Raw genomic sequence first — 56,589 nt, 5'->3', positions numbered from 1 at the left:
ATCCGCGAGCGCGTCGCCGCGCTGGGCGACTGGTTCCACAACATCGACCTCAACGGCGTGCCGACGGCGCCGAACCATTTCCTGCACGATTACCCGAACGTCAAGTGGCAGCGCTTCGCCCATGCGGTACCGAAGGACCTAGCCGGCCGCACCGTGCTCGACATCGGCTGCAACGGCGGCTTCTACTCGATCGAGATGAAGCGGCGCGGTGCCGACCGGGTGGTGGCGATCGATTTCGACGACCGTTACCTGGCCCAGGCTCGCTTCGCCGCGGAAGTGACCGGCCAGGACATCGAGTTCCACAAGATGTCGGTCTACGACGTGGCCTCGCTGGGCGAGAGCTTCGACGTCGTGCTGTTCATGGGCGTGCTCTACCACCTGCGCCACCCGCTGCTGGCGCTGGACCTGATCCACGACCATGTCGCCAAGGACCTGATGATCTTCCAGTCGATGCAGCGCGGTTCCGCCGAGGTGGCGCCGGTGCGCGCCGACTACGACTTCTTCGAGCAGGATCATTTCGACGATCCCGGCTACCCGAAGATGCATTTCATCGAACACCAGTACGCCCGCGACTGGACCAACTGGTGGGCGCCGAACACCGCCTGCGTCGAGGCGATGCTGCGCAGCGCCGGCTTCCGGATCGCAGAGCATCCCGAACGGGAAGTCTATGTCTGCCGGCGCACCGACCGGCCGACCGAGGCGGGAGCGGTCTACCCTGCCCTGCCGAACCGCCCCCGCTGATGAAGAAGAACGCCGTGACGAGAGGGACCCAGGGATGATCGAAGCCGCCAAGATCTGGAACGAGCCCAACAACAAGTCCCATTGGGACCCCAACCTGGACCCCGAGTGGGACCTGTTCGCCCGGATGACCGTGCTGGCCGGCCAGGCGATCCGGGCGGAGAACTCCGGCGTCACCCGCGTGCTGGGCGGCATGTCCCCCATCGACCCGTCCTTCGTCCGCCGGCTCGACGAGCGCGGCGTGCTCGACGAGATCGACGTCGTGGCGGTGCATGGCTTTCCGCTCGACTGGAACCTGTGGCAGATCGACGAGTGGCCGGCCAAGATCGACGAGATCCGCGCCGTCACCGACAAGCCGATCTGGGTGACCGAGGCCGGCGTGTCGTCCTTCGGCGCGGAGGAGGTGCAGGCCTGGGGCGTCAAGCGCACCGCCGAGCTGCTGATCGGCAAGGTGCCGCGCATCCACTGGTACAGCCTCTACGACCTGCCGAGCCACTGGGAGGCCACCACCCGCCACAAGGAGGCGGAAGGCTCGTCCTATTACCGCCACTTCCACATGGGCCTGCTGCGCGCCGACGGCACGCCGAAGCCGGCGGTGGAGGCCTTCGCCCCCTATGCCTCGCAGCTCGGCATCTGCCAGTGGTTCCATTTCGAGGACCACCGGCTTGACGAGGCGGTGGGCTGGCTGAAGCGGCTGGGCGTCCGCCACCTGCGCACCGGCCTGTCGTGGGCCGACAGCTTCCGCCCCAACGCGCTCGACTGGTTCGACCGCCAGATGGAGGCGCTGGCCGACTTCGACGTCACCGTCACCTTCTGCTTCACCCCCGAACACCGGGGCGTCGAACCCCATCACACCAGCCCGCCGCAGGTGGCGGAGGAGTTCGCGGAGTTCTGCGCCGCGATGATCCGCCGCTATGCCGGGACGCCGGCCGGCTCCGCGGAAGCCCCGCCGCTGGCGGCGGTCGGCTGATCCGCCGCCTCCTGGCGGACCGCCGGCGGCAGGTCTGCCCGGCACGGGCGGCCCGCCAGGTCCTCGCCCTGCCTTCCGGGGGCTGTGGCGCCGGTACGGCGCCAGTGCGGCGCCGGTGCCACTCGCCTCCCGACAATCGCCATCGGACCGGGGCGCGGCGCTCACATGCGGCAGCGCTCCGCCCCCACGAGGCCTCGCCGCCCGGACGCGCGCCCCGGCATTCGGCAGTGGACAATGCGGCACCGGAAGGTGGGACGTCCCACACCGATGGCCGCACCCGCCTTTCGGCCTCCCGAGTCAGGACCCTGCCGCCAAACCGCCAGGATTCAGGAAGCTGTCCACCTCGTCGATGAGCTGCCAGCGGTTGCGCTCCATCGGCAGCGAATGCGTGCCTTCACCGATCTCCACCCAGCGCCGGTATGGCGCGCCGGCCAACAGCGAGAAATACGTCCGGCACATCTCCAGCGGCATTTCCTGGTCCCATTCCGCATGCACCAGCAGGACCGGGACACGGATGTCCGACGGGTCGTACAAGGGCACGCCCGCCGCCCAGTATTCGCGGCTGTCCTGTACGGTGCCGTTGGGAACGCGCAGCACTTGCGGCGATTGCGTGGCACCCCAGGGGTCCGTGGCAAAGGTGGCGTCGGCCCACATCCTGAACCAGTCGTCCGGCAGAGTGTCCGCCCGCTTATCCTCCGGCACGCCGCGCAACCAGCGCGCCCTCGCATCGGCACGGGACACCAGCCGGTAGGTTCCGAGCACACCGCCCATGTCCGACAGGCTCGGCGTCGTGCGCAGCCATTGAGGAGCCAGGAGCACGAGACGGTTCACGAGGCCGTTGTTGGCCGCGGTGAAGCTCGCCATCAAGGTGGTGCCCCAGGACCAGCCGATCAGGTTCAGTTGGTCGATGCCGCGGCGGCCAAGGATGAAGCGCACCGCGCTCGCCACGTCGCGCACGGCCGTTTCGGTGCGGACGATCGGCGTGCCCCCGTCGGCCGGAAGGTCCATTTCCGTCGGTCGGGTCGAGCGGCCATACCCCCGCAAGTCCAGCAGATAGACATCGTGCCCCTGCCCGGCCAGATGATCCATCCAGGAGCGGCCGCCGAACGGCAGGTCGAAGGAGGTCGATGCCGGATAGCTCGATCCATGGACGAACAGGATCGTGCGGCTGCCCGAGAACTCCCGCAGGGAGGACAGCCGCTTGTTGCGGATGAACAGGCGTATTCCGGCCGTGTCGCTGGGAATGAGCATGTCTTCCAGGATGACCCGCGGCTCTGCCCCGCGGCCGGCGGACTGGTGGTCGATCATGAACTGGTCTCCTGACGGTCAGGCGAAGGTCCAATGGAAGCCGGCTGCGCCGGACGTCACCGTGCCGGCGGAGCTTGCGGCGAAATGTGCGGTGAAGACGGTCGCCTGCCGCTCCGCCGCGCTTTCCAGCAGCCAGCGGCGGGAGGCGCAGGCCTGCCGTGCATCCTCGCAGAACCGGCTGTTCCAATCCGGCCGCACCACCTGGAGCGGCTGATGCATGATGTCGCCGCTGAACAGCCCGAGCGCGCCCCCGGCGCTCAGCTCGATGGCAATGTGGCCGACGCTGTGACCGGGGGTCGGGTGGAAGTGGATCTCATCCCCGATCGCCCCGATCTCCTCGGCCAAGGTTGCCTGGCCGGCCTCGATGACGGGAAGCACGCTGTCGGTGAAGACACCGGCGTTGAAGCCGCTGTGTCCCGCTGCCCCCTCCCAATGGTCGCGCTCCGCCCGCGAGAAGACATAGGTTGCGTTGGGAAAGGTCGGCACCCATCGCCCATCGCGCAACTGCGTGTTCCAGCCGACATGGTCGGCATGGAGGTGCGTGCACAGCACGAAGTCGACCGCCTCGGGGCGCACGCCAGCCTCGGCAAGCCGTGCCAGGAACGGCGTATCCAGTTGATGGAACCTTGGCAGATCAGGCCGCCATTTGTGGTTGCCGGCACAGCCGTCGACCAGGATGGTGTGGTGTCTGGTCCGGATGACCCAACTGTGGATGCTGGCGATGAAGCGGCGCTCCTCCGCATCGTAGCAGTGCGGGATCATCAGATCGTGGTGGGCGGCAAGCACTGCCGGATCCCAGTCGGGAAAGAGGAATTCGGGAGCGAAGCCGGGACCGCATTGCTCGGTGACCCGCGTCACCGAAACGGTTCCGACATGGTGGGTGTTGTGGTTGGGCATGGGCATTGGCATGGGCAGGGCGATCCATGGTCACGATGGCGTCAAAGGCGACCGGCATCTCTGTTCCGGCCGGCGTATTTGACGTTGATCATGGAGCGCCCGACCTGATAGCTGAAATCGATTGCTCATACGGCAGGTATAGGCATGATCGATATCAAGGCTGCGGACATGGGGCTGCTTGTCTCGCTCAACGCGCTCCTGGACGAGGAAAACGTCACCCATGCCGCTGCGCGCATCGGCATCAGCCAGCCGGCGATGTCCGCTCAGCTTGCCCGGCTCCGTGACCTGTTCCAGGATCCCTTGCTGGTTCCGTCAGGGACCGGCAAGGGCATGGTCGCGACCCAGCGGGCGCAAGCGGTGAAGGGTCCGTTGCGCGATGCGCTGAAGGCCATGCTGGATGCGGTGAACACGCCGGTCGCCTTTGATCCCGCAGTCTCCCGGCGCACCTTTTCCATCGCGTGCAACGACAACGCCGCCGCCATCCTGGCTCTCCCGCTCATCCGGCAGCTCCGCGACCACGGCTGGGATGGCCTGCGCGTGGCTATCCGGGCTATCGACGAGAAGACCATCCGCGACCAGTTGGAGGCCGGGGAGGTTGATGTGGTCGTGACCTCGAAGGCATCGGTCCCTTCCGGCCTGCGGACGCAGCCCCTGGTTTCAGACACCTTCGCCATGGCCCAGCGCAAGAACCACCCGCGGGGTGCGGCCATGCCGTCCCTGGCGGAATACGCCGCACTCCACCATGTGATCGTCTCCGGGAGTGGTGGTGGATTCCACGGCGTCATTGACGACCTCCTCGCCCGCCATGGGCTTTCACGCGAGGTCCGGATCTCCGTCCACCATTACAGCCTCGCCCCGGCGGTCCTGGAAGCGTCCGATTTCGTATGCACCTTGCCGACACTCTTTCTCCGCCGGTTTCCCGACACCGTGGATTGCCTTCCACTCCCGTTCCCGGCGCCCGCCTTCCATCTCTTTATGGGCTGGCATCACCGCTTCGATACGGACTTGAGCCACCGCTGGCTGAGGGAGCGTCTCGCCTCGTTGCCCGAGGCGCCTCACGGCGGTGCGGCCAGTCCGAACGGAAGCACTTGAGTTGTGAAGCAGGCTGTGGCCACGGACAATGTCCTGATCGATCGGCCATGGACGACCTTATCAATCACATGAGCCATTCCCCGGCGGTCTGGTCGGGTTGGTCCCAATCGACGTTGGCGAGCTAGCGGTTAGCGAGCTCGCCAACCCTACGGTGGTGCTCCATCCCATCACGGCCGGACTGCGCGTCCTCTACCAGCGATGCCGCCGCGTGAAATCGATGAAGGCGCGCAAGGGGGCGGGTATGTGCTCCTTTCCCGGATAATAGAGGAATGGCCCGGGAAAGCTCTGCCACCACGGTTCGAGCACCGGCACGAGATCGCCGCTCTCGAAGGCGGGCAGCAGCCAGTCTTCGAACAGTTGCACGATGCCGTTGCCGGCGATGGCGACGGACACTGCAAGATCGATTGCGGTCACATGCACGGTCAGCGGCCCGGCAGGTTCGATCCGCAGCACCTCCCCGTCCCGTTCGAATTCCCAGGTCGCCAGCGCGCCGCTGTCGAACCTGCCGGACAGGCAGGCATGACCGAGGAGGTCGGACGGGTGCTCCGGCCGGCCACGCCGCTTGAGATAAGCCGGTGATGCCGCCGTCGCGAAACGCTGGCGCCGTGGCCCGATCGGAACGGCGATCATGTCCTTTTCCAGCCGTTCGCCATAGCGGATGCCGGCATCGCACCCCGCCGCCAGGATGTCGACGAAGCTGTCGTTGACCACGACCTCCACCCTGATGTCGGGATAGGCGTCCGCGAAGGACGGAAGGATTCGGGGCAGCACCAGCCGGGCCGTGTTGACGGGAACGTTCAGCGTCAGCGTGCCGCTCGGTGTTCCGCGATAGTCGTTGGCGATGTCCAGAGCCGCCTCGAACTCCGCCAGCAAGGGCGCCAGGCGGTCGAGCATATCGGCGCCGGCCCGGGTGGGCGTCACCGTGCGCGTCGTCCGGTTGAGCAGCCTCACGCCCATCCCGGCCTCCAGCCGTTTCACCGCGTCGCTCAGGCTTGAGGCGCTGAGTCCGGTCGCGCGCGAGGCCGTGCGGAAGCCGCCCGCCCGGGCGACCTCGATGAAAGCCTGTATTCCAGCAAAGTCGGTCATCGTTCGCCCAGTCGTACAGCCTGTTCCGACATCGTCGCCTTATCGCGAACAGCGGGCAAGCCTATCCTGGCTGTGGAAGGAGAAAGACATGACCGACAACACGGGAAAGCGGATCGCCATCGTGACCGGCGGCAGCCGGGGCATCGGGCGCGACACGGTCCTGCGCCTTGCCGCACGCGGGGTTCGATCCATCCTCACCTACAACACCAACCACACCGAAGCCGAAGCGGTCGTCGCCCGCGCCACGCAGGCCGGCGCGCCGGCCCTCGCCTTGGCGCTGGACGTCGGCAAGGCCTCGTCCTTCGACCACTTCGCCGGCAGGGTCCAAGAGGCGCTGCGTGGGATGGGAGCCGAGCGCTTCGATTATCTGGTCAACAACGCCGGTACCTCGTCCACCGCAACCCTCATGGGGGCGACCGAGGAGGAGATCGATGACCAGTTCGCCGTCCATTTCAAGGGGCCGCTCCTGCTCACCCAGGCACTGCTGCCGCTGATGAACGATGGCGGCCGCATCGTGAACATCTCGTCGGGCCTGGCACGCTTCGCCTTTCCCGGCCGCACCGTCTATGGTCCGATGAAGGCTGCCGTCGAGGCGCTCACGCGCTACATGGCGCTCGAACTCGGGGACCGGCGCATTGCCGTCAACGTCGTCGCCCCCGGCGCAGTCGCGACGGACTTCAGCGGCGGCATCGTCCGGGACAATGCCGAGGTCGCAAAAGCCGTCGCATCACACACCGCGCTTGGCCGGGTGGGCCGCCCCGAGGATGTCGGGCCGGTGATCGCCGGGCTCCTGTCCGACGAGTTCGGCTGGGTGAACGCCCAGCGCATCGAGGTCGCCGGCGGCATCCACATCTGATCGCCGCCGAACGGCATGGACCCGGGCAGGCGGGAGGCAAAGGCCGGGGCACGGAAAAGGGGGCCATGTGGGATGTCCCACATGGCCCCCTGTCCTGACCGGACCTCCCGGCAGGTGTCCTTCCGGGTGGTTATTCCGCCGGCGTCGCGATCATCGGGACCGCGGCCGCACGGGTCTGCAGCAGTTCCTTCCACTTCTTCAGCGCGGCGACCAGGATCACGAAGCCCAGGACCAGCATGATGATCGAGATGCCGGCATTGAAGGGGTTGTAGCCCTTGGCCGCCTTGTTGAGGTAGACGTTGGCGATCATCCAGTAGCCGGCGACGTTCACCGTGACGAACAGGTAGGCCAACGGGATCAGGCAGGTCAGCATGTAGACCCGCTTCTGGGCCAGCCGCAGGATGATGGTGGCGCCGATGATCAGGCCGACCGAGGCCATCAGTTGGTTCGACACGCCGAACAGGGCCCAGACCGAGTTGATGTCGCCCGAGGTCAGCAGGTAGCCCCAGGCCAGGCAGGCAAGCACGCTGGCGACGATCGAACCGGGGACCCAGTCAAGCCGCTTCATCGGGGCATAGATGTCGCCCAGCAGGTCCTGCAGCAGGTAGCGGGCGACGCGGGTGCCGCTGTCGACGGCGGTCAGGATGAACACCGCCTCGAACATCACGACGAACTGGAAGAAGTAGGAGGCGAGGCTGCCGAACCACGGCACGCGGGTGAAGATCTCGGTCATGCCGACCGCGAGCGTCACCGCACCGCCGGTGCGGCCGTAGAGGTCGAGGCCGATTTCCTGGCTCAGGCGCGGCAGGTCGACGACGTTCATGCCCAGGGCCTTGAAGGCGGCCGGCGCGGAGTTGATGGCGAAATAGTCGGCCGGGTGCAGCGAGGTGGCGGCGATCAGCGCCATGACGCCGACCACGCATTCCGCCAGCATGCCGCCGAAGGCCACCGGGCGGATGTCGCTCCACTTGTCGATCAGCTTCGGCGTGGTGCCCGAGCCGATGAAGGCGTGGAAGCCGGAGATGGCGCCGCAGGCGATGGTGATCGAGATGAAGGGCCAGACCGGGCCGTTCAGCACCGGGCCGCCGCCATGGATGAAGTCGGTCAGCGCCGGGAAGCGGATTTCCGGGTTGATGAAGACGACGCCGACGACCAGCGCGCCGAACACGCCGATCTTCATGAAGCTCGACAGGTAGCCGCGCGGGGTCAGCAGCATCCACACCGGCAGGGCGGTGGCGAAGAAGGCGTAGACCGGCAGCGCGATCGCCACGGTCTCGGCATGCAGCGTCAGCCATTCGCCGACCATCGTGCCCTGGATGTAGGGGCCGGCGAAGACCGAGGCGGCGATGGCGGCGATGCCGACCTGGGTGGCGCCCTTGGACGAGCCGGTGACCCGCTCGTAGAGGCCGAGCGCGATGGCGATCGGGATCGTCATGAACACCGCGAAGGTGCCCCAGGCGTTGCGTTCCAGCGCATGGACGACGACCATCGACAGGCCGGCCATGGTGATGGTGATGATGAACAGCATCGCCAGGCCGGTGCACCAGCCGGCCACCGGGCCGAGCTCGGCCTTGGCGACCTCGGACAGCGACTGGCCCTTGTGCTTCATCGAGGCGAACAGCACGACCGTGTCGTGCACCGCACCGCCGACGACGCAGCCGATCAGCAGCCACAGGAAGCTCGGCAGATAGCCGAACTGGGCGGCCAGCACCGGGCCGACCAGTGGGCCGGCCGCAGCGATCGCCGCGAAATGCTGGCCGGCATTCACCCATTTCTTGGTGGGCACATAGTTCTTCCCGTCGGCCAGGATGTGGGACGGGGTGACTTCCGAATCGTCGGCACGGAGAACCTTGCGCACGAAGAACACGCCGTAGAAGCGGTAGCAGAGCGCAAGAATGCAGAGTGTCGCGATCACAAAGGTTAAGGCGTGATCCATGACGGCTCTCCTGAAAAGGACCTGCCGCCGGTTTACGCCGCAACTGCCGGCCGGTGGGGTGGAATGCCGCGAGCGGCGGCCAGGACGTGCCGAGCGGCAGCCGGCAGGGGGCGAGTGGCGCCGGCTCGAATGGCGGCTCGGGCACCAGTTCGGATAGCGGCTCGGGCGCCGCGGGGGCGCCGCGGGGGCGCCGCTGGGCCGCCGCCGGGGACCGCTCGCCCGGCCGGGGCCGCCGCTCGCCGGGAAACCGCCCCTGGCGCGCCACCGGCGCACTAGTGTGGGACATCCCACACCGCCCGCACGCCATGCCGGAGGAAAGCCCATGACCAAATCGCCCGCAAGACCGTCAGCCGGAGCGTCAGCGAAGCCGCCGGTCCCCTGCCCGCGCGGCCGGCTGCGCAAGGCGCTGACCGGCCTGCGCCGATTGTTCAGCGACGATTCCTACGAGCGGTACCGCGAGGCCCAGGCACGGGTCGCCCCGGACGAGCCGCCGCTCGACCGCCGTGCCTTCAAGGCCCGGCAGATCCTGATGACGCTGGGGCGTGGCTGCTGCGGCCGGTAGCCACCCGGTGCGACCGGCTGCCGCTGCGCTCGGAATAGGCGCGCGTCAGCTCCGCGCCGAACAGGAAGATCACCGCCGAATAGTAGACCCACAGCAGGATCAGCACGAACGAGCCCGCCGCGCCGTAGACCGTCACCACGCCGCTGGTGGCGATGTAGAAGCCGATCAGGAACTTCCCCACCGCGAACAGGAAGGCATTGACCGCCGCGCCCAGCCACACGTCGTTCCACCGGATGTAGGCATCGGGCAGGATGCGGTAGATCATCGCGAACAGCACGGTCAGCACCAGCCAGGACGACAGCACGTCGACCAGCCAGAACAGCGACGGCATCGTCGGCAGGTAGCCCCTCGCCCAGGTGCCGACCGCCGCCAGGGCGGCGCTGACCACCAGCGAGACGATCAGCAGGAAGCCGATGGTGCCGATCAGGGCCAGCGCCTTCAGGCGCACCCGTACCAGCCAGGTGATGGTCGATTCCTGCGGCGCATCCACCTTCCAGATGCGGTTGAGGCCGGCCTGGAGCTCGACGAAGACCGTGGTGGCGCCGACGAGGATGGTGCCGATGCCCAGCACGCTCGCCAGGATGCCGGTGTCCCGGGCGCCGGCCCGCGCGATCAGGTCCTGGAGGGTCTGCCCGGCATCCTTGCCGACCAGGGCCGTCAACTGGTCGATCAGCGCGCCGCGCGCCGCCTCGTCGCCGAACACCAGCCCGGCCAGCGCGATCACCAGGATCGCCAGGGGGGCCAGCGAGAAGATGGTGTAGAAGGCGATCGACGCCGCCATGCTCATCGCATCGTCGTTCATCCAGCCATAGGCCGCATCAACGATGATCGCCCACCAGCGCCGCATGCTCTCCATCGCCCCCTCCCATCCTGTTCTTCGACAGGATTAACGTCCACCGCGGGGGTTTGATGCGGCCGGCCGTTCGGGACGGGAAAGCGCGGCTTGGCGGCCTGCCCTTACCGGCGACGGGCATCCGTGCTAAAAGGACGCAGCCGATCCATGATCGCTGCAAGGGTTGGCGGCAGGGTGAACGGTGGAACGCAGCACGGGGGATGTTTCACCCGGTTTCAAATGTTCCATCCGCCCGTCCATCCGCGGCCCTCAGCCCATCCCCAGCCGCTCCTTCAGCGCACCCAGGAAGCGGCGGCTGACCGGCACCGTGTGACCGGCGGTGGTCTGGATTTCCGCCATGCCGCCGTCGACGAAGCGGATTTCGCGGATGCGCTCGGGATTGACCAGATGCTGGCGGTGGCAGCGGAACAGCGGACTTTTTTCCTGAAGTACGTGCAGGGTCAGTTCGGTGAAGCGTTCCTGTCCGTCCTCGCCGACGACATAGACGCCGGCCGGGCGGGAGACGACGTAGTCGACGTCGGCCAGCTTCATCAGGGTGATGCGGTTGACGCCGGTGCAGGGGATGTGGCGCAGCTCCGCCGCGCCCGGCAGCACCGCGACCTCCTGCGGCGCGCGCTCCCGGCGCAGGCGCTGCAGCGTCTTGTCCAGGCGTGCCGGATCGGCCGGCTTCAGCAGGTAGTCGAAGGCATGCTCCTCGAAGGCCTTCACGGCATAGTCGTCGTGGGCGGTCAGGAAGACGATGCGCGGCATCCGCTCGGGGTCGAGCATGCCCAGCATCTCCAGCCCGCTGACCCGCGGCATCTGGATGTCGAGGAAGACCACGTCGGGCGGCTGGCGGTTGATGGCGCCGATCGCCTCGATGGCGTTGGCACATTCGCCGACGACGCGGATGTCGGCGGAGTCCTCCAGCAGCCGGCGCAGTTCCTCGCGGGCCAGCGGTTCGTCGTCGACGATCAGGACGGTCATCATGGGGCACACCATCAGGCGGGAACGGCTTCTTCCAGGGGCAGGCGCAGGGTGACGCGGGTGGAGGCGTCGGGCTCGCAGGCGACCGTGACGCCGTAGGAGTCGCCGTAGCGGTTGCGGACACGGCGATCGACGATGGTCATGCCCAGCCCGTCGCCGCCGGGCTTCGCCTCATAGAGGCCGGCATTGTCCTCCACCGACAGCAGCAGCTCGCCGCCCAGCCGGCGGGCCTCGATGCGGACATGGCCGTCCCCGAGGAGCTGGGCGGTGCCGTGCTTGATCGCGTTCTCCACCAGCGGCTGCAGCGAGAAGGCCGGCAGCCGGGCATGGCGCAGCTCGTCCGGCACGTCGATCGCCACCGACAGGCTGCCGGTGAAGCGCGCCAGCTCGATTTGCAGGTAGGCGCCGACATGCTCCAGCTCGTCGGCCAGGGTCGCCGTCTCGCTCGGCCGCTTCAGGTTCTTGCGGAAGAAGGTCGACAGGTTCTGCACCAGTTGGCGGGCGCGCTCGGGATCGTTGCGGATGACCGCGGAGATGGTGTTCAGGGCGTTGAACAGGAAGTGCGGGTTGACCTGCGCGTGCAGCAGCTTGATCTCCGACTGGGCGAGCAGGACCTTCTGCTGCTCGTAATGCCCGGCCAGGATCTGGTTGGACAGCAGGCGGGCGACGCCCTCGCCCAGCGTGCGGTTGATGGTGGAGAAGATCTTGGTCTTGGGCTCGTACAGCTTGATGGTGCCGATCACAGCACCGTCCTGGCCGACCAGCGGGATGACCAGCGCCGCCCCCAGCCGGCAGTGCGGGCTGATCGAGCAGCGGTAGCCCACCTCGTTGCCGTCGGCGTAGATCACCTGGTTGCCGGCGATCGCCTGGTGGGTCTGCGGCGAGCTGATCGGCGTCCCCGGCCGATGGTGGTCGGCGCCGATGCCGATGAAGGCCAGCAGCTTCTCGCGGTCGGTGATGGCGACGGCGCCGACGCCGGTCTCCTCATAGATGATGCGGGCGACGCGGGTGCTGTTGGCGCTGTTGAAGCCGCCGCGCAGCACGCCGTCGCAGCGGGCGGCGATCTTCAGGGCCTTGGCGGAGAAGGCGCTGGACTGCTTCTCGTCCAGCACGCGCCGCTCCAGCAGGATGCGCATGAACAGCGCCGCCCCCAGCGTGTTGGCGACGATCATCGGGGCGGCCACCACCTCCACCAGATGCATCGCCGCCGCGAAGGGCTTGGCGACGGCCAGGATGATCAGCATCTGGACCAGCTCGGCGAAGAGGGTGACGGCGCCGACGCGCAGCGGATCGAACAGCGCCTCCATGCGGCCATGGCGCACCATGTGGCGATGGACCAGGCCGCCGATCAACCCCTCGGCCATGGTGGAGAGGGCGCAGGCCACCGCCGACATGCCGCCCAGGGAGTAGCGGTGCAGGCCCCCGGTCAGCCCGACCGCCAGCCCGACCGACGGCCCGCCGAAGATGCCGCCCAGCACGGCGCCGATGGCGCGGGTGTTGGCGATGGAATCATCGATGTGCAGGCCGAAATAGGTCCCCATGATGCAGAAGATCGAGAAGATCAGGTAGCAGGCCAGCTTGTGCGGCCAGCGCACCGTCACGTGGGTCAGCGGCAGGAACAGCGGCGTCCGGCTCAGCAGATAGGCGATCACCAGGTAGACGCACATCTGCTGGAGCAGCGAGAGGACCAGGGCGAACGGCTCGACGATCATGGTGGCGGTCATGGTGGCCTTCAGGGCGGACGGCATCCCGGAAACGGATGCCGCATCCTAGCCCCGCGGCCCGCCGCCGCATTGATGTAGCCCCGTATGCGGGCGCGGGCGTCAATACCGCGCTTGGGGATGGGGGCGGGGATGGAGCAAGGCGACGGACGACGGCGCCGAGCGGCGCATCGCCTCTTTCCATTCGCTCATGGTGACGAAGCGGTAGCCGCGCCGCTCGCCCTCTTCCAGGATCGCCGGCAGCGCCGCCAGGCTGGCGGCCTTGGTGCTGTGCATCAGCACGACGGCGCCCGGCGCCAGCCGCTCGCCGACATGGCGGGTGATGGTCTCGGCGTCGACACCTTTCCAGTCCCGGCTGTCGACGGTCCACAGCACCGTCCGCATGCCGTGCGAAAGTGCGCGCGCCGCAAGCACGTCGTCGACGTCGCCGTAGGGCGGGCGGAACCATGTCGCCGCCACCCCGATGCCGGCGAGGGCCGCCTGCGCCTGCGCGAGGTTCCACTCCTGCCGGGCCGGCGGCAGGTCGGTCATCATCGGGTGGCCCTGGGTATGGCTGCCGATCTCGTTGCCGGAGGCGGCGACCAGCCGGGCGAGGTCGCGATGGCCGGCGATCTTGCCGCCGATGAAGAAGAAGGTCGCCTTCTCGTGATGCTGCCGCAGGATCTCAAGGATGGCGGCGTCGTTGGCATCGGGACCGTCATCGATGGTCAGTGCCACCACCTGGGCCGACGGCAGGCTGCGGTCGACGTCGTCGAGGTCGATGTCCGACCCGGGGATCAGGTCGGCGGTGGCGAAGGGGGCGGCGCCATGGGTGGCGGCATAGCTGCGCTGCCGGCCCGCCGCAGCGGCGGGAAGCGCCTGCGTCGACAGCAGCAGGATGGCGAGCAGGGCGGGGGCGGCACGGCGGAGGGAATGCATGATCGGGGCACACGAAGCAGGTCGGGCTCGCCGGCCTCCCCGGAGGGACGCGGCGGCGGGCGCGAGCTTCGCCTTCGGCCGGGTGGCCCGACAAGCGATTTCTTGCGGTCCCCGGATGACTCCGGTCGGAAGAACCCGGTCACGGCTCCGCAGGCGTCGGCGGGGGCAGGGCAGGGAGGTCCGCCTTGGCTTTCGACGGCTTCGGCGGCACCGGCTTCTGCGCCGCCAGTCTCTGCACGGCCGACGAGGCGGCGACGGTACCGGCCGCCGCATAGGCCTCGTGGTTGCGCTCGATGTGGCGCAGGTCGTAGAGGTAGTTGACCATCAGCCCGTGCGCCTGCGCCAGCCCCTTGGGCGAGCGGTCGCCCATCGCGTTGATCCGCTCCAGCCGCGCGCCGTTGCCGAGATGGAAGCGCGCCACGGGATCGACCGGCCGGCCGTTGGCTCCCTGCGCCTTCAGGAAATAGCGGGCGGCGACCGACAGCAGCAATGGCTGCAGCGCCTCCAGCGCCGCCTGGTCGCGGTGCCCGCCCTCCCCATCGAGCGCCTTCAGGCGCTCCTTCTCGTCGTCGGCCATCAGCCCGTCCTCGCGCCGGCGCTCCTTGGCCAGCCAGCCGGCGAAGCCCGGCACCGGCGACAGGGTGACGAAGGTCCTCAGCCCCGGCAGTTCGCGGCTCAGCTCCTGCACCACCTGCTTGATCAGGAAATTGCCGAAGGAGATGCCGCGCAGCCCCTCCTGGCAGTTGGAGATGGAATAGAAGATGGCCGTGGAGGCCTTGTCGGGCGCGATCGGGGTGCGGTCCTCCGACAGCACCTCGGCGATCGAGCCGGCGATGTGGCCGGTCAGGGCGACCTCGACGAAGATCAGCGGCTCGTCGTTCAGGCGGGGATGGAAGAAGGCGAAGCAGCGGCGGTCCGGCGGCTCCAGGCGGCGGCGCAGATCCTCCCAGTCGTGGATGGCGTGCACCGCCTCGTAGCGGATGATCTTCTGCAGGATGTTGGCCGGGGTGGTCCAGTCGATGCGGCGCAGCACCAGGAAGCCGCGGTTGAACCAGGAGGAGAAGAGATGGGCGAAGTCGGCGTCCACCGCATCGAAGCCTGGAATGGACTTGGCGTTGCGCAGCGCCTCCTCGCGCATGGCGACCAGATGCTGGGTGCCGCCGGGCGCCAGGTTCAGGCGGCGGAACAGCTCCTGCCGCCGCGGTTCCGCCGCCTTGTGCAACTCGGTGGCGAGGCGGTCGCCGGGAGCGGCGGTGTAGGAGGATATCGCCCGGCGCAGCCGATCGTGGTCGGGGCCGAAGCGCTCGGCCAGCGTGGTGAAGAAGCGGTTGCGCTCCGCCGGTGCCAGCGCGGCATAGCCGTCCAGGATTTCCTGGGCCAGCGCCACCCCGGACGCCTCGCCGCGCCCGGAGAGCAGCGCCTCGCACAGCCCGATCAGGTCGCCGCCCGCCGGCTCCCCGCGCGGCAGGCCGACCAGCGCCCGGCCGCGGTCGGCGATGGATTGCAGGAGATCACCGAAGAAGGACCCGTCCATGGTTGGCTCCTGTTGCCGTGGCCGCCTGCGACCGCGTTCGCTCCTGCCTCTCCCCCGATCCACCGCCGCCAGCGGCCGGGAGAGCCGGGGAGGGGACCTCACGCCACCTGCTTGTCGAACAGTCCCTTGTGCGCCTCGCGCAGCAGGTTCTTCTGTACCTTGCCCATGGTGTTGCGCGGCAGTTCGTCGGTGAAGACCACGGCTTTCGGCACCTTGAAGTTGGCGAGCTCGGCCTTGCAGGCGCGGATCACCGCCGCCTCGTCCGCCATGCCTGCCTGCGCCCCTTGCGGCCGGCGCAGCACGACCGCGACCACCGCCTCGCCGAAATCGGGATGGGGCACGCCGATCACCGCGGACTCCACCACGCCGTCCATGGCATCGATCACCGTCTCCACCTCCTTGGGGTAGACGTTGAAGCCGCCGGAGATCACCAGATCCTTGGCGCGGCCGATGATATGGACGTAGCCCCGCTCGTCGATCTTGCCGACATCGCCGGTGATGAACCAGCCGCCGGGGCGGAACTCCTGCGCCGTCTTCTCGGGCATTCGCCAGTAGCCGGCGAAGACGTTGGGTCCCTTCACCTCCAGGATGCCGACGGCGCCCGGGGCGACCGGCTCGCCGCTCTTCTCGTCGGCCACCCGCACCGAGATGTCGGGCAGGGGGAAGCCGACGGTGCCGGGAATGCGGTCGCCGTCCAGCGGGTTGGAGGTGATCATGCAGGTCTCGGTCATGCCGTAGCGTTCCAGGATGGCGTGGCCGGTGCGGGCCTGGAACTCCCGGTGGGTGTCGGCCAGCAGCGGCGCCGAACCGGAGACGAACAGCCGCATGTGCGCCGCGGCCTCGCGCGTCAGCCGCTCGTCGGCCAGCATGCGGGTGTAGAAGGTCGGCACCCCCATCATCACCGTCGCCCGCGGCAGCAGGCGGAAGACGGCGTCGGCGTCGAACTTCGGCAGGAACAGCATCGAGCCGCTATTCATCAGCGTGCAGTTGATGGCGACGAACAGTCCGTGGGTGTGGAAGATCGGCAGGGCGTGCAGCAGGACGTCGTCCGGCCGGAATCCCCAGTAGCGGTGCAGGGTGGCGGCGTTGGAGGACAGGTTGCGGTGGGTCAGCATCGCGCCCTTCGACCGTCCGGTGGTGCCGGAGGTGTAGAGGATCGCCGCGAGGTCGTCCGCCCCGCAAGGCACGGTGGCGAAGGCGGGATCGAGCCCGTCGGCACGGTCCGCCAGGCTGCCCTCGCCATGGCTGCCCAGCGTCAGCAGCGTGCCGACCCCGGCCTCCGCCGCAGTGGCGGAGAGCGCCTCGGCACCGCCGGGGCTGCAGACGAAGACCTTCGGCTCGGCATCGCCGAGGAAATAGGCGACCTCGGCCCGGGTGTAGGCGGTGTTCAGCGGCAGGTAGGCGGCGCCGGCGCGCAGGCAGGCGAGGTAGAGGAAGACTGCCTCCGGCGACTTCTCCACCTGTACGGCGACGCGGTCACCCTTGACGACGCCGAGATCGGCGAGCAGGCGGGCATAGCGGCCGCTGATGTCCGCCAAGTCGCGGTAGCTGTAGCGGCGGCCGGACTCCAGCTCGATGAAGGGCGCGTCGGCATCGGCAGGGAAACGGTCGGACAGGATGTCGTAGAAATTCTCGGAGTTGGTCATGTCGGTCGTCCCTACGGATCGGATCAGGCACCATACACCCAGCCGGGCAGGGCGGTGGCGATGCCCGGGAACAGGCAGAGCAGCAGCACGCACAGCATGATCAGCCCGACGAAGGGCATGACTCCCCAGATGACCTCCTTCAGCGGGATGTCGGGGGCGATGTTCTTGATGACGAAGATGTTCAGGCCGACAGGCGGATGGATCAGCCCCATCTCCATGACCACCATCATGACCACGCCGAACCAGATCAGGTCGAAGCCGGCGGCACGCAGCGGCGGCAGGATGATGGGTGCGGTCATCAGGATGATCGACACCGGCGGCAGGAAGAATCCCAGCACCACCACCATCAGCAGGATCGCCGCCAGCAGCACCCAGCGCGACAGGTTCAGCGCGACGATGGCCTCCGCGGCACTCTGGCTGATGTGCAGGTAGCTCATGACGTAGGAATAGAGCAGCGACATGCCGATGATCATCATCAGCATCGTCGATTCCCGCAGCGTCGCCGTCAGCATCGGCCCGAACTGGTCGAGCTTGTAGGCGCCGTAGACGACGGCGACCAGGGCCAGCGCCAGCACGCCGCCCAGCCCGGCCGTCTCCGACGGCGTGGCGAAGCCGCCATAGAGCGCCACCATGACGCCGGTCAGCAGGATGACGAAGGGCAGCACGCGCGGCAGCGAGGACAGCTTTTCCCGCGTGGTGAAGTGCTCCTCCGCCAGCAGGGGCGAGTCGAGGCGGCCATGCTCCAGCGCCAGCCGCTTCTCCTTGCGGAAGCGCAGCACCGCATAGGCGGCGAACAGCACCACCATCAGGATGCCGGGCCCGATGCCGGCGAGGAAGAGCTGGCCCAGCGACTGCTCCGCCGCCACGGCATAGAGGATCATGGTGATCGACGGCGGCAGCAGGATGCCCAGCGTGCCGCCGGCGGCGATGATGCCGGCTGCAAAGCCGCCGGAATAGCCGCGCCGCCGCATTTCCGGGATGCCGGCGCTGCCGATCGCCGAACAGGTGGCCGGGCTCGACCCGGCCATCGCCGCGAACAGGCCGCAGGCGAAGACGTTGGCGACGCCGAGGCCGCCCGGCACCCGATGCAGCCAGGCATGCAGCGCCGAATAGAGGTCGGCGCCCGCCCGCGACTTGCCGATGGCCGCCCCCTTGAGGATGAAGAGCGGGATGGTCAGCAGGGTGATGCTGGCCATCTCCTCGTAGACGTTCTGCGCCACCGTATCGAGGGCCGCCGCCGGCATGAAGACCAGCATGAACAGCGTGGCGACCAAGCCCAATGCGAAGGCGATGGGGATGCCGGCGAACAGCACCCCGAAGGTGGCGGCGCCATACATCAGCCCGAGTTCGAGCGCACCCATCAGGCGGCCTCCCCGTCTAGTAGGAAGTCCAGCATCTGCAGCAGGATCTGCACCGTGAGCAGGCTCATGCCAAGCGCCATGACGCTGTAGGGGATCCACAATGGCGGCGCCCAGGCCGACTGGGTCACCATGCCGTCGACCCAGGCTTCGTGCCACAGCGCCCAGGACTTCCAGGAGAAGAAGGCGCAGAAGCCGAAGGAGGCCAGGTCGGCGACGAAGCGGCGCCAGCGCTCCACCCCCGGCGGCAGCAACTCCGCAACGGCGTCGATGGCGACATGGCCGCGGCGCGCCTGGACCCAGGCCGCCGACATGAAGGTGGCGCCGACCAGCAGGAACACCGCCATCTCGTCCTGCCAGTCGGCTGGATGGTGGAAGGCGTAGCGGACGACCGCCTCGTGCGTCAGCACGACCCCGGCGGCCACCACGGCAACGGCGGCCACCACCACCACCACGCGGTTGACCAGGGCGAAGGCCGTCCCGACCAGACGGAGGGCCGGGGAACGCAATGCCGGCTCTGCGGCATCCCCCAGCACCAGGTCGCGTTCCGCGGCCGACATCAGACCTTCTCCGCCAAGCTCAGCAGGCGTTCGCCGTCCTTCACCCGCTCGGCGAAATCCTTCCAGGCGGTCGTCCGCGCGATCTCGGTCCAGCGCTTCACCGCGTCGGCGCTCATGTCGGCGGTGGCGACGCCGGCCTTGCCGTAGATCGCGGTGATGCGCTCGTCGTCGGCCTGCGCCTCGCGATAGCCGAACTCCTCCATCTCCAGCCCGACCTGCTCCATCACCTTCTGCTGGTCCGGCGTCAGGCTGTCGAAGACGCTCTTCGACATCATCAGCGGCTCCATCATGAACCAGTAGCTGTGCTGGCGCGGAACGGTCAGGTGCTTGGCCAACTCCTCCAGCTTGAAGGAGATCAGGCTGGTGGACGAGGTGATGGCGGCATCCACCGCGCCGGTCTGCATGCCGGCATAGAGCTCGTTGGAGGGGATGGTGCTGACCGCGGCACCGGCGGCCTTCAGCATCATGTCCATCTCGCGGCTGCCGCCGCGGATCTTCATGCCCTTCACGTCGTCCGGGTTCATCACCGCACCGGAACGCGACGCGGTGCCGCCCGCCTGCCAGATCCAGGTCAGCAGCTTGATGCCCTTGGACTCCAGGATGCTCGCCAGTTCGCGCCCGATCTCGGCGTCGCGCCAGCGGCGCCCCTGCTCGTAGCTGGTGACCAGACAGGGCATCAGGCCGAGGTTGGCCTGCGGCACCTCGCCACCGGCGTAGGGCAGGGGGTAGAGGCTGAGGTCGAGCGCCCCCTTCCGCATCGCGCCGAACTGCGCCAGCGTCTTCATCAGCGAGGAGCTGGGATAGATCTCGAACTTCAGCGAGCCGCCGGTGCGCTTCTCCACCTCGGCGGCGAAGCGGCGGGTGATGCGGTCGCGGAAGTCGCCCTCGTCCATCGTTCCGCCAGGGAACTGGTGCGAAATCTTGAGGGTGCGCGCCTCGGCCGCCCAGCCCAGGCGGGAGGCGGCGACGATGGCGGGGGCGGCGAGGGCGGCGCCAACGACGGCGCGACGTGAGAGTATCATGATGGGTGACCCCTTCCGTTGGGCAAGGGCATCCCGGCGCCGCGCGAGGGAAACGCGGTGGAGCGTCGGGAACAGCCCGGTGCGGAACCTTTCTTCAACGGTGCCGCAAGAACGCCTTGCGCTCTTGCGATCAGCTACGGGGGCCGGCTGAAAGCCTCTGAGACATCGTTTCCTCCTGTATGCCGATTTGCGGTCGATGCTTCGGGCAGTCGATGCGGTGGCCGACGGCACGGTCGGCGCATGCCTGCGCGGCGGGCTTGTTCGCCCTTTGCCGTTCTTGTATGCGATCGGTCTTGTCATGCATACAGAAAATGGTTGGACCGGGCAATTGTTTTGTCATAGCTGTATGCGGAAGCTGCGCAAGCAGACCGATGCCGGGCCGAGTGCGCCCACACCTGCGCCCCCACGACAGGAGCCAGCATGAGCGAGCACACCGCCGACCGCACCGCCCCGCAGCACGGCGTTCAGAAAACCGAAGAGGCCCGCGTGACCCGTGCCGACCGCCTGCGGACGGCGATCGAGGAGGAGATCGCGTCGGGGCGCCTGCCGCCGGGTTCGCGGCTGGAGGAGAGCGGGCTCGCCGAACGCTTCAACGTCTCCCGCACGCCGGTCCGCGAGGCGCTGGCGCAACTGGCCTCGGCCGGCTTCGTCGAGATGCGGCCGCGCCAGGGGGCGGTGGTGACGACGCTGAGCATCGATACCATCCTGGAACTGTTCGAGGTGATGGCGAATCTGGAGTCCCTCTGTGCCGAGCTGTGCGCGCGCCGCATGACGGCGGAGGACCACGGCAAGCTCGTCGAGCTTCATCGGCGGTGCGAGGAGGCGATCAGCGGCGGCGACACCGATGCCTATTACGAGGCCAACCGGCGCTTCCATGAAGCGATCTACGCCGGCAGCCACAATCGGCAGTTGGAGGAGATGACACGGGCGCTGCGCAACCGCGTTTCCACCTACCGCCGCATCCAGTTGAAGCATCCCGGCCGGCTGCGCCGGTCCTGGAAGGAGCACGACGCCATCGTCCAGGCGATCCTGGAGGGCGATTCCGAACTGGCGCGCGAGGTCACCAAGCAGCACATCGCGGTACAGGGCGACACCTTCACCGACTTCATGGCGCTTCTGCGCGCCTCGCGGCTGGACGTCGCCTGAGATAGCGGAAGCGAGGGTTGCGGGGCAGGGGGCTGTGGGACGTCCCACCTCATTGGCCGGCGGGTAGATGACGGCGGCTAGTGTGGAGTCTTCGGCCTGGAAGCTTTCCTTGAGCCGAAGGCCATTCTCGGCGTCCGCACAGACCAGCCGACATGTCCCGCGGCAACACCGGCCTCTCTCACAGCGTCTCGACCTCGGCTTGGCCGCGGGAGATGTCGGTGACCATGCGGATGAAATCATCCGTCCGGTTGCTGGGCAGCTTGACCTGCAGGCGCACGCCCTCGGCGGTGAAGCCGCCGGTTTCGACGAGGGCGTCGGGATAGGTGGCGAGCCCCGTCCGGATCCTGGCCTCGTCCGCAAAGCGGCAGGTTACCGACAGCGACACATAGGCGATGATCGGCTGCCGCTCGGCGGACCGCAGGCAGGCCGCCGCCGTGCCGCCATAGGCGCGCATCAGCCCGCCCGCCCCGAGGAGCACGCCGCCGAACCAGCGGCTGACGACCACCGCCACCCGATCCAGATCCTGGCCGTCGATCGCCTGCAGGATCGGCCGGCCGGCCGTGCCGCCGGGCTCGCCGTCATCGTTGAAGCGGTAGATGCCGCCGATCCGGAACGCCCAGCAATTGTGGCCGGCTTCCAGGCTGCTGCAAGCCGTGATGAAGCGGCGGGCGTCCTCCTCGCTGCCGACCGGCCCCGCCGACGCGAGGAAACGGCTCTTCTTGATCTCCTGCTCGAACCGTTCTGCCGTCTTGAGAGTAAACATTCACGCCCGCCGCCAAACCCGCTGCCGGAAACCCTGCAAGCCCACCCTTCTCAGGGACCGTCTGCCTGCAGGATCGCATCGATTTCCGCCCGCAGCGCCTGCAGATGCTCGCGGTCGTCGGCATTCAGGTGGCGGCGCTGTTCGCGGACAACGGCGACATCGCGCATGATCCGCTTGACGCTGGCCCTGATCGTCCTCGCCGCCTCATGCGGCCCGGCCTCGGTCGCAGCAGGCGCATTCTCGCCCTGGACACCCTGGGCATGGTCGCGCTTGGCTTGGCGGACCGCCTTCACGCTCGCCCCCTCCTTCGCACGCGCCCACAGGGCGGCGCGAAGTTCAGCCGGGGCGGCGGCGATCTCGATCATCACCGAACGGGAGACGTGGGCGAACTGCCCGAGATACTCGTCCCGGATCTCCGGCGGCAGGGTCAGGATCGCCAGCAGCTTGGTGACGTCGGTGCGGTCGCGCCCGACCACGGCGGCCAGTTCGTCGTGGGTATAGCCGTGCTTCTCGATGAGGCGGCCGAGGGCGGCGGCATATTCCACGGCGTTGAGGTCGACACGCTGGACGTTGTCGATCAGCGCGATCTCGTCCGGGTCGCCCGAGGTCAGGATGGCGAAGACCGTCTTGCGGCCCAGGATCTCATGCGCGCGGACACGCCGCTCGCCGCCGATCAGCAGATAGTCGCCCTTGGACAGGGGACGGACCAGGATCGGGTTCTGCAGGCCGTGCCGTTCGATGGAGGAGGCGAGGCTGCGCAGTTCCGCCTCGTCGAAATGGCGCCGCGGCTGGTCTGGATTGCGGATCACCCGGTCGAGGTCCAGTTCCACCACATGCGGGAAACCGGCCGATGTGCCGAACAGCCGGTCGCTGCCGACGGTCAACCCGCCCGCCGCCCCGGCGGCGATCTCCCCGCCGCGTCCGGCTTCCGTCGCCACGGCGGTTCCCAGCAGCTCGCGGGTCTTGCGCTCGAACTTACGCGGCATGGGTGGCCTCCCGGCGCTGGGCATAGGCGCGGATCTGGCGCGCCACCTCGCGGAAGGTCTCGGCCCCCGGCGCCTTGGGGTCGCCGGCAAGCGTGATCATGCCGGCTGCCGCCGCCTTGCTGTAGACGGTGGCGCGTGGGATCGGCGGGAAGACCGGGACTTGGTCGGCGTAGGATTCCCGCAGCTCCTGCAGGGTCGCCCGATCCTGCGTCAGCCGGTCGTTGTACATGGTGGGAATGATGCCGGCGATGCGCAGCGCGGGATTCACCCGGCGGCGGATGCGGCCGATGGTGTCGACCAGCCGCTTAACGCCCAACAGGGCCAGCGCCTCGGTCTGCACCGGAACCACCACCAGTTCGGCTGCCGACAGGGCGTTGGCGGTGACCAGCCCCAGGTTCGGCGCACAGTCCATCACGACGAAATCATAGGTCTGCCGCACCTCGTCCAGCTTCTCGCGCAGCACGAGGCCGCCGGTGGAGTCGGCTGCCAGTTCCACGTCCGCGTCGGCCAGCGACAGGCCGGCCGGAGCGAGGTCGAGCCCGCGCTCGTCCGTCGGCATGATGACCGAGGTCAGCGGCTCTTCCGAGCGCAGCACGTAGTAGAGGGTCTTGCGCTGCTGCTCCAGCGCCACGATGGCGGCATTGCCGATGCCGACATGAACCGTGGCGTTGCTCTGGGAATCGCAATCGATCAGCAAGACCCTGGACCCGCCCTCGGTCAGCGCGTAGGCGAGGTTGACCGCGGTAGCCGTCTTGCCGACCCCGCCCTTCTGGTTGGCGACCGCCAGGAAGGTGGCGGAGCGCGGGCGCCCGGCGGGCGGCTGACCTGCCGTCTGTCCCGCCAGGAAATCCACCAACTGCTGCGGGATCCGCTCCGCCCCGCTTTCCCAGCGGCTGATCTTGGCCTTGGTGTAGCTGCGTCCCAGTTGCCCGTTCAGCCAGTCGGCGAACTGGGTCTGGTTCTCGCCGCGGCGCTCGCGCATCTGGCGCATGTCGTCGCCCCCGATCGACAGCATTGGAGTCCCCCTTGATACGGTCGGCGCAGTCTGAGCAAGTTGCCGGAACTTTGTCAATGGAGCCCCGCAGAGTTGCCGCAACAATGCCGCCACCGTGGGCGTTAAGCCGCAGACCGCCGCCAGATAGCCGACGGAACCGGTCGGCGTCGTGGCCGTTGGCCCAAAGTGGCATCCCGCACTTGTCGAACGGGCATGCGCAAAGGCAGATGCCAGGGAGGAACCGTATGGCGGCAGGGATCGAGGACTACGCGCTGCTCGGAGATTGCGAGACGGCGGCGCTGGTGTGCCGCGATGGTTCGATCGACTGGCTGTGCTGGCCGCGTTTCGATTCCGCGGCGTGCTTCGCGGCGCTGCTTGGGGCACCGGAGCATGGACGCTGGCGGATCGCGCCGGCGAAGGAAGCACGCAGCGACCGGCGGTATCGTGGCGACACGCTGATCTTGGAGACCGACTTCCACACGGACGAGGGAACCGTCACCATCATCGATTTCATGCCGCCGCGCGGGCGGTCGTCGGACGTGGTGAGGATCGTCGTGGGACGCTCCGGCCGCGTCACCATGCGCAGCGAACTCGTCATCCGCTTCGACTATGGCTGCACGGTGCCATGGGTGTCGCGGCTGGAGGACGGGACGCTGCGTGCGATCGCCGGACCGGACATGCTGGTGCTGCGCACGCCGGTTGCCCTGCATGGCAAGGACATGACCACCGTCGGCACCTTCACCGTGGAGGCAGGGCAGCGCATTCCCTTCGTCCTGACCTATGGCCCGTCCCACGGCGACCTGCCTGCGCCGATCGATCCGGAAGCCGCGCTGGAGGAAACCGAGGCATTCTGGCAGGAGTGGATCGGCCGCTGCACCAACGGCGGGCACTGGTCCGAGGCGGTGCGGCGGTCGCTGGTGACCTTGAAGGCGCTCACCTACCGGCCGACCGGCGGCATCGTCGCCGCCCCCACCACCTCCCTGCCGGAGCGGCTCGGCGGCACGCGCAACTGGGACTATCGCTTCTGCTGGCTGCGCGATTCGACCTTCACGCTGCAGGCCCTGATGAATGCCGGCTATTATGAGGAAGCCGATGCCTGGCGGGCCTGGCTGGTGCGCGCGGCGGCCGGCAGCCCCGACCAGCTCCAGATCATGTACGGGATCGCCGGCGAACGAAGGCTGACCGAATGGGAGGCATCCTGGCTCCCGGGATACCAGGGAGCGGGGCCGGTCCGCATCGGCAACGCCGCCAGCGGACAGTTGCAGATCGACATCTACGGGGAACTGATGGATGCCGCCTACCAGGGGCGGTGCGGCGGACTCGGCCGTGACGACACGGGGCTGCAGTTCCAGCAGGCGCTGCTGTCGCATCTGGAGCAGGTCTGGGACCAGCCCGACGAAGGCATCTGGGAAATGCGCGGCGGCCGCCGGCCCTTCACCTTCTCCAAGGTGATGGCCTGGGCCGCCTTCGACCGCGCGGTCAAGAGCGTGGAGCGGTTCGGCATGGACGGACCGGTGGAGCGCTGGCGGGAATTGCGCGACACCATCCACCGCGATGTCTGCGCCAACGGCTACAACGACCGGATCGGCTCCTTCGTCCAGGCCTACGGCGCATCGGAACCCGACGCCTCGCTGCTGCTGCTGCCGGTGATCGGCTTCCTGCCCATCGACGATCCTCGGATCGCCGGGACCATCGCGATGGTCGAGCGCTCCCTGATGCGGGACGGCTTCGTTCAGCGCTATGATACGCACAAGGTCGAGGACGGGCTGCCGACAGGGGAGGGGGCCTTCCTCGCCTGCAGCTTCTGGCTTGTGGACTGCTACGTCCTCCAGGGGCGCCGCAGCGAGGCGGTTGCCCTGTTCGAGAGGCTCCTGGCGCTGCGCAACGACCTCGGCCTGCTGTCCGAAGAGTACGACCCGCAATCCCGGCGGCTGGTCGGCAATTTCCCGCAAGCCTTCTCGCACATCGCGCTGGTCAACTCCGCCCACAACCTGAACCGCGACGCCCAGCCCGCCAGACAGCGATCGGCTGACGGAACTGCGGACCAGGCTTCGTGACCCTGCCGGCGGGCCGGGCATTCTCCGCCCGCCGGCCTCGATCGCACTGGAACAAGGCGTATGTCAGCCGATCTCCCGCGGGTCGCCGCTGTCCCGCGATCCCCGGACGGCGATCGGCCCGGCCGCGTGGGCGGCGGCACGCACTTCCGTGAAGACGCGGCGGATCTCCGGGAAGCGCTTCCTGATCAGGTTTTCGACACGCGCCAGCGTCTTTTCAAGCTCGCCGGCAGCGACCTCGTCGCGGATGTCGACGCTGAGATTCACGACGACCGTCTCTGGTCCGAGGTGGATGGTCAGCACCTCGTTCACCCGGTCGACGATTGGTTCCTGCTCCACCAGGGTCCGCACGCCCCGCACCAGTTCGGGATGGGCCGACTCGCCGATCAGCAGGCTCTTGGTCTCGTAGGCGAGAAAGGCCGCCGTGACCGCCAGGACCACCCCGATCAGGACCGAACCGATCCCGTCGAAGACCGGCAGGTCCAGAAGCAGGTCGGCGGCCAGGCAGACGGCGGCGATGCCAAGCCCCACCAGCGCCGCACTGTCCTCGAACAGAACGATGAAGACGGTCGGATCCTTGCTGGCATGCACCGACTCGAACATGCCGGCATCGCCACGCCGGGCGTTGAACTCGCGCAGGGCGACGACCCAACTGACCGCCTCCATCACGAACGCGATGCCCAGAACGACGAAGTTGATCCACGGCGACTCGACCGGCTGGGGATGCAGGATCTTCTCCACCCCCTCATAGACCGACACCACGGCGCCGCCGGCGAAAATGACCAGCGCAACGACGAAGGGCCAGAAATAAAGCTCGCGCGCGTAACCGAAGGGATGGCGGTCGTCGGGCGGCTTCCTCGATCGCTTCAGCCCGACCAGCATCAGCGCCTCGTTCCCGGTATCGACCACCGAGTGAACCGCTTCGCTCAGCATGGACGAACTGCCGGTCATCACGGCCGCCACGAATTTCGTGACGGTGATCGCCAGATTGGCCGCTATGGCCGCATAGACGACCTTGCCTGTCCCCTCCGCATTGCCCTCTGCCATTGCCTCTTCCCCACCGCACCGGTTACGGCCGGCTTGCCCCTCATTTCATGTCCCGGGAACAACTCCGCCGCATCCGGCGGGTTCCATCGCCAGCAGGCCTGAACCTTGGTGACGCCCCCGGCTGCCACGCGGGCTTGAACTTTGGTGACGCACCGGAGAAGCCCCTGGGCGGACAGGGTTGCGACTCGCCAAGTTCCTTGAACTGTGGTGACGCTCACTCCCCTCCGCATCCTGTCGACGCCGGGGTTGCGGTTTGAACTTTGGTGACGCTGCCGCTTCGGGCCCTCGCCACTCCATCGCCGGTGAGGGCTGGACGTCCTGAACTTTGGTGACGCTCGACCTCTTTGCCGCACTCCGTCACCGATAAAAGCCCGATTCCTGAACTTTGGTGACGCTTGGTCCGGCCATGATGCCGGCTTCCGGCTCGACTCGCCCGGTACGGGCGTCACCAAGGTTCAAACTCCCGTGGAAAACCCGGCGGCGATTCGTCCACAGGCCCCCCGAGTCTTCCCATGAACTCTGGTGACGCTTTTCCTGAACTCTGGTGACGCGACTCGGTTTATCCCCTGAACTTTGGTGACGAATCTAATAGTTACTTCCAAATAACTTCCAATTAGCCTGCGTCACCAAGGTTCAAATTGCCTTCGCCGCGATCCCGGGTGTTGTATCGGACATGTTCGGTCACAGCGACCACGACAGACCGGCAACCGGTGCAGCGGCAGTCAGGAGATCGGCATGGGAACCATTCATCGTTTGATCGAGACCCACGGACGCGATGGCGCGCTGGCTCTCGTCTCCGACGAAGAACGTCCACTGATCGACATTGCCGCCGCCGTGCAGGCCGCGGAGAACGGCAAGCTCGGCATCACCTATGCAGGATTTTGCCAGACAGCGCTGCCACACCGCCAGCTTCCCGACGACCAGCATTGGGAACGGCCGGGCCACAAGGTGAAACTGGTCATCCAACCCGGCGTCATCGAGGACCGGAACGGGGTGACGCGCAGGATTGGCGTGCCCTATGGCAGCCGTGCCCGCATGATCCTGCTCTACCTGCAGACCAGGGCGATCCAGACCGGCAACCCCGAAGTGGAACTCGGCGGGTCGATGCACGACTGGTTGAAACGGATGGATATCCCGATCTGCGGCAAGGCCTATCGCGATGTGGAGGATCAGGCGGCCCGGCTTTCGGCCTGCCACCTGACATTCTTTACCGACGCCGACGGCGGCCGGCGGCAGAGCAAGGAATCGATCGTTGCCGACGCGATCCAGCTCCGCCGCCCGGACGACCGGCAGGGCACGCTATTCACCGAGACGGTGCGGCTGAGCGACAGCTTCTTCAAGGCCCTGCGTGAGCACCCGGTTCCGGTGGCAGAAGAAGCCCTGAAGGCGATCAGTGGCAAATCGATGGCCTTGGACGTCTATATCTGGTTGGCCTACCGCCTGCATTCGCTCGAGAAGCCGACCCCGATCACCTGGGCCGCCCTGCATGGGCAGTTCGGTGCCGGCTACGCGCTGGTCCGCCAGTTCAAGACCAAATTCATCCCGAACCTGAAATACGCGCTGGCGGCCTATCCCGATGCCAGGGTCGAGGAGTCGGGGGAGGGCCTGATCCTTTATCCGTCACGTGCGCCGATCACCGAGCGGGTGATGGCCCGGATCGCCTGAGATCGCCAGAGGGCATGCCCACCTTCCGGCGATCTGCTTTGCGAACTGAACTTTGGTGACGCCCTCCACCCCGCCATGAACTTTGGTGACGGCGCCTTACGGCGGCGTCACCAAAGTTCAAGCGCATCAGCCGGCCGAAGCGTCGCGCAGCCGCAGACGTTGGTTGCCCGCTTCTCCGTCATCGACCCTGATGGCCCGCAGCAGGGCCGTACGGGCAAGGACGACAAGCAGATCCGTCTGCGTAACCACACCCAGCAGCCGGCGATCCTGGTCGACGATGACCACATCGTGGGTGCGGCCATCCGACAGGCGGCCGAGCAGGCGGAAGACCGGCACGTCAGGCAGTTCGACGGCAGCCGGAATCATGACGTCAGCGACGCGGCTACCCCCGTTCCGCAGTTCGGCGTGTGAAAGCTGCTCGTGCCCGACCACGCCGACCACCCTGTTCTGGGCATCGATCACGGGGAGGGTACGAAAGCCGTGCTCGGTCAAGCGCGTGCGGGCGATCCGGGGATTGCTGTCCGACGCCACGCAGATCACGTCCCGCGACATGACATCACGGCATGTGATTTCGGCATTGAGCCTTTCCAGCGCGTGCAGTTCGGCGTTGACCAGCAGCGCGCTGAGATCGTCGCGGCTGACGTCGAGCGCTTCCGTCAGGTTGCGCAGGGCGTCATCCAGGTCGTTGCCGGTGATGGCCGGGCGGAGCTGCGGTGGCGGATCCCCTGTGCGGTGGATGTTGGCGGGCCGGTGCGGATAGCTATGGCCCGACAGGCGGTGGAACATCAGCCCGGCCGTCATCAGCAGGATCGAGTTCACGGCCACGGGGAAGAAGGCGAACTTGATGCCCAGTTCCGTGACCGCCGGGCCGCCGAGCACGGCCGTGAGCGCCGCGGCACCGCCCGGCGGATGGAGGCAGCGCGTCAGCGACATGGTGGCGATGGCCAGCGCCACCGCCGCTGCTCCCGCCAGCATCGGGTCGGGTATGGCCGCCGCAACCAGAACGCCGACGATCGCCGACAGCGTGTTGCCGCCGACGATCGACCAGGGCTGGGCGAGTGGGCTGGCGGGTACCGCGAACAGCAGCACCGCCGAGGCTCCCATCGGTGCGACCAGCACCGGTGCGCTGCTCATGTAGGCCAGCATATTGCGGCAGAGCAGGCCGGTGGCGGCGATCCCCAGCAGCGCGCCGCAACAGGCGATCAAACGGTCGCGCAAGGTGGCGCCTGGCAGGATCGGCCGGAACAGGCTGCCGGCCCCTTCCGCCAGGGCGGCTAGTCTTCCCCCAAGCATTCTTGTCCATTTCCTCCGGTTCGTCAGCGACCGGTCGGAGGCTAAAACCTCAAGGGAACTTGAGGTCAAGCGGAAATGCCGCCAGACTGGTGGGAACGAGGCATGCACATGCGGAGGCCGGGATGCTGTCGCCCGAGGATTACGACAAGGAGCTGACTGTTGGAGAGGTGGCGCGCCGCGCGGGTCTGGCGGTTTCCACTCTCCACTTCTATGAAGCACAAGGCCTGATCCGGAGCTGGCGCAACGCCGGCAACCAGCGGCGATTTTCCCGCGACGTCCTGCGACGCGTGGCGGTGATCAAGGTGGCTCAGCGGCTGGGTATCTCGCTCGCCGCCATTGCCGACGCACTCAGCGCGCTTCCGGAGGACCGGTCGCCGAGTACGGCCGACTGGAAGAGGATGTCGGAGCGGTGGCGAGGTGAACTCGACGAGCGCATCGCCAAGCTGACGAGGCTGCGCGACAATCTGGACGGCTGCATCGGGTGCGGCTGCCTGTCGATTCGCGACTGTCCGCTCCGCAACCCGTGGGACGAACTTGGCGAAGGCGGGGCGGGACCGCGGCTGCTGGACCCGGCCTGATGCCGGCATGGCTCCCAGCCTCAATCCCCCAAGAAAAAAAGTGATGCAGCCGGCGTCGGGATGGTTCATGGAAGCGCCGGTTCGCCGGGCACCGCCCGGTGCCGGACTGCACAGTCCTTGCGTAAGGGGATCGAGAGGGTGTTCGTCGTCAATCCGCAGCCGGCCGCGCCAAGCCGTCGAGCCGTTAGCCGCCCTGCCAGCCTGCACGCCGCACTGTTCGGCCGCCTGTCGTCGATGCTGTACGCCGCCGGTTCCGTCCGTCCGGCCGTGGTCGCCACGGCCGCCTTTCTGATGGTCCTGGTCGGAGCCGCTTCCGCCATAGCCATGCCTGTGCCGGACACCACCGCGCGCCAAGCCTATCTGGTCGACCTGGCCACCGGCACGGTCCTGCTCGACAAGAATGGCGAGGCTCGCATGGCCCCGTCGTCGATGACCAAGATGATGACCGCCTATCTGAGCTATGAGGCAATCACCCAAGGCCGAGTGACGCTCGATACCGGCTTCACCGTCAGCAGGGAAGCCTGGAAGATGGGCGGCTCGCGGATGTTCCTGAAGCTGGGCAGCCAAGTGCGGGTCGAGGATTTGCTTCGCGGCCTGCTGATCGACTCCGGCAACGACGCCGCCGTGGCGCTGGCCGAAGGGCTGGCCGGCAGCGAAACGGCTTTTGCCGAGATGATGAACGCCAAGGCCCGCAAGCTCGGGATGTCCGATACGCATTTCATGAACGCCAGCGGCTGGCCGGATCCCAACCACTACACCACGGCCCATGATCTCGCCGTGCTGGCCATCCACCTGATCCGCGACTTTCCGCAATTCTACCATTATGAATCGGAGCGAACCTTCACCTGGAACGGCATCCGCCAGGGCAATCGCAATCCGCTGCTGTACCACCCCGTCAGTGTCGATGGCATCAAGACCGGCCACACCGAGGTTGGCGGCTACGGCCTGACCGCCTCGGGCGAGCGGCAGGGGCGCCGGCTGGTGCTGGTGGTCAACGGATTGCCGAGCATGCAGTCGCGCAACGACGAGCCGGCACGGTTGCTCGACTGGGCATGGAACAGCTTCAAGGTTTATCCGCTGCTGCGACGGGGCGAACTGGTGGAACAGGCTCCGGTCTGGATGGGGACGGAGGACAGCGTTCCGGTGACGGTCGCCGACGATGTGGCCTTGACCCTGGCGCCGGTCGACCGGAACAGCCTGCATGTCATCGCGACTGTTGCCGAACCGCTGCCCAGCCCTGTTCAACGGGGGCAGGTGGTCGGCCAACTGCGCATCGAATATGACGGCGCCGTGCGCCGGAACGTCGACTTGGTCGCCGGTGCGGATGTGCCGGCTTCCAGTGGCCTTTCCGCCTTGGTCCAGAAACTTGGATTGATCCTGCCCTGACTGCCGGAAGGATCGGGTGGCGCATTTGTCCGGAAGCTGGCAAGGCGGACGGGCGGCTGCATCCATCATACCCATGAATTGTTGTTGCTACTGATGAAAAAAGCTCCGCCTACTATCGATGGAAGGGACCCAGGCCCTGCCCGTGCGGATCCGAATTCCGCCGGAGTGCGGTTTATCCCGTCCTGACCGCCCGGACGAACCCGGCTGTTCTTCCGGACACGTCATTGTGGAGTGGCAAGGGAAGACGTCCGTCCGGCCGGGCGACGCTGCCGTCATGATCGGAGCAAGCCCATGTCCGCCGAGACGTTTCCTGCCAGCACTGCCGCGAGGAAGCGGCTGGCCTTCTTCGTCCTGAAGACCCATGGCGGATGGATCGTCAGAGCGGACGGCTTCGTCTATCCACCCTGCGCCGATTACGCCGACGCGCTGGCCAAGGCGATCAGTGAAGCCCGGGCGGCTGGGCGGCTGGGCTTCGCCAGCACCGTGCTGGCCCAGTCGGCCTCCGGGGAGCTTTGCCGCATCCGCTGGACTTACGAAGAGGCCGCCGATCCTCCTGGCGGCGGAATGCCCGGAGTGGCACAGGGCTCCCTCTCGACCGAAACGCCGGCCGATCCCGCCGCGGTCCATCCATCCGCTCACTGACGGCCGGATTCCGTGTCAGGCGCTGGCCAGGGCGACGGCGGTGACATGGCATCCGGCCGCGACGACGACGAATCCATGCCAGATGGCGCGGCTGTAGGCGAGGCGATCCATCAGGTGGAAGGCGGTGCCCACCGTGTAGAGCAGCCCGCCCGCCGCCACGAGGAGTAGCGGCGCCCACGGCAGCGCCGTCCATACCGAAGGCGCCAGAACGGCCATCGACCAGCCGAGCCCGAGATAGAGGGCGAGGCCGATCCGTTCGAACCGCAGGGGAAATGCGACCTTCATCGCCATGCCGCCGAGGGCGACCACCCAGACCAGCACCAGCGCGGCGAGAGGATGTCCGGCTGCCTCCGGTCCCGGCTGTAGGATCCGGCGGACGGCGAACGGCGTGTAGGTGCCGGCGATCAGCGCATAGATCATGGCATGGTCGATGCGCCGCAGGATATCCTTGCGCCTGCCCGGCCGGTGCCAGTTGTAGATCGCCGAAGACAGCATCACGCCGGCCAAGGCCGTCAGGTAAACGGCAAAGGACAGGATCGTCGCCAATCCCGTAGCCTCTCCAAGCGGCTTGCGCAGCAGGCACATGGCGATGACGGTGAGCGTAGCGCCGCCGACGGCGTGCACCGCCAGATCCGCGGCGCGCTCGCGCGGGGTGGGGCTTGGCGCGATGCGGTCAGGTGCGACGGGGCTGGAAGCGGTGGATGGGGTGTCTGGCACGGTCCCTCCTCTCTCTCCATCGGGCGCACCGTCATGACGGGTGCGATACCGCCGGCATCATTGCTGAAGGTTGTTTTCAGCCACTCGTCCGGAGCCTGAACTCTGGTGACCCATCATGGTGCCGAGCGTGCCGAGCAATGTGTCGATCGCAACCGGCTTGCTGAGCAACCGGGTGTTGTCACCGAGGATCTCCTGGTCGATCCCGGCGGCATGAGCATAACCGGTGACAAAGAGCACCCTGATGGCGGGACGCTCCTCCCGGGCGATCTCCGCCAGTTGCCGCCCGTTCAGACCGGGAAGGCCGACGTCGGTGCACAGCAGGTCGATTGCGGCATCCGACTCCAGGATCGGCAACGCCGCTTCGGCGCTCTCGGCCTCCAGCACGGTGTAGCCCGCTTCGCGCAGGCTCTCCGTCACCACCATGCGGATGAGGCTTTCGTCCTCCACCACCAGGATGGTCCCGGCGGCCTCCGGGTGGGTCTGATCCGCCTCTTCGGTTTCCGACGTCCCCATGGGGACGCCGTCATGGCGGGGAAGGAGGAGCCTCACCGTGGTGCCCGTGCCGGCGACGCTCTCGATTTCGGCCTGGCCGCCGGACTGCCGGGCGAAGCCATAAATCTGGCTCAGGCCCAGGCCTGTTCCCTGGCCGACCGGCTTTGTGGTGAAGAACGGCTCGAAGGCGCGCTGTTTGACATCCTCGGCCATGCCGGAGCCGCTGTCGCTTACCGAGAGGCAGACATAATCCCCGGGCGGGAGGTTGCGTCGATCGGCATCCTCTTCCTCCAGGCGGATGTTGGTAACCGCGATGGTCAGCCGGCCGCCGCCGGGCATGGCGTCGCGGGCATTGACCACCAGATTGAGCAGGGCGCTTTCGATCTGCTGCGGGTCGGCCCAGACCCGCCACAGCCGGGGCGCCAGCGAGAGTTCCACCGAAATGCTGCTGCCGACCGAACGGCGGATCAACTCCTCCATGCCCGTCACCAGTCCGGCCGGATCGACACTGGCGGGTTGAAGCGGCTGGCGACGGGAGAAGGCGAGGAGCCGCCGGGTCACCATGCCGGCCCGGTCGCTGGCCATGCGGATCGCACGGACGAAACGGTCGACATCGACGGCGGTCCCGTCGATGCCGGCGGCGAGCTTCGTCTCGATGGCGGCGATGCTGGTGGCGACGATCTGCATCAGGTTGTTGAAGTCGTGCGCGATCCCTCCGGTGAGCTGCCCGATCGCCTCCATCTTCTGGGCTTGAAGCAATGCCGCCTCAAGCCGGCGCCGACGGTCCAGCTCGACGCGCAGTTCCTGCGTCCGCTCCTCCACCGTGCGCTCCAGCAACGCGGCGGCCTGTTCGATCTGCTGCAGATGCGTCCGCGTGCGAAACTGGCGCATGCGGGCCCGCAGCGCCGCGGCGACCGTGCTTTGCAGCGTCTCGGCCCTGAGCGGGCGGTCGAGAAGCGTGACGTTCCCCAGTCGCCGGAGCAGATCCTGGCGTTCCGGCGCGGGGGTGCCCGGCCGTCGGGTGGTCAGAAGCAGGACCGGCATGTCCGACCAGGGCGGTTGATCCTCCAAGGCAGCGGCCAGCTTCGACGGGTCCGATGCCAGGGCGCCCTCGGTCACCAGGATGGCGGTCGCATCCTCCCAAGGCTCGGCGCACAGCGCCGCCATGTCGGGGCAGGCGCGGACCGGCAGTCCGACCTTGGCCAGGACGAGGGCGATCACCTCGGCGTCGCGCCCCTCCGGCGCGAGGATCAGGATCGGACCGGGGGCTGGCATGCTTCAGCCGCTCTGGGTGTCGGTTCCGCGCTGCTCACGCAGCAGCGGCTCTGCCGATCCATCATATTCGGGTACACCGGTGAGTATGCCGCGGAAATCCATCAGGCGCGGACCGACCTGCATTCCATCGGGAAACAGGCGGAACTCGCGGATCGACAACTCGTGCACGCCGGTGCGCTTCTTGACGACCGAGATGGCCTTGCGCACCTCGCCGGCCGCCTCGAAGAAGCGCAGCAGGACGACGGTATCGCTCATGAACGACAAGTCGACCGGGTTCTGGATGTCTCCGATGATGCCCTGCTGGGCCAGGATCAGCAATGTCACCACACCTTGGTTGTTGAGATAGGTCAGCAATTCGTGCATCTGAAGGACGAGCGCACTCTCCTCGGGCATGGTGCTCAGATAGGAGTTCAGGCTGTCGATGACCACGATCCGCGCCTTGCGGTCTTCGACTTCACGCCGCACCTGCCAGACGAACTCGCCCGGCGACAGCCGTGACGGGTTCGCCCGGGTCCAGCCCAGCCGCTTATCGCGCACCGCCCGCTCGGTATCCATGCCCAGCGCCGAACTGCGCTGTGTCAGCGTCGCGAAGCCTTCGTCGAAGGAGAAATAGGCGGCATGCTCGCCGCGGTTGACCGCTGCCATGACGTATTGCAGGGCGATGGAGGATTTGCCGACGCCGGACGGCCCCAGGAGCATGGTGACGGTGCCGCGTGCCAGCCCGCCTCCCATCAGCGAGTCGAGCTCCTGCAGCCCGCTCTGTGCCAGCGACGGCTCGAAGTCGGCCTTGTGCTGCTCGGCGATCAGGCTCGGAAAGACCAGCACATTGCCGGTGGTGATGGCGAAATCATGCCAGCCGCTCTGGTACTCGGCCCCCCGGATCTTGGCGATCCGCAGCCGGCGCCGGGCGGCGCCGTAGGAACGCTCCATCTGCTGCAGCGTCACCACCCCGTGCATCAAGCTGTGGAGATCCTTGACGCCCTCGCGGTCGGTCAGGTCGTCCAGCACGAGCGTGGTGCAGCGACGTCCCTGGAGGAACTGCTTCAAAACCAGGATCTGCCGGCGGTAGCTGAGACGGTCCTGGGCCAGCAGCCGCAGTTCCGACAGGCTGTCGATCACCACCAGTTCGGGGTCTTCGGCCTCGATGCGCTCGATGATGAGACGCATGGTCTCGCCAAGCTCGATCTCCGACGGGAAGAGGATGCTCTGCTGGCGGCCGGTTTGGGCCTCCAGCGGAATCAGGTCGAAGATGCCGATCCCGTCGAACGACCAGCCGTGGCTGGCGGCGGACGCCTTCAGTTCGTCGGCATCCTCCGACAGGGTGACGTAGAGCCCCCGCCTGCCATCCGCCCTGCCCTGGAGCAGGAGCTGGAGCGCGATGGTCGTCTTTCCGGTGCCAGGCTCCCCTTCCAGCAGGTGGAGCCGCCCGACGGGCAGCCCACCCTGCAGGATCAGGTCGAACTCGGGAATGCCCGTCTTCATCTTGGGCGGCGGGGTGGGATGGGGCACCGGCATCTCCTTTGGGCTCATGCCCTAAAGGACAAGCCGGCGCGCCCTATTGTTCCGCGGGCCTTCGACAATGACGTGGCGGGCCGTCAGTCGACGGTCAGTTCCAGCGTTCCCATCGTGCCGTAGCGTGCCACCGAACGGCTGCCGGGCTCGACGAAAACGGTGCCGGTGCAGGACCCGGTGGTGATGACGTCGCCGGCGTGGATGCCGTCCAGGCTCCGGGCGCCGACGTTCGCCATCCATACGAGCAGGCGCACCGGATCGCCGGCGCTGTTGCCGCCGACGGTCTCGACCTTGGTTTCACCGTCGACCTCGAGGGTGACCGACTCCGCGAGCGGATCGAGCTTCCGCCAGTCGGCGATGGCCGGGCCGACCACCAGGACGCCATGGTTGAACTGGTCGGCCATGTGGCTCAGCGGATCCTGGCTGCCGAAGCCGGCAAAGCGGGTGTCGACGACCTCCCACGCGGGGTGGACGGAGGCGACGGCGTCCAGCACCTCCTCGCGCGTCCAGGGCTCGTCGCGCGGGGGCAGGTCGCGGGCGAAACGGTATGCGATCTCGGCCTCCACGCCGATGACCTGGAACAGGCTTGCCGGCAGGCGGTCGATCCCCTCGAAGACGGTAGCGGCATTGATCGGCGCGCGGAAGGGTTCGGCATCGGGAGCGGGAGCGCCGACCTTCCAGGCGGTGACGGGGCCAAGGCGGCGGGCGACCTCGTCCTGGATCGCGTAGGCCTGCGCCTTGTCGGCCGGCGGGTTCGGCAAGGCGGCAAGCCAGTTGCGGGTTTCGCGGGCTTCGATCAGCGCCTCGACGGCATCGGTCATGACGGTTCTTTCCGGTGTAGAGAAGAGACAAGAGCGCCGCAGGACTCGCGGACGACCAGACGGCCGGGCAGGATAACCCGTTCCGGCCGTCCCTGCGGGTCGGCAATTCGGCGGAGCAGCAGGCGTGCCGCCTCCTGCCCGATCTGGCGTGCGGAGGTTGCGACGGTGGTCAGGGCCGGCCGGCTGAGCGCCGCCTCCGGCACGTCGTCGAAGCCGGTGACCGCGAGATCACGCCCCGCATGCAGCCCCCGCGCTTCCAGGCCGAGGATGACGCCGAGCGCCAGCACGTCATTGTGGCACAATGCCGCGGTCGGCGGGGCCGGATGAGCGAGAAGGGCGCCCACCACCTCCGCGCCGGCGCGACGGCTGGGAGGGCAGCGCAGGACGAGGTCGTCCGCCAGCCCGTGCCGCGCCATCGCCGCCGCGAAGCCCTTGCGCCGGTCCACATAAGCGGAGTGGTCGAGATTGCTGCCGATGAAGGCGATCCGGCGGTGCCCCAGCCCGATCAGGTGCTCGGCGACCATCTCGATGCCGGCCTGATAGTCGACGCCGGCATAGTCGCTGTCCTGAGACGGCACGGAGCGCAACGCCTGGACGAAGGGGAGGCGCCAGCCGGCCAGCCGGCCGGGCAGGTCATGCGGGGTGCCCGCGGCCGGGCAGAGGATCACCCCGTCGACGTTGTGCTCGCGCATGCGCTGCAGGAAGCGGTCCTGGCGGTCCGGCTGCTCGGCGCTGTTGGCGATGAAGGCGACGAATCCTTCGGTGTCCAGCACCTCGTCCACGCCGGCGGTCAGTTCGGCGTAGAAGGGGTTGCTGATCTCGCAGACCAGCAGCCCGACCGTCTGGGTGCGGGCGGCGCGCAGGGTCGCCGCGCCGCGGTTGTAGATGTAGCCGAGCTCGGCCATGGCGGCCTGCACGCGGTCACGCGTTTCGGCAGCCACCAGCGGGCTGCCGCGCAGCACCAGCGACACGGTGGAGCGCGACACCCCGGCGCGGTCGGCGACCCCGGTCAGGGTGACGCGCCCGGCCGCTTGCCGTGGGACGCCCGCCGGGGATGCCGATGCGCTGGCCGGTCGCCGCTCCACTGGCCGATCCACTGGCCGATGTCTCAGACCACCGCCGTCGGCAGCGGACGACCGGCGAAGAAAGCGGCCAGATTGTCCAGGACGAGCTGGCCCATGGCGGTGCGCGTCTCGATGGTGGCGCTGGCCTGGTGAGGCTGCAGGACGACGTTGTCGAGGCCGAAGAACTCCTCAGGCACATGCGGCTCGTCGGCGAAGACGTCGAGGCCGGCCCCGCCCAGACGGCCTTCGGTCAGCGCGGCGAGAAGTTCCGGTTCGTCGACCACGCTGCCGCGGGCAACATTGACCAGGATGCCTTCCGGTCCCAGCGCGTCCAGCATGGCGCGGCCGACCATGTTGCGGGCATCCGGTCCGGCCGACGCGGCGACCACCAGGATGTCGCTGTCCCGCGCCAGTTCGAGCGGCGAGGCGACGAAGCGGTAGGGCACGTCGTTGCGCGGCTTGCGGTTGGTGTAGGCGATGTCCATGCCGAAGGCGGCGGCCCGCCGGGCGATGGCCTCGCCGATGCGGCCAAGGCCCAGAATTCCCATGCGCTTGCCGCTGACCTTGCGCGCCAGCGGCAACTTGCCGTCCGGCCAGCGGCCGGAGCGGACAAAGCGGTCGGCAAGGGCCATCCGGCGCGACGTGGCGATCACCAGCCCGATGGCGAGGTCGGCGACATCGTCGGTCAGGACGTCCGGCGTGTTGGTGACGCGCACGCCGCGGCGGCGGGCGTGCTCCAGGTCGACGGCATCGGTGCCGACCCCGTTGATCGTGATGATTCCCAGCTTCGGGCACGCATCGACCACCGCGTTCTTCACGCCGCTGCCGCCGCCGGTGACCACGGCCTGTACGCGCGGGCCGACCTCGGCGATCAGCCGGTCGCGGTCGGCCGCGGCGGACAGGCGGTGGACGGTGTAGGCCGCATCGAGCGCCGCCTCGATGGCGGGCATCATCGGGTCGATCAGGAGGATCTCGGGCTTCATCGTAACGGTCCTTGGATGGGGGCCTGCTGGAGTGGGCTAATGGGCCGGGAACCGGCCCAGGAAATTGCGCGTGCGTTCCGTGCCGGAACGCGTCCGGCGTGTTTTGCTCGACGATCTCGTCCAGGGGGCGAAAGCCCCGGGGGGCCGGCCCGTAAGCCGGCCCCGCTGGCGCGGCCGTGGAAGCGCCGGATCAGGACTTGCCGCTGGTGACGGCCGTCGGGAGATCGGTGCCCAGCCACTTCTGGTGGATGGCGTTCAGTTCGCCGTTCTTCTTCACCGTCTCCAGGAAGCCGTTGGTCCAGGCCAGCAGCTTGTCCTGGTTCTGCCGGAGCGCGATGCCCTGGACCTGGCTGCGCAGGACGAACTTCATCTCGTAGTTGTTCTGCGGCGCCATCTGCTTGATCTGCTGCGCGACCACGTTGCTGACGCCGAGGGCATCGACCTGGCCGGACAGCAGGGCCTGCACGGCGCTGGCGTCGTCGTCGAAGCGGCGGATGGTGGCGTCCTTGGGAGCGGCGGCGGTCAGCGACTGGTCCTGCGTGCTGGCGCGGGCGACGCCCGCGCTCTTGCCCGACAGATCCTCCGCCTTCGTGATCGCCGTGCCCTGCGGGGCGAGCAGCCCGATCTCGATGGCGGCGTAGGGGTCGGAGAACTGCACCTGCTTGGCGCGCTCCGGCGTGATGCCGAGCGAGGCGACCAGGACGTCGACCTTGCCGGTCAGCAGGTAGGGGATGCGGTTCGGGCCGGTCACCGGCACGATGTCCACCGGCACGCCCATGTGCTTGGCCATCAGCTTGGCGACGTCGGCGTCATAGCCGTCGGGCTTGCCGTCGGCGCTGGTGATGCCGAAGGGCGGGAAGTCGACGAGCATGCCGACGGTCAGCTTGCCCTTGCCCTTGATCTCCTCGACGGTCTGGGCATGGGCGCCGGCGGCGGTGAGGCCGACCGCGGCGGTCAGCATGGCGCCGGCGACGACAAGGCGGCGGGTGATGGAAAAGGCCATTCGGGTTTCCTCCGGTCCGGGTGTTTTTGGGTCGAGCGGTTGCAGGCGGCCGGATCGGGTGTCCGGGGTCAGCGGGTGGGGGCGGCATAGCGGGCCTCCAGCCGCGCGCTGAGCAGCGACAGCGGCCAGCACAGCACGAAGTAGATGGCGGCGACGATGCCGAAGACCAGGAAGGGCTGGAAGGTGGCGTTGTTGACGATCTGCCCGGCGCGGGTCAGCTCGACGAAGCCGATGATGGCCGCCAGCGACGTGCCCTTGATGACCTGGACGAGGTATCCGACGGTCGGCGGCACCGCCACCTTCACCGCCTGCGGCAGGATGACGAACCGCATCAGGCCGGGATACCGCAGGCCGAGCGCCGAGGCGGCCTCCCACTGGCCCTTCGGCACCGACTGGATGCAGCCGCGCCAGATCTCGCCCAGGAAGGCGCTGGTGTTCAGCGTCAGTCCCAGCGCGGCCGCCGTCCAGGGGTTCATGTCGATGCCCAGCACGGTGGCGCCGAAGAACACCAGGAAAAGCTGCATCAGCAGCGGCGTGCCCTGGAAGATCTGGATGTAGCCGGTGGCGAGCCAGCGCAGCGGCTTGGCGTCGGCGGTGCGGGCGAGCGCCACGAACAGGCCGACGATGCCGCCGCCGATGAAGGCGATGACCGACAGGGCGAGCGTCCATTGCACGGCGCTCAGCAGGAACAGGAACTCGTTGGTGCCGAAGGCGCGGATCATGGTCGGGCCTTCCTTCAGCGACGGTCTATGGAATAGGAGAAGGCCAGCCGGTAGATGCCGGCGAACAGGGCGGAGAACATCAGAGCCAGGGCCAGGTAGATGCCCGTGACCACGATGTAGATCTCGAAGCTGCGGAAGGTCTGCGACTGGATGTTGTTGGCGACGGAGGTCAGCTCGTCCGCGGAGATGGCGGAGACGATGCTGGAGCTCAGCATCAGCAGGATGAACTGGCTGGTCAGCGCCGGATACACGGTGCGCAGTGCCGGCTTCAGCACGATGTGGCGGAAGACCTGCAGCGGCCGCAGTCCCAGGGCCAGCCCGGCCTCGATCTGTCCCTTGTGGATCGACTCGATACCGGCGCGGATGATCTCGGCGGCATAGGCGCCGACATTGACGACCATGGCGATCAGCGCCGCGAGGTCGGGCGACAGCCGCACCCCCATGGTCGGCAGGCCGAAGAAGATCAGGAAGATCTGGACGAGGAAGGGCGTGTTGCGGATGATCTCGATGTAGGCGTTGATCAGCCAGCGCACCGGCCGCGGTCCCGAGGTCTTGCCGAGCGCGCAGGCGATGCCCACCACCAGCCCGATCGCCATGGCGCCGAACGACAGCTTGATCGTCAGCCAGGCGCCGTTGAGCAGATAATCCCAGGATGCGAGCACCGCATCGAATTGGAAGTCGTAGGTCACGGGCGATCCTCCGCAACCGCGTGGCCGTCCGCTGCCTGGGCGGCTGTCCGCGCGTGTCGCCATTTTCCGGTGCCGGCTGCCGCTTCGGCATCGCGCGGGCATCTTCAGGGAACGGTAATTGGATCGATCCAATGCCGCAACAGGAAACATGCGCACCGGTGACAATCGGCGGGTCTGATGGTCGGCCGTCGAACCTCGCCGTGAAACTTTCCGGCTCCGCCCGCCGTTTCACGGATGGTCTGATCCATGGGTGAAGCGGGATGCCGGTCCCGGTGATTGCGCCCGGGGTCCATCGGGAGGAGTGCGATCCGTCATGACCGCGACACACAATGCCGCGCCGGCCCCACAGGCGGTGCGCAGCCTCGTCCCGGCGCGGATGGACCGGCTGCCCTGGGCCCGCTTCCACTGGCTGGTGGTGGTCGGGCTGGGCGTAAGCTGGATTCTCGACGGCATCGAAATCCAGCTCATCTCGGCCTCCGGCTACAAGGACAGCCTGGGCATGTCGAGCGCCGAGGTCGGGTTCGCCGGCACCATCTACCTGATCGGGCAGGTGGTGGGCGCGCTGGTGTTCGGACGCCTGACCGACCGCTGGGGACGCAAGCGGCTGTTCATCACCACGCTGGCGGTCTATCTCGTCGCCTCGGGCGTCGCCGGGCTGGCCTGGACCCCCTGGTTCCTCTATGTCTGGCGCTTCGTCGCCGGGATGGGCATCGGCGGCGAATATGCGGCGATCAACTCCGCCGTGGACGAATTGATCCCGGCCCGCTACCGCGGCCGGGTCGACATCGCGATCAACGGAACCTACTGGGCGGGGGCGATGATCGGCGCGGTGGGAAGCGTCTTCCTGCTCGACCACAGCCTGGTGCCCGAGGCGATCGGCTGGCGCATCGCCTTCTTCATCGGGCCGCTGCTGGGGCTGGTCATCATCCGGCTGCGCCGGCACATCCCGGAAAGTCCGCGCTGGATGGTCACCCATGGGCTGGAGGAGGAGGCCGAACGCATCGTCGACGACATCGAGGCGGGGGTGCGGGCGCAGGGCAAGCCGCTCGAACCGGTCGACCGGCGGCGCGCCATGTGCGTCATTCCCGAGGACTCGGTGTCCTTCGCCCAGATGGCCGAGGTCTTCTTCCGGCAGTACCCGTCGCGCACCTTTCTCGGGGTGACGATGATGATCACCCAGTCCTTCCTCTACAACGCCATCTTCTTCACCTATGCCCTGGTGCTGCAGAACTTCTACCATCTCGATCCGTCGCAGACGGCGCTCTACTTCTTCCCGTTCGCCGCCGGCAACCTGCTCGGGCCGCTGCTGCTGGGGCCGCTGTTCGACACGGTGGGGCGGCGGCGGATGATCTTCGGCACCTACCTGCTGTCCGGGACGGTCCTGCTGGTCTCGGCCGTGTTGTTCCGCCAGGGCGTGCTGACGGCCAACACCCACACCGTCTTCTGGTGCGTGTCGTTCTTCTTCGCCTCGGCCGGCGCCTCGTCGGCCTACCTGACGGTCAGCGAGATCTTCCCGCTGGAGGTGCGGGCGCAGGCGATCTCCTACTTCTTCGCCGTCGGCCAGGTGGTGGGATCGGTCGGGCCGCTGCTGTTCGGCTGGCTGGTCGGCACCGGTTCCGAGCGGGAGCCGCTGTTCTGGGGTTATGTGCTGGGTGCCGTCGTCATGATGTTCGGCGGGGTGGTCGCGCTGGTCTACGGCGTCGATGCCGAGGGCAGGGGGCTGGAGGAGATCGCCGAGCCGCTGACCAAGGCCGGCCGTGAGCGGGGGTTCGAAGAGGAGGAGGCGGCGGAGACGGTCTGACGGATCAGCCGTTGCCAACCGGCCCCCTCCGATCCGTCGCCGTGCCGGCGGCACCAGCGCCGCTGGTCCTGGCGCCACCGGTTCGGGCGCCACCGGTTCTGGCGCCGTTCAGGAACAGCCGCACCGCCTGGCGGACATAGCGGTCGAGGTCGGGGATCGCCGGTGCACTCTCCGGCAGGATCAGGCGGCGGATCAGCAGGTTGCCGGTGACCATGCCGAGGAACGCCTGGGCGGTGGCGGCCGGGTTCTCGACATGCAGCTCGCCGGCGTCGGACAGATGCTGCAGGTAGTCGGCCAGCCGGCGGATGGCGTTCTCCGGCCCGATGCGGAAGAAGGATTCGGCAATGTCGGGCACGCGATCGCCCTCGGCGATCAGGATGCGGACGGTGCCGGTCGTCTCATCGTTCAGCAGGGCCTTCACCAGATGCAGGGCGAAGGCCGTCAACCCGGCCTCCGGCGTCACCCGGTCGTCGGCGCGTGCGGGGGCGAGGCCGGAGAGGATCATGGCGTTGTCCTCCTCCATGATCGCGCGGAACAGGCCGTCCTTGTCGCCGAACTGCTCGTAGAGGGTGGCGCGCGAGCCGCCGGCCTCGCCGATGATGTCGCTGAGCGTGGTCTTTTCGAACCCCTTCTCGATGAACAGCCGCCGGGCGGCCGCGAGGATCGCCTGCCGCCGCGCCAGCCCGCGCGGCCCGCAGGCGGGGGGATCCTTGTGGTGGCTGCCGGTGATCATCGTGTCCTTTCCCCGGAGGTTGTCGCCCGGCGCTGCCATGGCGGCATCACGCGGCGGCGCCGCGCAGGAACAGCCTGACGCATTCCCGCACATAGGTTTCCACCGCGGCGCGGTCGACCGGCCGGCCGGGGAGGATCAAGCGCTCCAGCAGCAGGTTCCCGGTCACCATCCCGCAGAAGGCCTGTGCCGCCATCTCCGGGTCCTCGATGCGGATGAGGCCCGCGGCCTGCAGTTCGTCGAGGCAGGCTGCGAGCCGGGCCCGCGTGCGGTCCGGTCCGACGCGGACGAACGTCTCCACCAGGTCGGGAACGCGCACGCCTTCCGAGATCAGGGTGCGCAGGATGGCGGTGGTTTCCGGCGCCATCAGCGTGTCGGCGATGTGGAGGGCGATGCGGGTCAGCCGCTCTTCCGGATCGGCGGCGCTGTCGGGCGCGGTGTCCGGGGTCATCCCGGCCAGGACGCGGGCGCAGTGCTCCTCCATCATGGCGCGGAACAGGCCGTCCTTGTCGCCGAACCGGGTGTAGAGCGTGGTGCGCGAGCCGCCGGCCAGCCGCAGCACGTCGCTGAGCGAGGTCGCGGCATAGCCCTTTTCGACGAACAGCGTCGAGGCGGCGTCGAGCAGCGCCCGGTAGCGCGCCCAGCCGCGCAGCCCCATCCCGGATGCGGCCGCATCGGGCAGGTCCGGTGCCGGCTCGTCCGTGGCCGGCTTGCCGTCCCTGTATCCCAGCCCCGTATCGGGCATCGGCAAAACCCCCTTGCGCGCTGCAGCATTCTGAATGTATCGTCCAGTACACTGTACTGTATGAGACAGTACTAAGCAACGGGGATGTGCCGGACCGTCGCGATCCCGGCATGCCAGGGAGACGGGACGCCGGCAGGACGCGGCGCCTTCACGGGGATAGAGATGTTCGGATTCGATAAGATGTTGCCCAACCCGGCGCTGCGGGCGGCTGTGGCCGCCTCGTTGATCCTTGTGCTTGCCGGCTGCAACCAGCAGAAACAGGCTGCGGGCCAGCCGAAGGCCGGCGGGCCGCCCGAGGTGTCGGTGATGACCATCGAGCCGCAGCGGCTGGCGGTGACGACGGAGCTGCCCGGCCGCACCGCCGCCTACCGCGTGGCGGAGATCAGGCCGCAGGTCAGCGGCATCGTCCTGAAACGGCTGTTCCAGGAGGGCAGCGACGTCAAGGCGGGCGACCAGCTCTACCAGATCGACCCCGCCACCTACGAGGCGTCGCTGGCCAGCGCCCAGGCCGACGTCCAGAAGGCGGAGGCCAACCTGCAGGCCGCGCGCAACAAGGCGTCGCGCTACAACGATCTGGTGCGCAACAGCGTGGTCAGCAAGCAGGACTTCGACGACGTCCAGGCGACGCTGAAGCAGAACGAGGCGCAGCTTGCGGCCGCCAAGGCCGCCTACAACCTCGCCCGCATCAACCTGGACTACACCAAGGTTTTCGCGCCGATCTCCGGCCGCATCGGCAAGTCGTCGGTCACCGAGGGCGCGCTGGTCACCGCCAGCCAGGCCACGGCGCTGGCCACCGTCCAGCAGTTCGACCCGATCTATGTCGACGTGACGCAGACCGCCTCGCAGCTCATGAAGCTCCGCGCCGACATGGAGAGCGGCCGCATCCAGCCGGCGGAAGCGGGCAAGATCCCGGTGACGCTGCTGCTGAACGGCACCGGTGACGGCAGCGACCAGTCCTATCCGGTGAAGGGCGAGCTTCAGTTCTCCGACGTCACGGTCGATCCGGGCACCAGCTCGGTCCAGCTCCGCGCCGTCTTCCCGAACCCGAACAAGACCCTGCTGCCCGGCCTGTTCGTGCGCGCCCGCATCGAGCAGGGCGTCGCCGACAACGCCATCACCGTGCCGCAGGCGGCGGTCAGCCGCGGGCCGGACGGATCGGCGCGCGTCTGGGTGGTCGGGGCCGACAACAAGGTGGCCCAGCGCACCATCAAGACCGAGCGCGCGGTCGGCAACGTCTGGCTGGTGGCCGACGGGCTCGCCCCCGGCGAGCGGGTGGTGGTCGAGGGCCTGCAGAAGGTCAAGCCCGGTGCCGAGGTGAAGCCGGTGCCGGCCCAGAACGCGCTTGCCGAGCTGCCGCAAAAGGCGGCGGCGCGCTGATCCAGGAACCGTTCCATGTCCAAGTTCTTCATCGACCGGCCGGTCTTCGCCTGGGTCATCGCCATCGTCATCATGATGGCCGGCGCCCTGGCGATCCTGCGGCTTCCCGTCGAGCAGTACCCGAAGATCGCGCCGCCCACGGTGTCGATCACCGCCAGCTATCCGGGCGCCTCGGCCAAGACGCTGGAGGACACGGTCACCCAGGTCATCGAGCAGAAGATGACCGGGCTCGACCATTTCCGCTACATGTCCTCGACCAGCGATTCGTCGGGCAACGTGACCATCACGCTGACCTTCGAGCCGTCGGCCAACCCCGACATCGCCCAGGTCCAGGTGCAGAACAAGCTGCAGCTCGCCGTTCCCCTGCTGCCGCAGGAGGTCCAGCAGCGCGGCCTGCAGGTGTCGAAGGCCGGCAACGACTTCCTGCTGGTGGTCGGCTTCGTGTCGAGCGACGGCCGCCTCAGCCAGGGCGACATCGCCGACTACGTCACCTCCAACCTGCAGGACACCATCAGCCGCGTCGAGGGCGTGGGCGACGTCACCGTGTTCGGGCCGCAGCATGCGATGCGCATCTGGCTCGACCCCGACGCGCTGAACAACTTCAAGCTGACCACCACCGACGTCAGCAACGCCATCAAGGCGCAGAACGCCCAGGTTTCCGCCGGGCAGCTCGGCGGTGCCCCGGCGGTGCCCGGCCAGCAGATCAACGCCACGATCACCGCGCAGAGCCGGCTGCAGACGCCCGCGCAGTTCGGCGCCATCCTGCTGCGCGTCAACCCTGACGGGTCGCAGGTGCGCCTGCGCGACGTATCCCGCATCGAGATCGGGTCCGAGACCTACGAGATCGCGGCCCAGTACAACGGCCGGCCGGCGGCCGGCGTCGGCATCAAGCTGGCGACCGGCGCCAACGCGCTCGACACCGCCGCCGCGGTCAAGGCGCGCGTGGCGGAGCTGCAGCCCTTCTTCCCGGCCGGCATCGAGGTGATCTACCCCTACGACACCACGCCCTTCGTCGAGCTGTCGATCCACGAGGTGATCAAGACGCTGTTCGAGGCCATCGTCCTCGTCTTCGTCGTGATGTACCTGTTCCTGCAGAATTTCCGCGCCACGCTGATCCCGACGATCGCCGTGCCGGTGGTGCTGCTGGGCAGCTTCGGCGTGCTGTCGGCCTTCGGCTTCTCGATCAACGTGCTGACCATGTTCGGCATGGTGCTGGCGATCGGCCTGCTGGTCGACGACGCCATCGTCGTGGTCGAGAACGTCGAGCGCGTGATGAGCGAGGAGGGGCTGCCCCCGCGCGAGGCGACGCGCAAGTCGATGGACCAGATCACCGGCGCCCTGGTCGGCATCGCGCTGGTGCTGTCGGCGGTGTTCGTGCCGATGGCCTTCTTCGGCGGGTCGGCGGGCGCCATCTACCGCCAGTTCTCGCTGACCATCGTCTCGGCCATGGCGCTGTCGGTGCTGGTCGCCCTGGTGCTGACCCCGGCGCTCTGCGCCACCCTCCTGAAGCCGCTGCCGGCCGGGAGCCACGGCCAGGGACATGGGGACGGGCACGGGCATGCCAAGCGCGGCTTCTTCGGCCTGTTCAACCGCGGCTTCGACGCCACCAGCCGGGTCTATGTCGGCGGCGTGCGCGGCGCGCTGAACCGGCTGGGACGCTTCTTCCTCGCCTATGCCCTGATCCTGGGCGGGCTCGGCTACCTGTTCGTGCAGATGCCGACCTCCTTCCTGCCGACCGAGGACCGCGGCCAGTTGTTCGTGCTGTGGTCGGCCCCGCCCAACGCCAGCGCCCAGCGCACGGCCGAGACGGGGAAGGCGGTCACCAGCTACTTCCTGGAGAAGGAGAAGGACAGCGTCGAGGGCCTGTTCACCATCGTCGGCTTCAACTTCTCCGGCCGCGGCCAGAATGCCGGCATGGCCTTCGTCCGGCTGAAGGACTGGAGCGAGCGCACGCTGCCGGGGCAGAAGCCGCAGGCGATCGCCGGCCGCGCCATGGGTGCCCTGTCGGCGCTGAAGGACGCGGTGGTGTTCTCCTTCCTGCCGCCGTCGGTTCCCGGCCTCGGCAACGCCACCGGCTTCGACCTGCAGCTTGTCGACCGCGGCGGGCTCGGCCACGACAAGCTGATGCAGGCGCGCAACCAGTTGCTGGGCATGGCGGCGCAGAACCCGAAGCTGACCGGCGTCCGCCCCAACGGGCTGGAGGACACGCCGCAGTTCAAGCTGGACGTCGACCGCGAGAAGGCGAGCGCGCTCGGCCTATCGCTGAGCGACATCAACACGACGCTGGCGGTGGCCTGGGGCTCCTCCTACGTCAACGACTTCATCGACAACGGCCGGGTGAAGAAGGTCTATCTCCAGGCCGACGCGCCCTACCGCATGCAGCCCAGCGACATCGACCGCTGGTACGTGCGCAACGGCAACGGCCAGATGGTGCCCTTCTCGGCCTTCAGCACCTCGCAGTGGATCTTCGGTTCGCCGAAGCTGGAGCGCTACAACGGGACGCCATCGCTCAACATCCAGGGTTCGGCCGCTCCGGGCATCAGCTCGGGCGAGGCGATGACCGAGATGGAGGCGATGATGGCCAAGCTGCCGGAGGGCATCGGCTACGAGTGGACGGGCCTGTCCTACGAGGAGCGGCTCAGCGGCTCGCAGGCGCCGGCGCTCTATGCGCTGTCGATGATCATCGTCTTCCTGTGCCTGGCCGCGCTCTATGAAAGCTGGTCGGTGCCGGTCTCGGTCATCCTGGTGGTGCCGCTCGGGGTCATCGGCGCTGTGATCGCGGCGACGCTGCGCGGCCTGCCGAGCGACGTCTACTTCCAGGTCGGCCTGCTGACCACCATCGGGCTGTCGGCGAAGAACGCCATCCTGATCGTGGAGTTCGCCAAGTCGCTCTACGACCAGGGCATGGAGCTGAAGGAGGCCGCCGCCGAAGCCTGCCGCCAGCGCCTGCGCCCGATCATCATGACCTCGATGGCCTTCATCCTGGGCGTGCTGCCGCTGGCGATCAGCACCGGCGCCGGATCGGAGAGCCAGAACGCCATCGGCGTCGGCGTGATGGGCGGCATGATCTCCGCCACCGTGCTGGCGGTGGTGTTCGTGCCGGTGTTCTTCGTGGCGGTCTACCGGCTGTTCGTCCGCCGCCGCCCCGGCCACGGCGCCATGCCGCAGCCGGCCGCCGGCGACTGAGCCGCCGGCGCACCGCCCGCCCGCCGTCCCGAGGCGCCGGATCCCCCGCGGGTCCGGCGCCTTTTCCTTGGCCGGTCGGCGGCAGGGGTGAGGGCCGGGGCGGGGGCGGACGTGGGGGCAGAGGCGGGGGCAGAGGCTGGGGCGGAGCAGGCGGATGGAACGTTTGGAACGCCGTGCGACAGATCCTGCGGGCTGTTCCACTGTTTCATCCGGCGTCGCCGGATGACGGGGCGGTGCGGCATCCGGCACGGCATCGGCACGTCTGGAACAGTGTGAAACATCATGCGGTGAGTGTTCCACCATCTCGGACACCGGGTGCGGGCACAATCTGTTATGGCCGGAGGCGACATGTGGAACGACGGAGAGGGGCGGCGTGACGGCGGGGAGGGCGGCTGGCATGGGCCGGAACTCCGGTGGCGGCGAAAGAAGTTTATAGTCCTATTTCCCAGCCGGCCTGAAGAGGTGTTCGGCAAATTCCCAGGGGGACGAAGGTGGGATCCTGCGGGCACCGGAGGCCGTTGCTTCCCGCAGCGATCGGGGCGGTTGTGCCGGATCCCCGGCCCCGCCCTTCAGTCATCCGGAAGAGTCCGTCATGGCCCGCATACCGTCCCTTCGTCTTGCCGCACCGCTCATGCTCTGTCTCGCCGCCGGTCCGGCCCTCGCGCAGCCGGTCCAGCGCCGACGGACCTCGGGGGTGCGGCCCTGTTTCCGCAGGGGCGCATAGGCGCGGGACCCTGTCGCTGCCGGCTCATGGCGTCCATTGAGACCCGAGGCGAGGAGAATGGCGGGGGGCGCGATGCCGAAGACGATGGTTCAAGTCGTGCTGACGCGGGACAGCGTCTGCATGGCGGACGACATCCAGGCTCCCCATGAGAGGGCGATCCTGGTGCCGGAGGATGCCTCGCCGCTTGATGTCGCGACGGCGATCCTGAGGTCCGGGTACCTTGCCTATGTGGGAGGAGACGCCACGTGGTCGGTCCGGATCGGTGCGGTGGAGATCGTGTTCGGAACCAGGCAAGGTCTGGCGTTCGCCTGGCCGGCGAGGGAGCCGGCCATTCCGGCCCGCGATATCGTCGGCCCGCTGTTCCTTGCCTACCATCGTCAGAGCGATCCCGGGGAGCTTCTGCGCAAGTTGCGGGACAGGCGGCCTTAGGGTGTGATCGTTTCAAGCGGTATCGCTTGAAACGTGACTCACACGGAAAACCAAAAGCCTGGAGTCTGTCTGGTGCTTCAATCAGCGCCAGACAGACTCCAGGCGCGGTTTTCAGAACCCCTGCGGGGCGCCCGGACATGCCCCGTCGGCTCCGGGAGGTCGCGACCCGGCCTTACGGTGGGGGAGGCCGGTCGTCCGGGGCCAGTTCGACCGGGTAATCGGCGAAGAACACCGGGATCGTCCCATGTTCGGCGGCGCCCAGCATCGCCACATACCACCCGGCATAGGCCCAATCCGGCCCCTGGCCGGCGCGGGCGATCTCGGGAAACCGTTCGATGAACTTCGCAGCGAGCTGCCTGGCGGAGTCGTGCCCGGCGTCGTCCCAGCCGAAGTACAGGTTCTTCTGGCCGGTGCTGTAGCTGGCGACTCCCCGGCTCCAGTCGAGCGGCTCCCACCCGTTCACCGCCACGTTGCCGGCGGAGGTGACGTGGCAGCGCCAATGGCATCCGGACGGGGCCATGCCGGGCGCGATCCTGAGCCGCTGATACCCGGCCTTGTGGAGTTCGTTCACCATGGCGAGCAGCCGCCCGGCCTGCCGGATGGCGGGGTCGGCCGGAGGAAACAGTGAAACCGCCCTGAGTCTCGTCTCGCCCATCCACTCCTCCCGCCATCCGGGCCGCATTCGCGGTGGGGCCGGACCATGCCGAACCCCATGCGTTCGATGCGAACGCCCTCCTGCCGGCGAATGTTTACGAGCCTGTGGTTTCCAGTGTCAAAAAGTTCGGGTGCCTGCACCGGCTATGACGCCTTGACCCGGCCCCGCTGCCTCCCGGGGGTGCCGCAGGCACGGTGCGGGGAAAGCACTTGCCGCGCGCCGTCACGCGGCGTAGATGTCGACCGTCGCGAAAAGCGACCGCTTCCCTTGATCCGCTCAGCGGCGGAGTAAACAGGTGGACGAATAGTCGTCCAGGCGGTCAAGCACACGCCATCCACGCCGTCTCGGACGTGGGTCGGCCAGCGCTCCCCAAAAAACCCAACGTCTGGCTTCCTGCCAGACCTCATCGCAAGCCATCGGCGCTTGGCGGCGCTGCGGGCCTGCGCTTGCCGGAGTTGGCCATGAACAGACCGCTGAGCGTCATTTTTGCCGCCATCATCCTCGATGCCATCGGCATCGGCCTCATCTTTCCGATCCTGCCTGCACTTCTGCGGGATGTGACGCATGTTGACAACGTCGCGCCCGCCATCGGCATCATGACCGCCCTCTATGCGGTGATGCAGTTCCTCTTCGCACCCGTGCTCGGCTCGTTGAGCGACAGGCTCGGCCGCCGTCCGGTGCTCCTGATTTCGCTCGCCGGGGCGGCGGCCAACTACCTGTTCCTGGCCGTCGCGTCCGATCTCTGGATGCTGCTGCTCGGCCGTGCCGTCGCCGGCCTGACCAGCGCCAACGTTTCCGTGGCCACGGCCTACATCACCGACATCTCGCCCGGCGAGGAGCGCGCCCGCCGCTTTGGCCTTTTCAACGCCATGTTCGGCATCGGCTTCATCATCGGCCCGGTGCTTGGCGGCATGCTCGGCGACCACTGGCTGCGGCTGCCCTTCATCGCCGCCGCGGCGCTGAACGCCTGCAATCTCCTGCTGGCGGTCTTCATTCTCCCGGAATCGCGCACGCCCAGCCGGGAACCGCTGGACCTTGCCGCGCTCAATCCGCTGCGGCCGCTGCGCTGGGTGCTGTCGGTGAAGCGGATGCTGCCGGTCATCGCCGTCTTCTTCATCTTCAGTGCCACCGGCGAGGCCTACGGCACCGCCTGGGCGCTCTGGGGAGGCGACGTCTTCCAGTGGAACGGCCTTTGGATCGGCCTGTCGCTCGGTGCCTTCGGCGTTTGCCAGACGCTTGCCCAGGCGATTCTGCCGGGGCCGGCGGTCAGGCTGCTCGGCGAGCGCACAGCCATTCTGCTGGGCATCGGCGGCGCCTGCACCGCGCTGGTCGTCATGGCATTCGCCACCCAAGGCTGGATGGTCTTCGCGGTCATGCCGGTGTTCGCCCTTGGCGGACTCGGCGTGCCGGCGTTGCAATCCTTCGCGACCCGGCAGGTTGACGAGAGCCAGCAGGGGCGGTTCCAGGGCGTGCTGGCTTCCGCCCTGAGCTTGGCGTCGATCGTGGCGCCGCTTGCGTTCTCCAGCGTCTACCTTGCGTCCAGGGCGCATTGGCCGGGGGCGATCTGGCTCTCGGTCGTCGTCGTCTACGCGGTCAGCGTTCCGCTGGTTCTCGGCCTGGATTTCGGGAAGCCGGCAACGGACCCGATGCTGTAGCAGGCGATTTCCGGCCGTGGCGGAGGGCATGTCGTGCGAACCCGTTCGACGGCGGGCCGAGTTTGGTGACGGGCCGGAAGCGGCCGCTGGCGGAGGCCCGAAACGGCCTGCGCGCCCGCGATGGCTACGGGGACCGGCTCAGAGAACTGCCGGGCGCCGCGGACGCAGGGGCACGCGTCAGACCGTCGCCTGCGCCCCTCTCAGCATCAGGTCGACCAGCGCGAGGGCCTGCCGTTTCCACGCCGCTCCCGGCCGGATGGTGGCCACGCCGGCGATGGCGCGGAGCAGATCGAGCGGCGCGATCTCGATCCTGGCCGCTCCGTCCTCGTTCGCCCGCGAGACGAGCAGATCGATCGGTGGCGAAAGCTGCGCCGGGGTGCCGCTGTAGAGCGGTTCGGAGCCGCCGATCAGCGTGTCGAGGACGGCCCCGATCCCCTGTTTCGTGTCCAGGAACTCGATGAACAGGGCGAGCCACGCGCGCAGCGCCTCGATCGGCGGCTCCTTTGCGCTCAACTCGCCTGCCGCCACGACCAGTGCATCGACTTCATGCCGGTACACCGCTTCGATCAGCACGTCGCGGGTCGGGAAGTGGCGGTACAACGTCCCGATCCCCACGCCTGCATCGCGTGCGATCTGTTCGAGCGCGGCACCTGCGCCTTGCTCGGCGAAGCGCTGCTTGGCCGCCTCGATTATGCGAGCCCTGTTGCGCTCACCGTCGGCACGCGGCTGACGCACTTGGGTCCGACGAAACTCCTGCGACACATCTTCCCTCTTGATAAGTGGAGGCATCCTCCGCATAAAGAGATGCGGAGGATGCCTCCGTTTGATGAGGCCGGCTTCCGTAGACATTCCATCTTTTCAAAGAAGGGACGCAACCATGTTCAGCACGACAGCGGAACAGCTCAACCGCTTGCGCGGCGCCGGCCTGGACGAGAAGGTGACCTATCTGCTGGACCACATCGCCATCACCGACCTGGTGCAGCGCTATGGACAAGGCACCGACACCCACGACTTCGACCTCCTCAGAACCTGTTACGGTGACGAGATCGAGGTCGACCACAGCCCGACGATCGGGATGGGCCGGATGCGGGTTTCCGCCGACAAATGGTGCCGCCTCGCCAAGGAGTTCCATGGCCGGCTCGATGGCGACGAGCACATCATGATCCCGCAGGGCATCGTCATCGATGGGGACAGGGCCTCCTGCCGCGTGCTCATGCATGCCAGCCACTTCTACCGGGCTGCGAACGGAAGCCCATACCAGTCGCTTGTCGGGTCGTACGCGTTCAAGTTCGTCAGAGCGGACGACGGCTGGAAGATCGCGGAGTCGGTCCAGCAGGTGGCATGGACCGAGGGCAACTGGCAATTCCACAATGAGATCAAGGACTCGCTTGGAAATCCGGACCTGAGCTGACGCCGTCCCGGCCGTGCGCCGCACATTCCGGCTGTTGGCGCGCGGCCGACGAGTCCGGTTGTGCCGGTCTTGTGCGGCGTCGGCGCCGCCGGATTGTCCGGGATGGTTCGTGCCGCAGCGGTCAGGCCCTGCTGCCGCGGACGGCGCCGAATGGAGGCGGCAGGATCACATCCCCTGCTTCCATTATGACGGCTAATGGCGTCAATTATAATTATTGGTTTTCCTAATGCATGGGATCGCCCTAGCCATGATCCGACCATCATGGCGGGGGCGAAGAGCATGCAGGGTCTTGGCGGTCTCATGGTTTTCGTATTGGCGGCGACCCTCTCGCCAGGAGGGGCCACGACGCTGGCCACCGCATCCGGCATGAATTTCGGCTATCGGCGATCGCTGCCGCTGATCGTCGGAATTTCCCTGGGACTTGCCTGCATGGCCGCCGCCGGATCGGCCGGGGTCGAAAGCATATTCGTCGCCGTTCCGGCGCTACGGTCGGCGGTCAAGGTCGGCGGGACGCTTTATCTGTTGTGGCTGGCCTTCCAACTGGCCCGGACCGGCGCCCCCAAGGCAACCGGGCCGGCAGCCGAGCCGACGGGCATCGCAGGTGGGGCCTGGCTGGTCCTCTACAACCCGAAGGGTTGGGCGATGACCACCGGTGCCGCGGCGTCATTCTCGCCGGTCGCCACGGATCCGGCCGAGGTCGCGGTCATTCTCGGCATTGTGTTCGGCTGCTTTGCCTGGCTGTCCCTATCGGTCTGGTGCCTGGGCGGCCAGATGCTTCGGCGCGCCCTGACCCGGAACTGGCAATGGCGGGCTCTCAACCTCCTGCTGGCGCTTCTCCTGGTCGCATCGATCCTGCCGATCTGGATCGGCTGACGACCGCAAGAGGCGCTCGTTCGGACCGCCGCCCGCCGGCTGCCGGCCGCAATCTCCCGCTGTCGTCGGTTGCCAGCCCGATGTCCGGCGGGCAAGATCGCATCGGGCCTGCCGGAGGTCATTGTCCCCGATCATGGAGCCGAAGGGCGTGTCGCAGAAAGTTATCGGTCTCGTCGGCGGAATGAGCTGGGAAAGTTCGGCCGAATATTACCGGATCATCAACGAGCGGGTGCGCGACCGCCTTGGCGGGCTGCACTCCGCGCGCTGCCTGATGTGGTCCTTCGACTTCGCGGAGATCGAGGCGCTCCAGCACGCCGACCGCTGGGACGACGCCACGGCCCTGATGATCGAGGCGGCGCAACGGCTGGAACGCGGCGGAGCCGATTTCGTGGTGATCTGCACCAACACCATGCACCGCATGGCCGGGCAGGTGCAGGCGGCCATCGGCCTGCCGTTGCTGCACATCGCCGACCCCACCGCCGACCGGATCCGTGCCGCCGGCCTGCGGCGCGTCGGCCTGCTGGGCACCGCCTTCACCATGGAGCAGGATTTCTACAAGGGACGCCTGGTCGAGCGCCACGGGCTTGAGGTCCTGGTGCCCGGCGAGGAGGACCGCGCCGTCGTGCACCGGGTCATTTATGACGAGCTGGTCCAGGGGCGCGTCGAGGAGGCGTCGCGGCAGGCGTACCGGGAGGTGATCGCACGCCTCGTCGAGCGGGGAGCGGAGGCGGTGATCCTCGGCTGCACGGAGATCATGCTGCTGGTCCGTCCCGAGGACAGTCCGGTGCCGCTGTACGACACCACCACCATCCATGCCGAGGCCGCCGTCGACCTGGCTCTTTCCGAATACGGGGCGGCGATCCCCGGGTGACGGGGGAGCATGGCGCCGGCCCGTGGCTTGTGGCTTGTGGCTTGTGGTGCCGCTGCCGCATCATGGGCCGCCGAGGATCGGCGCGGACGAATGACGGGGGAAGAGGGAGCGATGACTGTGCGGTTCGAGAGGGTTGCACCGGTGCTGCCGGTCCGGGACGTGCGCGCGGCGCTCGCCCATTATGGCCGCCTCGGCTTCGAGGCGACCGCCTACGATGATGCGTCGGATGAGCCCGTCTACGGATTCCTGGCCCGCGGCGAGGTGACCCTGCATCTGG

At 67.9% G+C, this 56,589-nt stretch carries 51 protein-coding genes (2 of these 51 running past the window's edge); 20 read left to right on the top strand and 31 right to left on the bottom strand.

All coding sequences use genetic code 11. The features are described from left to right. Together J2850_RS12240 and J2850_RS12235 are read left to right on the top strand one after the other, a co-directional pair. Nucleotides 1-741 carry the 3' portion of a TIGR04290 family methyltransferase gene (locus J2850_RS12240; protein WP_209981968.1) on the top strand. The gene continues 24 nt to the left of window position 1, outside the view, so the window shows 741 of its 765 coding nt (coding positions 25-765); its start codon lies beyond the left edge, outside the window; it ends in the stop codon at nucleotides 739-741. A 34-nt stretch (nucleotides 742-775) separates the two neighbouring features. Then, a complete protein-coding gene (locus tag J2850_RS12235) occupies nucleotides 776-1,708 on the top strand; it encodes a beta-xylosidase (protein WP_209981966.1) in 933 nt (310 codons plus the stop codon). A gap of 297 nt (nucleotides 1,709-2,005) precedes the next feature. Here the strand turns inward: J2850_RS12235 and J2850_RS12230 are convergent, their stop codons facing one another. Both J2850_RS12230 and J2850_RS12225 read right to left on the bottom strand, forming a co-directional pair. Beyond that, nucleotides 2,006-3,016 (bottom strand): alpha/beta hydrolase, encoded by a 1,011-nt coding sequence (locus J2850_RS12230; protein WP_209981964.1) that lies wholly within the window; start codon nucleotides 3,014-3,016, stop codon nucleotides 2,006-2,008. 18 nt (nucleotides 3,017-3,034) lie between these two features. Further along, nucleotides 3,035-3,925: an MBL fold metallo-hydrolase gene (locus J2850_RS12225; protein ID WP_209981963.1), complete on the bottom strand. Its 891-nt coding sequence runs from the start codon at nucleotides 3,923-3,925 to the stop codon at nucleotides 3,035-3,037. A 132-nt stretch (nucleotides 3,926-4,057) separates the two neighbouring features. Between J2850_RS12225 and J2850_RS12220 the strand changes: the two genes are divergently transcribed. Further along, nucleotides 4,058-5,005, top strand: coding sequence for a LysR family transcriptional regulator (locus tag J2850_RS12220; protein ID WP_209981961.1), 948 nt, complete (start codon nucleotides 4,058-4,060; stop codon nucleotides 5,003-5,005). A gap of 189 nt (nucleotides 5,006-5,194) precedes the next feature. On the opposite strand, the gene J2850_RS12215 is transcribed toward J2850_RS12220, so the two are convergent. Continuing rightward, nucleotides 5,195-6,091: a LysR family transcriptional regulator gene (locus J2850_RS12215; RefSeq protein ID WP_209981959.1), complete on the bottom strand. Its 897-nt coding sequence runs from the start codon at nucleotides 6,089-6,091 to the stop codon at nucleotides 5,195-5,197. Between the two features lie 88 nt (nucleotides 6,092-6,179). Between J2850_RS12215 and J2850_RS12210 the strand changes: the two genes are divergently transcribed. Continuing rightward, a complete protein-coding gene (locus J2850_RS12210) occupies nucleotides 6,180-6,947 on the top strand; it encodes an SDR family NAD(P)-dependent oxidoreductase (RefSeq protein WP_209981957.1) in 768 nt (255 codons plus the stop codon). A gap of 130 nt (nucleotides 6,948-7,077) precedes the next feature. On the opposite strand, the gene J2850_RS12205 is transcribed toward J2850_RS12210, so the two are convergent. After that, entirely contained in the window at nucleotides 7,078-8,883 is a 1,806-nt protein-coding gene (locus tag J2850_RS12205) for a carbon starvation CstA family protein (protein WP_209981955.1), read from the bottom strand. A gap of 322 nt (nucleotides 8,884-9,205) precedes the next feature. On the opposite strand from J2850_RS12205, the gene J2850_RS12200 reads away from it, so the two are divergent. Beyond that, nucleotides 9,206-9,445: a YbdD/YjiX family protein gene (locus J2850_RS12200; protein ID WP_246513012.1), complete on the top strand. Its 240-nt coding sequence runs from the start codon at nucleotides 9,206-9,208 to the stop codon at nucleotides 9,443-9,445. Here the strand turns inward: J2850_RS12200 and J2850_RS12195 are convergent. From J2850_RS12195 to dctP, 9 genes are all read right to left on the bottom strand, one after another. Further along, nucleotides 9,393-10,301, bottom strand: coding sequence for a YihY/virulence factor BrkB family protein (locus tag J2850_RS12195; protein WP_209981952.1), 909 nt, complete (start codon nucleotides 10,299-10,301; stop codon nucleotides 9,393-9,395). The genes J2850_RS12200 and J2850_RS12195 overlap by 53 nt on opposite strands. A 246-nt stretch (nucleotides 10,302-10,547) precedes the next feature. Continuing rightward, nucleotides 10,548-11,267, bottom strand: coding sequence for a two-component system response regulator BtsR (btsR, locus tag J2850_RS12190; RefSeq protein WP_209981950.1), 720 nt, complete (start codon nucleotides 11,265-11,267; stop codon nucleotides 10,548-10,550). Between the two features lie 11 nt (nucleotides 11,268-11,278). Further along, nucleotides 11,279-12,976: a sensor histidine kinase gene (locus J2850_RS12185; RefSeq protein ID WP_209982170.1), complete on the bottom strand. Its 1,698-nt coding sequence runs from the start codon at nucleotides 12,974-12,976 to the stop codon at nucleotides 11,279-11,281. A gap of 111 nt (nucleotides 12,977-13,087) precedes the next feature. After that, a complete protein-coding gene (locus J2850_RS12180; RefSeq protein WP_209981948.1) occupies nucleotides 13,088-13,903 on the bottom strand; it encodes a polysaccharide deacetylase family protein in 816 nt (271 codons plus the stop codon). Nucleotides 13,904-14,042: 139 nt separating this feature from the next. Continuing rightward, a complete protein-coding gene (locus J2850_RS12175) occupies nucleotides 14,043-15,437 on the bottom strand; it encodes a malonyl-CoA decarboxylase (protein ID WP_209981947.1) in 1,395 nt (464 codons plus the stop codon). Nucleotides 15,438-15,535: 98 nt separating this feature from the next. Continuing rightward, entirely contained in the window at nucleotides 15,536-17,083 is a 1,548-nt protein-coding gene (locus J2850_RS12170) for a malonate--CoA ligase (protein ID WP_209981945.1), read from the bottom strand. A gap of 23 nt (nucleotides 17,084-17,106) precedes the next feature. Continuing rightward, entirely contained in the window at nucleotides 17,107-18,444 is a 1,338-nt protein-coding gene (locus J2850_RS12165; protein WP_209981943.1) for a TRAP transporter large permease, read from the bottom strand. Beyond that, nucleotides 18,444-19,001 carry a TRAP transporter small permease gene (locus J2850_RS12160; protein ID WP_209981941.1) on the bottom strand — a complete coding sequence of 186 codons (558 nt, stop codon included), beginning with the start codon at nucleotides 18,999-19,001 and terminating at the stop codon, nucleotides 18,444-18,446. Before J2850_RS12160 ends, J2850_RS12165 begins: the two co-directional genes overlap by 1 nt. After that, the gene (gene dctP, locus J2850_RS12155; protein ID WP_209981939.1) at nucleotides 19,001-20,023 is read right to left on the bottom strand and encodes a TRAP transporter substrate-binding protein DctP; all 1,023 of its coding nucleotides are present in this window, start codon (nucleotides 20,021-20,023) and stop codon (nucleotides 19,001-19,003) included. The genes J2850_RS12160 and dctP overlap by 1 nt, the downstream gene beginning before the upstream one ends. 420 nt (nucleotides 20,024-20,443) lie before the next feature. Here dctP and J2850_RS12150 point away from each other — a divergent pair, with 420 nt between their 5' ends. Further along, nucleotides 20,444-21,169, top strand: coding sequence for a GntR family transcriptional regulator (locus J2850_RS12150; protein WP_209981937.1), 726 nt, complete (start codon nucleotides 20,444-20,446; stop codon nucleotides 21,167-21,169). 178 nt (nucleotides 21,170-21,347) lie between these two features. On the opposite strand, the gene J2850_RS12145 is transcribed toward J2850_RS12150, so the two are convergent. From J2850_RS12145 to J2850_RS12135, 3 genes are read right to left on the bottom strand one after another with little or no spacing between them, the layout of a single operon-like run. Continuing rightward, complete coding sequence (locus J2850_RS12145; RefSeq protein WP_209981935.1) at nucleotides 21,348-21,932, bottom strand: IMPACT family protein; 585 nt, start codon at nucleotides 21,930-21,932, stop codon at nucleotides 21,348-21,350. 50 nt (nucleotides 21,933-21,982) lie between these two features. Beyond that, nucleotides 21,983-22,918 (bottom strand): ParB/RepB/Spo0J family partition protein, encoded by a 936-nt coding sequence (locus J2850_RS12140; RefSeq protein WP_209981933.1) that lies wholly within the window; start codon nucleotides 22,916-22,918, stop codon nucleotides 21,983-21,985. Beyond that, nucleotides 22,908-23,933, bottom strand: coding sequence for an AAA family ATPase (locus J2850_RS12135; RefSeq protein WP_209981931.1), 1,026 nt, complete (start codon nucleotides 23,931-23,933; stop codon nucleotides 22,908-22,910). Before J2850_RS12135 ends, J2850_RS12140 begins: the two co-directional genes overlap by 11 nt. Nucleotides 23,934-24,157: 224 nt before the next feature. Here J2850_RS12135 and J2850_RS12130 point away from each other — a divergent pair, with 224 nt between their 5' ends. Next, a complete protein-coding gene (locus J2850_RS12130; protein WP_209981928.1) occupies nucleotides 24,158-25,969 on the top strand; it encodes a glycoside hydrolase family 15 protein in 1,812 nt (603 codons plus the stop codon). Between the two features lie 63 nt (nucleotides 25,970-26,032). Here J2850_RS12130 and J2850_RS12125 read toward each other — a convergent pair whose 3' ends face one another. Beyond that, entirely contained in the window at nucleotides 26,033-27,013 is a 981-nt protein-coding gene (locus tag J2850_RS12125) for a cation diffusion facilitator family transporter (protein WP_209981926.1), read from the bottom strand. A 735-nt stretch (nucleotides 27,014-27,748) separates the two neighbouring features. On the opposite strand from J2850_RS12125, the gene J2850_RS12120 reads away from it, so the two are divergent. Next, complete coding sequence (locus J2850_RS12120; RefSeq protein ID WP_209981924.1) at nucleotides 27,749-28,678, top strand: replication protein RepA; 930 nt, start codon at nucleotides 27,749-27,751, stop codon at nucleotides 28,676-28,678. Nucleotides 28,679-28,804: 126 nt separating this feature from the next. On the opposite strand, the gene J2850_RS12115 is transcribed toward J2850_RS12120, so the two are convergent. Beyond that, complete coding sequence (locus J2850_RS12115; RefSeq protein WP_209981922.1) at nucleotides 28,805-29,971, bottom strand: HPP family protein; 1,167 nt, start codon at nucleotides 29,969-29,971, stop codon at nucleotides 28,805-28,807. Between the two features lie 122 nt (nucleotides 29,972-30,093). On the opposite strand from J2850_RS12115, the gene soxR reads away from it, so the two are divergent. The 3 genes from soxR (at nucleotide 30,094) to J2850_RS12100 (ending at nucleotide 32,577) form a co-directional block, all read left to right on the top strand. Beyond that, the gene (gene soxR, locus J2850_RS12110; RefSeq protein ID WP_209981920.1) at nucleotides 30,094-30,549 is read left to right on the top strand and encodes a redox-sensitive transcriptional activator SoxR; all 456 of its coding nucleotides are present in this window, start codon (nucleotides 30,094-30,096) and stop codon (nucleotides 30,547-30,549) included. A gap of 117 nt (nucleotides 30,550-30,666) precedes the next feature. Further along, entirely contained in the window at nucleotides 30,667-31,935 is a 1,269-nt protein-coding gene (locus J2850_RS12105; protein WP_246513011.1) for a D-alanyl-D-alanine carboxypeptidase family protein, read from the top strand. Between the two features lie 291 nt (nucleotides 31,936-32,226). Continuing rightward, nucleotides 32,227-32,577, top strand: a complete 351-nt coding sequence (locus tag J2850_RS12100) for a hypothetical protein (protein ID WP_246513010.1) — start codon at nucleotides 32,227-32,229, stop codon at nucleotides 32,575-32,577. Nucleotides 32,578-32,592: 15 nt separating this feature from the next. On the opposite strand, the gene trhA is transcribed toward J2850_RS12100, so the two are convergent. The 9 genes from trhA to J2850_RS12055 all read right to left on the bottom strand — a co-directional run bounded on the left by trhA (nucleotide 32,593) and on the right by J2850_RS12055 (nucleotide 41,855). Continuing rightward, complete coding sequence (trhA, locus tag J2850_RS12095; protein WP_209981918.1) at nucleotides 32,593-33,294, bottom strand: PAQR family membrane homeostasis protein TrhA; 702 nt, start codon at nucleotides 33,292-33,294, stop codon at nucleotides 32,593-32,595. A gap of 57 nt (nucleotides 33,295-33,351) precedes the next feature. Then, nucleotides 33,352-35,061, bottom strand: coding sequence for an ATP-binding protein (locus J2850_RS12090; RefSeq protein ID WP_209981916.1), 1,710 nt, complete (start codon nucleotides 35,059-35,061; stop codon nucleotides 33,352-33,354). Nucleotides 35,062-35,064: 3 nt separating this feature from the next. After that, entirely contained in the window at nucleotides 35,065-36,570 is a 1,506-nt protein-coding gene (locus tag J2850_RS12085) for an ATPase domain-containing protein (RefSeq protein ID WP_307354393.1), read from the bottom strand. Nucleotides 36,571-36,656: 86 nt separating this feature from the next. Continuing rightward, nucleotides 36,657-37,394 carry a 2-keto-4-pentenoate hydratase gene (locus J2850_RS12080; RefSeq protein WP_209981911.1) on the bottom strand — a complete coding sequence of 246 codons (738 nt, stop codon included), beginning with the start codon at nucleotides 37,392-37,394 and terminating at the stop codon, nucleotides 36,657-36,659. Continuing rightward, on the bottom strand, nucleotides 37,391-38,479 hold the full coding sequence (locus J2850_RS12075; RefSeq protein WP_209981909.1) for a LacI family DNA-binding transcriptional regulator: 1,089 nt from the start codon (nucleotides 38,477-38,479) through the stop codon (nucleotides 37,391-37,393). The genes J2850_RS12080 and J2850_RS12075 overlap by 4 nt, the downstream gene beginning before the upstream one ends. Before the next feature lie 23 nt (nucleotides 38,480-38,502). Beyond that, nucleotides 38,503-39,441 (bottom strand): 2-hydroxyacid dehydrogenase, encoded by a 939-nt coding sequence (locus J2850_RS12070; protein WP_209981907.1) that lies wholly within the window; start codon nucleotides 39,439-39,441, stop codon nucleotides 38,503-38,505. Nucleotides 39,442-39,631: 190 nt separating this feature from the next. Next, on the bottom strand, nucleotides 39,632-40,444 hold the full coding sequence (locus J2850_RS12065; RefSeq protein ID WP_209981905.1) for a transporter substrate-binding domain-containing protein: 813 nt from the start codon (nucleotides 40,442-40,444) through the stop codon (nucleotides 39,632-39,634). 68 nt (nucleotides 40,445-40,512) lie between these two features. Beyond that, a complete protein-coding gene (locus tag J2850_RS12060; RefSeq protein WP_209981904.1) occupies nucleotides 40,513-41,166 on the bottom strand; it encodes an amino acid ABC transporter permease in 654 nt (217 codons plus the stop codon). Nucleotides 41,167-41,180: 14 nt separating this feature from the next. Then, complete coding sequence (locus tag J2850_RS12055; RefSeq protein ID WP_209981902.1) at nucleotides 41,181-41,855, bottom strand: amino acid ABC transporter permease; 675 nt, start codon at nucleotides 41,853-41,855, stop codon at nucleotides 41,181-41,183. 313 nt (nucleotides 41,856-42,168) lie between these two features. Here J2850_RS12055 and J2850_RS12050 point away from each other — a divergent pair, with 313 nt between their 5' ends. Continuing rightward, the gene (locus tag J2850_RS12050) at nucleotides 42,169-43,656 is read left to right on the top strand and encodes an MFS transporter (RefSeq protein ID WP_209981900.1); all 1,488 of its coding nucleotides are present in this window, start codon (nucleotides 42,169-42,171) and stop codon (nucleotides 43,654-43,656) included. Nucleotides 43,657-43,660: 4 nt separating this feature from the next. Here the strand turns inward: J2850_RS12050 and J2850_RS12045 are convergent, their stop codons facing one another. Together J2850_RS12045 and J2850_RS12040 are read right to left on the bottom strand one after the other, a co-directional pair. Further along, nucleotides 43,661-44,389: a TetR/AcrR family transcriptional regulator gene (locus tag J2850_RS12045; RefSeq protein ID WP_209981898.1), complete on the bottom strand. Its 729-nt coding sequence runs from the start codon at nucleotides 44,387-44,389 to the stop codon at nucleotides 43,661-43,663. A gap of 46 nt (nucleotides 44,390-44,435) precedes the next feature. Next, complete coding sequence (locus J2850_RS12040) at nucleotides 44,436-45,131, bottom strand: TetR/AcrR family transcriptional regulator (protein WP_209981896.1); 696 nt, start codon at nucleotides 45,129-45,131, stop codon at nucleotides 44,436-44,438. Between the two features lie 162 nt (nucleotides 45,132-45,293). Here J2850_RS12040 and J2850_RS12035 point away from each other — a divergent pair, with 162 nt between their 5' ends. The 3 genes from J2850_RS12035 (at nucleotide 45,294) to J2850_RS12025 (ending at nucleotide 50,847) form a co-directional block, all read left to right on the top strand. Then, entirely contained in the window at nucleotides 45,294-46,508 is a 1,215-nt protein-coding gene (locus J2850_RS12035; RefSeq protein WP_281414975.1) for an efflux RND transporter periplasmic adaptor subunit, read from the top strand. 15 nt (nucleotides 46,509-46,523) lie between these two features. Then, complete coding sequence (locus J2850_RS12030; protein ID WP_209981894.1) at nucleotides 46,524-49,694, top strand: efflux RND transporter permease subunit; 3,171 nt, start codon at nucleotides 46,524-46,526, stop codon at nucleotides 49,692-49,694. 844 nt (nucleotides 49,695-50,538) lie between these two features. Continuing rightward, nucleotides 50,539-50,847, top strand: coding sequence for a hypothetical protein (locus tag J2850_RS12025; protein WP_209981892.1), 309 nt, complete (start codon nucleotides 50,539-50,541; stop codon nucleotides 50,845-50,847). A gap of 172 nt (nucleotides 50,848-51,019) precedes the next feature. Here the strand turns inward: J2850_RS12025 and J2850_RS12020 are convergent, their stop codons facing one another. Beyond that, nucleotides 51,020-51,502: a hypothetical protein gene (locus tag J2850_RS12020; protein WP_209981891.1), complete on the bottom strand. Its 483-nt coding sequence runs from the start codon at nucleotides 51,500-51,502 to the stop codon at nucleotides 51,020-51,022. 455 nt (nucleotides 51,503-51,957) lie between these two features. Between J2850_RS12020 and J2850_RS12015 the strand changes: the two genes are divergently transcribed. Further along, complete coding sequence (locus tag J2850_RS12015; RefSeq protein ID WP_370878925.1) at nucleotides 51,958-53,157, top strand: TCR/Tet family MFS transporter; 1,200 nt, start codon at nucleotides 51,958-51,960, stop codon at nucleotides 53,155-53,157. 177 nt (nucleotides 53,158-53,334) lie between these two features. Here J2850_RS12015 and J2850_RS12010 read toward each other — a convergent pair whose 3' ends face one another. Then, a complete protein-coding gene (locus J2850_RS12010; protein WP_209981887.1) occupies nucleotides 53,335-53,919 on the bottom strand; it encodes a TetR/AcrR family transcriptional regulator in 585 nt (194 codons plus the stop codon). A gap of 115 nt (nucleotides 53,920-54,034) precedes the next feature. Here J2850_RS12010 and J2850_RS12005 point away from each other — a divergent pair, with 115 nt between their 5' ends. The 4 genes from J2850_RS12005 to J2850_RS11990 all read left to right on the top strand — a co-directional run. Beyond that, nucleotides 54,035-54,568: a nuclear transport factor 2 family protein gene (locus J2850_RS12005; protein ID WP_209981885.1), complete on the top strand. Its 534-nt coding sequence runs from the start codon at nucleotides 54,035-54,037 to the stop codon at nucleotides 54,566-54,568. A gap of 261 nt (nucleotides 54,569-54,829) precedes the next feature. After that, nucleotides 54,830-55,441: a LysE family translocator gene (locus tag J2850_RS12000; protein WP_209981883.1), complete on the top strand. Its 612-nt coding sequence runs from the start codon at nucleotides 54,830-54,832 to the stop codon at nucleotides 55,439-55,441. A gap of 148 nt (nucleotides 55,442-55,589) precedes the next feature. Further along, nucleotides 55,590-56,312 (top strand): aspartate/glutamate racemase family protein, encoded by a 723-nt coding sequence (locus tag J2850_RS11995; RefSeq protein ID WP_307354392.1) that lies wholly within the window; start codon nucleotides 55,590-55,592, stop codon nucleotides 56,310-56,312. A 111-nt stretch (nucleotides 56,313-56,423) separates the two neighbouring features. Next, a protein-coding gene (locus J2850_RS11990; protein WP_209981881.1) for a bleomycin resistance protein crosses the window boundary here: on the top strand, nucleotides 56,424-56,589 show its 5' portion. The gene runs 218 nt beyond the window's last position; the window shows 166 of its 384 coding nt (coding positions 1-166); the start codon lies at nucleotides 56,424-56,426; its stop codon lies off the right edge, out of view.

The organism is Azospirillum picis (genome assembly GCF_017876115.1).
Lineage (GTDB): Bacteria > Pseudomonadota > Alphaproteobacteria > Azospirillales > Azospirillaceae > Azospirillum > Azospirillum picis.
This window is presented reverse-complemented; position numbering and strand designations above follow the sequence as displayed.

Bases quoted from the DNA above. Each gene is read 5' to 3' on its own strand.
- J2850_RS12090 (WP_209981916.1), bottom strand. From the start codon at position 35,061: ATGCCAGCCCCCGGTCCGATCCTGATCCTCGCGCCGGAGGGGCGCGAC.
- J2850_RS12160 (WP_209981941.1), bottom strand. From the start codon at position 19,001: ATGTCGGCCGCGGAACGCGACCTGGTGCTGGGGGATGCCGCAGAGCCG.
- J2850_RS12040 (WP_209981896.1), bottom strand. From the start codon at position 45,131: ATGCCCGATACGGGGCTGGGATACAGGGACGGCAAGCCGGCCACGGAC.
- J2850_RS12120 (WP_209981924.1), top strand. From the start codon at position 27,749: ATGGGAACCATTCATCGTTTGATCGAGACCCACGGACGCGATGGCGCG.
- J2850_RS12065 (WP_209981905.1), bottom strand. From the start codon at position 40,444: ATGGCCTTTTCCATCACCCGCCGCCTTGTCGTCGCCGGCGCCATGCTG.
- J2850_RS12215 (WP_209981959.1), bottom strand. From the start codon at position 6,091: ATGACCGACTTTGCTGGAATACAGGCTTTCATCGAGGTCGCCCGGGCG.
- J2850_RS12170 (WP_209981945.1), bottom strand. From the start codon at position 17,083: ATGACCAACTCCGAGAATTTCTACGACATCCTGTCCGACCGTTTCCCT.
- J2850_RS12195 (WP_209981952.1), bottom strand. From the start codon at position 10,301: ATGGAGAGCATGCGGCGCTGGTGGGCGATCATCGTTGATGCGGCCTAT.
- J2850_RS12035 (WP_281414975.1), top strand. From the start codon at position 45,294: ATGTTCGGATTCGATAAGATGTTGCCCAACCCGGCGCTGCGGGCGGCT.
- J2850_RS12210 (WP_209981957.1), top strand. From the start codon at position 6,180: ATGACCGACAACACGGGAAAGCGGATCGCCATCGTGACCGGCGGCAGC.
- J2850_RS12115 (WP_209981922.1), bottom strand. From the start codon at position 29,971: ATGCTTGGGGGAAGACTAGCCGCCCTGGCGGAAGGGGCCGGCAGCCTG.
- J2850_RS12220 (WP_209981961.1), top strand. From the start codon at position 4,058: ATGATCGATATCAAGGCTGCGGACATGGGGCTGCTTGTCTCGCTCAAC.
- soxR (WP_209981920.1), top strand. From the start codon at position 30,094: ATGCTGTCGCCCGAGGATTACGACAAGGAGCTGACTGTTGGAGAGGTG.
- J2850_RS12185 (WP_209982170.1), bottom strand. From the start codon at position 12,976: ATGATCGTCGAGCCGTTCGCCCTGGTCCTCTCGCTGCTCCAGCAGATG.
- J2850_RS12235 (WP_209981966.1), top strand. From the start codon at position 776: ATGATCGAAGCCGCCAAGATCTGGAACGAGCCCAACAACAAGTCCCAT.
- J2850_RS12225 (WP_209981963.1), bottom strand. From the start codon at position 3,925: ATGCCAATGCCCATGCCCAACCACAACACCCACCATGTCGGAACCGTT.
- J2850_RS12145 (WP_209981935.1), bottom strand. From the start codon at position 21,932: ATGTTTACTCTCAAGACGGCAGAACGGTTCGAGCAGGAGATCAAGAAG.
- J2850_RS12030 (WP_209981894.1), top strand. From the start codon at position 46,524: ATGTCCAAGTTCTTCATCGACCGGCCGGTCTTCGCCTGGGTCATCGCC.
- J2850_RS12175 (WP_209981947.1), bottom strand. From the start codon at position 15,437: ATGGACGGGTCCTTCTTCGGTGATCTCCTGCAATCCATCGCCGACCGC.
- J2850_RS12080 (WP_209981911.1), bottom strand. From the start codon at position 37,394: ATGACCGATGCCGTCGAGGCGCTGATCGAAGCCCGCGAAACCCGCAAC.
- J2850_RS12045 (WP_209981898.1), bottom strand. From the start codon at position 44,389: ATGATCACCGGCAGCCACCACAAGGATCCCCCCGCCTGCGGGCCGCGC.
- J2850_RS12060 (WP_209981904.1), bottom strand. From the start codon at position 41,166: ATGATCCGCGCCTTCGGCACCAACGAGTTCCTGTTCCTGCTGAGCGCC.
- J2850_RS12070 (WP_209981907.1), bottom strand. From the start codon at position 39,441: ATGAAGCCCGAGATCCTCCTGATCGACCCGATGATGCCCGCCATCGAG.
- J2850_RS12150 (WP_209981937.1), top strand. From the start codon at position 20,444: ATGAGCGAGCACACCGCCGACCGCACCGCCCCGCAGCACGGCGTTCAG.
- J2850_RS12180 (WP_209981948.1), bottom strand. From the start codon at position 13,903: ATGCATTCCCTCCGCCGTGCCGCCCCCGCCCTGCTCGCCATCCTGCTG.
- J2850_RS12000 (WP_209981883.1), top strand. From the start codon at position 54,830: ATGGCGGGGGCGAAGAGCATGCAGGGTCTTGGCGGTCTCATGGTTTTC.
- J2850_RS12020 (WP_209981891.1), bottom strand. From the start codon at position 51,502: ATGGGCGAGACGAGACTCAGGGCGGTTTCACTGTTTCCTCCGGCCGAC.
- J2850_RS12005 (WP_209981885.1), top strand. From the start codon at position 54,035: ATGTTCAGCACGACAGCGGAACAGCTCAACCGCTTGCGCGGCGCCGGC.
- J2850_RS12050 (WP_209981900.1), top strand. From the start codon at position 42,169: ATGACCGCGACACACAATGCCGCGCCGGCCCCACAGGCGGTGCGCAGC.
- J2850_RS12230 (WP_209981964.1), bottom strand. From the start codon at position 3,016: ATGATCGACCACCAGTCCGCCGGCCGCGGGGCAGAGCCGCGGGTCATC.
- J2850_RS12135 (WP_209981931.1), bottom strand. From the start codon at position 23,933: ATGCTGTCGATCGGGGGCGACGACATGCGCCAGATGCGCGAGCGCCGC.
- J2850_RS12165 (WP_209981943.1), bottom strand. From the start codon at position 18,444: ATGGGTGCGCTCGAACTCGGGCTGATGTATGGCGCCGCCACCTTCGGG.
- J2850_RS12130 (WP_209981928.1), top strand. From the start codon at position 24,158: ATGGCGGCAGGGATCGAGGACTACGCGCTGCTCGGAGATTGCGAGACG.
- J2850_RS12205 (WP_209981955.1), bottom strand. From the start codon at position 8,883: ATGGATCACGCCTTAACCTTTGTGATCGCGACACTCTGCATTCTTGCG.
- J2850_RS12100 (WP_246513010.1), top strand. From the start codon at position 32,227: ATGTCCGCCGAGACGTTTCCTGCCAGCACTGCCGCGAGGAAGCGGCTG.
- J2850_RS12200 (WP_246513012.1), top strand. From the start codon at position 9,206: ATGACCAAATCGCCCGCAAGACCGTCAGCCGGAGCGTCAGCGAAGCCG.
- J2850_RS12140 (WP_209981933.1), bottom strand. From the start codon at position 22,918: ATGCCGCGTAAGTTCGAGCGCAAGACCCGCGAGCTGCTGGGAACCGCC.
- J2850_RS12025 (WP_209981892.1), top strand. From the start codon at position 50,539: ATGGCGGACGACATCCAGGCTCCCCATGAGAGGGCGATCCTGGTGCCG.
- btsR (WP_209981950.1), bottom strand. From the start codon at position 11,267: ATGATGACCGTCCTGATCGTCGACGACGAACCGCTGGCCCGCGAGGAA.
- dctP (WP_209981939.1), bottom strand. From the start codon at position 20,023: ATGATACTCTCACGTCGCGCCGTCGTTGGCGCCGCCCTCGCCGCCCCC.
- J2850_RS12125 (WP_209981926.1), bottom strand. From the start codon at position 27,013: ATGGCAGAGGGCAATGCGGAGGGGACAGGCAAGGTCGTCTATGCGGCC.